Genomic DNA, 55,108 nt, shown 5'->3' with positions numbered 1-55,108 from the left:
CCGAATGCACTTGGATCACGAGGGGCAGCCAATCGACCAGACCACCGCGATCGCTTTGAATATTTCAGAGCGGGGCCTGTGCGCAAAACAGCCGCATTACCCGTCCCGCTCCGCACAAATCCTCGGATCGGCAGCGATCCGAGAGGCAAAGTCACACAAGCAATCAAATGATACAGCAGCCTTGCGCCCTTCGGCCCGCGAACGCTGTCAGGTCAAATTCGCTGGGCAGCGAGCAATTGCCCGTGGCGCAGCGACAACAGCACATGCCCGCAATCCAGGACTGCGCACACCATTCATTCTGCAAAAACCCACGAATACATCACGCCCCGGCCCGGCGTGATTTCGCGATAACCTGCCATCATTTGATGGGGTTGTCACCTTGAAAAAAATCAATTCCAATAAGGCGATACGGGACAACCAAAGGTGCCCGCGCGCAGCTTCGCGCTGCGTTCAGAATGCCGCCTGACTTGGCCTTAAGACCAGAAATCCGGGATCGTTTCCGCCAGTCTCGGCCCAAGTCGCAGCGGCGCGATCTTCTCGGCGAGCCCGGTGCGATCGGAGATCTCGACCCCGAGACCGCAGATGGTGGCCGGACCCGAGGCCGCCTCGAAGCGCCCCTTCGGCATCTTCGAGATGAAGCGGTTGAGCGGCTCTTCCTTGTCCATGCCGAGCGAGGAATCGTAGTCGCCACACATGCCGGCATCGCTCATATAAGCGGTGCCGCCGTTGAGGATCTGGTGATCGGCAGTCGGCACGTGCGTATGCGTTCCGACGACGAGGCTGGCGCGACCGTCGACGAAATGGCCGAAGCACTGCTTCTCGCTGGTCGCCTCCGCATGGAAGTCGAACACGATCGCATCCGCCTGCTCGCCGAGCGGGCAGGCATCGAGGATGGCCTCGGCCGATTTGAAGGGGTCGTCGAGTTCGGGATGCATGAAGACGCGGCCCATGACGTTGGCGACCAGCACGCGCGCGCCATTGCGGGCAAAGAACAGGTTGGATCCGCGGCCGGGCGTGCCGGCCGGATAGTTGGCCGGGCGCAGGAACTGGTCGTGCCGCTCGCAGAAGACCACCGCTTCCTTCTGATCCCAGACGTGGTTGCCGGTGGTCACCACGTCGGCGCCGGCGTTGATCGTCTCGAGGAAGATGTCTTCGGTGATCCCGAAGCCGCCCGCGGCGTTCTCGCCGTTGACGATGACGAAATCGAGCTTGAGGTCGCCGATCAGTCCCGGAAGCCGCTCCCAGACCGCCGTGCGGCCCGTCTTGCCCACCATATCTCCCAGAAACAGAAGCCTCATGCTCGCTCAAATCCCACCAGGGCAGTTCCGGCGGAAGCGCGTCAGCGGTTGTGGCGGCCGGACCTGCGTAAAACAAAGAGGTAGAGCGTCTACACGATCCTGGGCCGACAGGAAACGCCCAAGATCGATTCCGCGTGGGATCGCGAACCAATCTTCCGCCTCGGCCCGCGCGATTTCAAAGCGCCGGGCCGTCGCTCGGCTTCGTCAATGACCTAGAAATGCCGGAATCCGCTCTCGGTGAGAACGGCATCCAGCGCCACATCGTGCGGTTCGGCCGGCACGGCAGCCACCTCCTGGCAGTCGAACGCGATGCCGATCAGTTTCGGCAGATGCCCCTTGTTGCGCAACCGGTCGATGGCCCGGTCGTAATAACCGGCACCGTAGCCGATCCGGTGACCGGTCGCGTCAAAGGCAGAAAGCGGCACGAGCATGATATCCGGGTCGAGCACCGGAGCATCCGGGCCAGGGCCCGTCGTGCCGAAGCCGGTTGAGATGATGTCGACGCCATCGAGCAGTTCGCGAAAGACGATCGTCTTCTTGTCCATGATCACAGGCAGGCAGAGCCGGGCGCCACGGCTCTTCAGCCGCGCCATCAGCGGCCGGATATCGACCTCGGAGCGGATGGGCCAGAAGCCGGAAACGATGTGGCCCGGATCGAGCGCAATGACGTCGCCGGCATGGTCGGCCATGGTCAGGCTCGCCTCGATCCGTATCTCCGCGGGCATCGCATCGCGCAATGCCAGCCGCTCGTTGCGCAGCGCCGCCTTCAGGTCTTTCGGTGACATCGTGCCCTCTCCTGCCTCATGCCATCGTCGCGGACGAATTCTCCTCCCGAAATGGCACAACCCGTCACTTTCTCGCCGATTCCCGGCTCAATCACCAGCCTATATACCCGATGTCGCCCGTGCACATTCACCCGCATCGCCGCTTTTGCCGCGGTTTGCGACAGCACTGCCAGCGCCTTCCCGGTTCGGCACAGCATTAGCGTTCCGTTCATCATGGACGACGGTTCCGCTTTCGCGCATTGGCGAGCGCATGCAAATAAAGACGCGATTTCAAATAATTAGCAGGAACTAATGCCCGTGTTCGATGTATGGACGCGCTCCTGCAGGCAGCAGTGGAAAAGCCGACGTCCATGAAGGACCAGATGAAAGAACTCGAACCGTTGGAACTGCGTTGCCTGACGCTTGCAGCCCGCGGCCGCACGCGCCAGGACATGATGCGCGAAACCGACATTCCGCTCGACCGGATCGACCGCGCGCTGGAAGACGCCATGCGCAAGCTGCAGGCCGGCAATCTGGCCGAAGCCGTCTTTCGTGCCGCAAGGCTCGATCTCATCTCGTAAGGATTGGCGCGGGGACGGGCTAGAGCATCCAGTGCGACCGATAGACCGCCTGCCCCAAGATCCGCTCCCGCTGCCGAAGGTCGGGGTCGCCTGCCGAGATCCCGACGTCACGCAGCAGCAACGGCTTGTCTGCCGGCACCTCGACGGGCGCCTCGACAAACAGCAAATCGACAGTCCATTGCCTTGCCCTGCGTCGGGCGGTAACGAACGTTTCAGAAAAGGCGAGAACGGCAAGCACGCTCATGGCAAGGACTCGGGCGCAAGATGATCTGACGGGACGATCTTCGTCCTCGCATTGACATCTGACAAACGAATTGCAAGCATGACTGTCATCAGAAAATCTGATGGTTGAAGCCATGCCCCTTCCCCTCGATAGCGATCTGCTCAGAACCTTTCTTGCGGTTGTCGATACCAGCAGCGTCACGCGCGCCGCAGACATCGTCGGGCGCACCCAGTCGGCGGTCAGCATGCAGATCAGGAAGCTCGAGGATGTGCTCGGCGACGCCCTGTTCGAGCGCCATTCGCGCGGTGTGGTGCTGACGCCGCAGGGACTGCGGCTCGTCGATAATGCCAGGCGCATCGTTACCCTGCTCGACGACACGGCCGCCGCGCTCCGCCAACCCGCGCTCGACGGCGCGGTCCGGATCGGATTGCCGGAGGAATACATCAACTCGACCTTGCCGAAGGCGCTTGGCAGTTTCGCCGCCATCCACCCGGGCGTCGAAGTGACCGTGCAGCAGGGCGCGTCGATGACCAATGTCGCAGCGCTGGAAGCGGGCGAGATCGACCTTGCCGTCGTCTTCGAGCCCGGCGGAAAGACGAGAAACGAAGTGCTGATGATGGATCCGACCGTCTGGGTGACGTCGGAGCAGCACCGGACCGACGAGCGCCGCCCGGTACCGATCGCGACCTATACCTATCTCGAAGGCGGTTGGTGCGACGACCTCGCTCAGCGCAACTTGAGGAAATGCCGCATCGACAACCGCGTCGCCTATGTCAGCCGCACCAGCGGCGGCCTGATGGCGGCGGTGGTATCCGGCCTCGCCATCGCGCCGCTTGCCCGCAGCAGCATTCCGGCCGGCTGCCGCGAACTGACCGCCGATGACGGCTACACCGTGATCGATCACTCGAATGTCGTGCTGCGGATTTCAAAGGCCGGAAACGGCAAGGACCGGATCGTCGAGGCCATGGCCGACGCCATCCGCCGGGCCTTTGCCGGGGAGTGAATGAGCAACGGAAAGAGGGAGAAGTGCGATCCACACAACCGATGGATATTTTACGATCCCGGGTGCCTACAAAGTAGGTGGGCGCCATGTGTCCGAACCCACGGGTCCGGACAGGGACAGCTCCCTTAGGATCGAGTATGGCCCCGGGGATTGTGGTTCCTGTCGGGGAGCGCAGACCGCATTCGATATATAAAGTGTCTCGGTGCTTCGCGCCAGTGGCTCGCCGACGAAACCTTGTCAGCTCGACGGCGTCGTGGGGCGGCCGTTCAGCTTGGCGGCGATACCGTGGATCTGCTGGGTCACTTCGCTGAGTGCCGAGGCCAGCGCCTCCTCGTTCTTCAGCTGATCCGAAAGCGCGGCGTCGCGCCCGTTGGTCAGGTTGCCGACCTCGGCTTCGAGGTTCTTCAGCCGGCGATTGACCTCGCTGAGCTCGTCCATGACCATGATGCCGGCCATGACGGTCAGGCGCAGATCGCCGATCTCGCCAAACTGGGTCTTGAGGTGTCCGACATACTGATCGAAATTGGTGGCAAGCTCGATCAGATGATCTTCCTGCCCTTCCTCGCAGGCCATGCGATAGGCCTTGCCATCGATCGAAACTGTCACCTGCGCCATGTCGCTTGTTCCTAGCGGTCGAGCACCGCCCGAATGGTTTCCATCGCCGTCACGAGGCGACGGGAAACCTCACGGTTGACCTCCTCGAGCCGGTTTGCCCGGAACTGCGACTGATCGAGTTCCTGCGCCAGCCGCGACCGGTCGGTGTTGACGCGTCGCACCTCGCCCTCGAACTCGCTGAAGTCCCGCTCCCTGTCAAACCGACCGTCGATCGCATTCTCCAGGGATTGCACTGCGTTTCGCAGTTCGTCGATCGCCGCTTTGACAGTCTTTGCCGGCATGTGTTCCGAATACCTCGCCCATGAGGCCGAATCGCCCGAATCCCGTCCGCCGCTTCGGCTCGATCTTTTTTAAACCTATTACGTAAGTCTCAACAATGCCAAGTACAGCAAACAACAGCGGAAGCTGTGGATGGATTGCGTAGCCGGCTTTCTTCAACGGCAGTGCAGCAGGCTTATTGCATTGCGGAACAAGCACTCGGGCAGGGACCGAAGCAAGCTGCCGTCAAATGGCCGCGGAAGCCCCGTATTTATTGACTCGCACGGCGCACCTGCTATGTGTCAGCCGCTTCTTGCGCGGTCTTTGGAGGATAGAGACCGTTCCCTGACCACCGAACGCAAACGGAACAGTCATGATCTCTCGCGAAAAACACGACCGGATGGCAAATGCGATCCGTTTCCTCTCCATGGATGCCGTCGAGAAGGCAAATTCCGGCCACCCTGGCCTGCCCATGGGTGCAGCCGACATAGCGACAGTCCTCTTCACGCGCTATCTGAGCTTTGACCCCAAGAACCCCTCCTGGCCGAACCGCGACCGCTTCGTGCTGTCGGCCGGCCACGGCTCGATGCTGCTCTACTCGCTGCTCTATTTGACGGGCTACGAAGACATCTCCATCGACGAGATCAAGAACTTCCGCCAGCTCGGCGCCCGCACCGCCGGCCACCCGGAATACGGCCACGCCGCCGGCATCGAGACGACCACCGGTCCGCTCGGCCAGGGCATTGCCAATGCCGTCGGCATGGCGATCGCCGAGCGCAAGCTGCGCGACGAATTCGGCTCCGACCTGATGGAGCACTATACCTACGTGCTCGCCGGTGACGGCTGCCTCATGGAAGGCATCAGCCAGGAAGCGATTTCGCTCGCCGGCCACCTGAAGCTCAACAAGCTGGTCGTCTTCTGGGACGACAACAACATCTCGATCGACGGCCCGATCTCGATCGCCGACTCGACCGACCAGCACGCCCGCTTCCGCGCCTCCAACTGGAACACCATTGCCGTCGACGGCCATGATCCGGACGCGATCGCCGCTGCGATCGACCAGGCGCAGAAGTCCGACAAGCCGACGATGATCGCCTGCAAGACGACGATCGGCTTCGGCGCCCCGAACAAGGCCGGCACCCACAAGGTCCACGGCTCGCCGCTCGGCGCCGAGGAAATCGCCGCCACCCGCAAGGCACTCGGCTGGGAAGCCGAAGCTTTCGTCGTTCCCTCGGACGTGCTCGACGCCTGGCGTCTGGCCGGCCTGCGCTCGACCAAGGCGCGCAAGGAGTGGGAAGACCGTCTTGAAAAGAGCGAGGCCGAGAAGAAGGCCCAGTTCGTTCGCCGCTTCTCCGGCGAGCTCGAGGGCCGTCTGTCCTCCGCCATCGACGACTACAAGAAGAAGCTCGCCGAAACCAAGCCGTCGCCGGCAACCCGCAAGGCTTCCGAAGACGCGCTCGAAGTCATCAACGGCGTTCTGGCCGAAACCATCGGCGGCTCGGCCGACCTGACCGGCTCGAACAACACCAAGACGAGCCAGACCAAGTCGATCACCCCTGACGACTTCTCCGGCCGCTACATCCATTGGGGCGTTCGCGAGCACGGCATGGCCGCTGCCATGAACGGCATGGCGCTGCATGGCGGCGTCATCCCCTATTCCGGCGGCTTCCTGATCTTCTCGGACTATTGCCGTCCGTCGATCCGCCTTGCCGCTCTGATGGGCATCCGCGTCATCCACGTGCTGACACACGATTCCATCGGCCTTGGCGAAGACGGCCCGACGCACCAGCCGGTCGAGCACATGGCAGCGCTGCGCGCCATTCCGAACCTCCTGATGTTCCGCCCGGCCGACGCCACGGAAACGGCCGAGTGCTGGCAGCTGGCGCTCGAAAGCCACAACCGTCCGTCCGGCATCGCGCTGACCCGCCAGAACCTGATGGCCGTTCGCACCGAGTATGAGGAAGAAAACCTCTGCGCCCGCGGCGCCTATGACCTGATCTCGGCCGCCGACGCCAAGGTCACGATCTTCGCCACTGGCTCGGAAGTCGAAATCGCCGTCAAGGCCTGCCAGACGCTGACCGCCAAGGGCATCTCGACCCGCGTCGTCTCCGTTCCCTGCTTCGAGCTTTTCGCCGAGCAGAGCGAAGACTACCAGCAGGCGATCATCGGCAACTCGCCGGTCAAGATCGCCGTCGAAGCCGGCATCCGTCAGGGCTGGGATCACTTCATCGGCAGCGATGGCACCTTCATCGGCATGTCGAGCTTCGGCGCTTCCGGCCCCTACAAGGAGCTTTACAAGCACTTCGGCATCACGCCCGAGGCGGTGGTCGCCGCCGCGGAAACGAAGCTCGCCTGATCAATCTGCGGGGCGCGCCGAAAGGTGCGCCCCGCTTTTTTTCGTACCACGTCAGTCAGACAGGGAGAGACCCATGACAGTGAAAGTCGCCATCAACGGTTTTGGCCGCATCGGCCGCAACGTGCTCCGCGCGATCGTCGAATCCGGCCGCACCGACATCGAAGTCGTTGCGATCAACGACCTTGGCCCCGTTGAGACCAACGCTCACCTGCTGCGCTATGACTCGATCCACGGTCGTTTCCCGGCCGAGGTCAAGGTCGAAGGCGACACGATCACCATCAACGGCGGCAAGCCGATCAAGGTGACCGCGATCAAGGATCCGGCAACGCTGCCGCACAAGGAACTCGGTATCGACATCGCGATGGAGTGCACCGGCATCTTCACCGCCCGCGACAAGGCTGCAGCCCACCTGACTGCCGGCGCCAAGCGCGTCATCGTCTCGGCTCCGGCCGACGGCGCCGACCTGACGGTCGTCTACGGCGTCAACCACGACCAGCTGACCAAGGACCACCTGGTCATCTCCAACGCATCCTGCACGACGAACTGCCTGGTTCCGGTCGTCAAGGTCCTGAACGATACCATCGGCATCAGCCACGGCTTCATGACCACGATCCACTCCTACACCAACGACCAGCCGTCGCTCGACCAGATGCACAAGGATCTGTACCGCGCCCGCGCTGCCGCTCTGTCGATGATCCCGACCTCGACCGGTGCCGCCAAGGCCGTTGGCCTGGTTCTGCCGGAACTGAAGGGCAAGCTCGACGGCACGTCGATCCGCGTCCCGACCCCGAACGTCTCCGTCGTCGACTTCAAGTTCGTCGCCAAGCGCAACACCTCGGTCGAGGAAATCACCAACGCCATCAAGGCCGCCTCCAATGGCGCGCTCAAGGGGGTTCTGGGCTACACGGAAGAGCCGCTCGTTTCGCGCGACTTCAACCATGACAGCCACTCCTCGATCTTCGCGATCGACCAGACCAAGGTCGTCGAAGGCAACTTCGTGCGTATCCTCACCTGGTACGACAACGAGTGGGGCTTCTCGAACCGCATGGCCGACACGGCGGTCGCGTTCGCCAAGCTCATCTAAGACAGATGTTTCGCGCCCTCTCCTCAACGACGGTCCGCTGGCGTCCGCTGGAAGGGGAAGGGCTCGAACACCTGACGCTGACAAAAATCGACACCACCGACGGCGCGGTCATCCGCGCCGTCGGCGTTCTGATCGGAAGCCGCGGCGGCACGCCCTATGGCGCGCGCTACCGGATCGACTGCGACGACAGCTGGCACGTTCGCAAATTGATGGTCGACACCACCGATGGCCGCAGCCTGCATATGCGCTCGGACGTTCCGGGCGAATGGGCGACGGCACGCGGCACGCCCCTCCCCGAATTCGACGGCTGTATCGATATCGACCTCGCGGGAACGCCCTTCACCAACACGCTGCCGATCCGCCGCCTCGGCCTTGTGAGCCAGTCCGGCACCGCCAGACTGAAGATGCTCTACGTGCCGTTCGACACGTTTCAGCCTGTTGTGGACGGCCAGCACTACACCTGCCTCGATGATTTCAGGCTCTATCGCTACGAGGCCGAGGACCGCAGTTTTGCCGCGGAACTGCCCGTAGACGAGGACGGCCTCGTCATCGACTACCCCACCCTTTTCCAAAGACTATCACCGGAGACTATCTGATGACTTTCAAGACCCTCGACGATCTGACCGACATCGCCGGCAAGCGCGTTCTGGTGCGCGTCGATCTCAACGTGCCGGTCAAGGACGGCGTGGTCACCGACGCGACCCGCATCGAGCGCGTCGCGCCGACCATCCGCGAATTGTCCGAGAAGGGCGCCAAGGTCATCCTGCTCGCCCATTTCGGCCGTCCGAAGGGTGAGCCGGTCGCCGACATGTCGCTGAAGACGATCGCTCCGGCCGTCGAAGACGTGCTCGACCAGCGCGTTCATTTCGGCGCCGACTGCATCGGCGACAAGGCCAAGAACGCGATCGCCGAAATGAGCGACGGCGACGTGCTGCTCTTGGAAAACACCCGCTTCCACAAGGGCGAGGAAAAGAACGAGGCCGAATTCGTCAAGGCGCTCGCCGCCAATGGCGACATCTACGTCAACGACGCCTTCTCGGCAGCGCACCGCGCCCATGCTTCGACGGAAGGCCTTGCCCATCACCTGCCGGCCTATGCCGGCCGCACCATGCAGGCCGAACTCGAAGCGCTCGAAAAGGGTCTCGGCCAGCCGAAGCGCCCGGTCGTCGCCATCGTCGGCGGCGCCAAGGTCTCGACCAAGATCGACCTGTTGCAGAACCTCGTGACCAAGGTCGATGCGCTCGTTATCGGCGGCGGCATGGCCAACACCTTCATCGCTGCCAAGGGCATCAATGTCGGCAAGTCGCTGTGCGAGCATGACCTCGCCGACACCGCCAAGGCGATCATCGCCGCTGCCGACAAGGCCGGCTGCGCCATCGTGCTGCCGGAAGACGGCGTGATCGCCCGTGAGTTCAAGGCCGGCGCCGACAACGAAGTCGTCGACATCAACGCCATTCCCGCCGATGCCATGGTTCTCGACGTCGGCCCGAAGTCGATCGCGGCCGTCAATGACTGGATCTCCAAGGCCGAAACGCTGGTCTGGAACGGTCCGCTCGGCGCCTTCGAAATCGCGCCTTTCGACAAGGCCACCGTTGCCGTTGCCAAGCATGCGGCTGCCCGCACCCGTCAGGGCTCGCTGGTCTCGGTTGCCGGCGGTGGTGATACCGTCGCGGCGCTGAACCATGCCGAAGTCGCCGACGATTTCAGCTACGTCTCGACCGCCGGCGGCGCATTCCTGGAGTGGATGGAAGGCAAGCCGCTTCCGGGCGTCGACATCCTGAAGCAGAAGTAAGTCATACAACCGGCGCGTGGGAAGCACTCTCACGCGCCGGCCATCAAGAAAAAACATCATTTATTCAAACGATTAAAAAATTTTAAATCGTTTCAGTCGATTTTCCCGCCATTTTCCTGGACAATTTCACCTGTTACTCGCGCTCCTGTTGGGAGCGTGGCGGTTGCCCCGTGCACCGTCGGCCCTGCAACTGTTTCAGTGTTCGCCTGATCCTGATGATCGGCGCTGTCTAGGGAGAGAAAAAGCATGACGGAAAAACTGGAAGACATCGCCGTCGCCATGGTCGCCAATGGCCGCGGACTGCTTGCCGCTGACGAGTCCACGGCAACGATCAAGAAGCGCTTCGATACGATCGGTCTCGAATCCACCGAAACCTCCAGGCGCGATTACCGCGAGATGCTGCTGCGCGCCGAAAAGGCGATGCGCAAATACATCTCCGGCGTCATCCTCTACGAAGAAACCCTGTTCCAGCATGCGGTCGACGGCACCCAGCTCGTCGACATCATCCGGGCGGCCGGCTCGATCCCCGGCATCAAGGTCGATGCGGGCGCCAAGCCGATGACGAACTTCCCGGCCGAGACAATCACCGAAGGCCTCGACGGCCTTGCCCAGCGGCTGGCGAGATATCACGAGGCCGGCGCACGCTTTGCCAAGTGGCGCGGCGTGATCTCCATCTCCGATACGCTGCCCACCGCCGGTGCGGTTCGCGCCAATGCCCATGCGCTCGCCCGCTACGCCGCCCTATGCCAGGACGCCGGCATCGTCCCGATCGTCGAGCCGGAAGTGCTGATGGACGGCGCGCCGGGCGATCACTCGATCGATCGCTCCGAACAGGTGACCGAGTGGACGCTGCGGACAACCTTCGAAGAATTGGCGGCCATGCGCGTCAAGCTCGAAGGCATGATCCTGAAACCGAGCATGGTGATCGACGGCAAGAAGGCCCGCAATGCCTCCGTCGCCGAAGTGGCCGAGCGCACCATCCGGGTGCTGAAGCGCACGGTGCCTTCGGCGGTACCGGGCATCGCCTTCCTCTCGGGCGGCCAGTCGACCGAGGAAGCGACCGCCCACCTCTCGGCAATGAATGCCAGCCACGACCTGCCCTGGAAGCTCACCTTCTCCTATGGCCGCGCGCTGCAGCAGGAGGCGCTCAATGCTTGGCACGGCAAGGCCGACAACATCGGCGCCGGCCAGCGCGCCTTCTCGCATCGCGCCGAGATGTGCAGCCTTGCCGCCAAGGGTACGTGGAAGAAGGAACTCGAGAAGGCTGCCTAAGCCAGGTCTACCGGATGAGAAGGGGCCGTCCGCCGGCCCCTTTTTTTTTGCCAAAGGGTTGGCGCGCCTGCGAGGTGACGGCTTCGTCGTCGTCGGGGAACTTGTCACCCGGACAAGTTCGCGTCTTTGTGCGGTGTGTCGGCTGCCTTAAGCCTTGGCTTCAGAGCCGACACGATGAGCGCCAACGGCGCCCAACCAGCGAAAGCCAGGACCATGACCTCTGACACCGCGCCGAAATCCGTTGCCTATGTCACCGTCGACGTCTTCACCGACGAGCGCTTCGCCGGCAACCAGTTGGCTGTCATGTCCGACGCTCGCGGCTTGAGCGATCGTCAGATGCAGGCGATCGCGACCGAGTTCGGCTATTCGGAAGCGACCTTCGTGCTGCCGCCCCGCGACCCGGCCAACACCGCCGAGGTCCGGATCTTCACGCCGACGACCGAAATTCCCTTTGCCGGTCATCCCAATGTCGGCACGGCCTTCGTGCTCGGCGGGCAAAAGGAAATCTTCGGCCGCGCGCCCGGTGAAATCCTGCGGTTCGAGGAAAAGGCCGGCCTTGTCGAGGCCACATTGCTGCGGGAAGGCGGTGTAGTGGTGGGCGCCACCATCGTCGTACCGCGCAGCCTGACCGTCGGCCCCGAAATCGACGCCGACACCATCGCCGCCTGCGCGTCGCTCGCGCCTGAAGCCGTCAGCAGACGCGTGCATGCGCCGACCCGGCTTTCCGTCGGGCTGCCCTTCGCCGTCGCCGAAATCAAGGATGTCGCGACGCTGTCGTCCGCCCAACCCAATGTCACCGCCTTCCAGGCGGCCAACGCGCGCTACAAACCCGAGGAAGACAGTTTCAGCCTGTTCCTCTACGCTCGCTCGGCAGAGGCGCCATGGCAGATCCGGGCGCGCATGTTCGCGCCGCTCGACAATGTCAACGAGGACCCGGCAACCGGCAGCGCCTCGGCAGCACTTTCCGCCCATCTCGTCTCGCTCGTCCCGGAGCAGGATATCGATGTCGAGATCATCATCGAGCAGGGTGTGGAGATGGGGCGCCGCAGCCTCATCGGCGCGCATGTCCGAAAGCAGGGTGGTGTCGTTCGCAAGGTCAGCCTTTCCGGCCAGTGCGTCAGCGCCATGCGCGGGCTGATCGACCTCTAGAGCGTCCTTCCTCGCCCTCAGGCGCGGTCGCGCTCCGGCAGAAGCTTCAAGATATCGGCAAACATATCCTGCCATTCGGCGTCGTCCATCTCGAGGAAGCCGAAGCCGCGCAGCAGGAAGACGCCTTCGGTCGCGAGAAACACCATTCGCGCCCTACGCCCCTCCTCCGTCGAGAGGTCGAGACCATCGAGGCGGGTGCGGTACCAGGCGCGATTCTTCGCCATGTGCTCTTCCCGCTGCAGCAGCGCCGCCATCATGCCGGATGTGCGGGCATTGTCGGCCGTGTTCATCCGGGCGGTCACCGATGCATGGGCACGCATCGCCTTGATCGGATCAGGATCGTCGCCACCCTCCGCCGCTACCGCGGTATCGAACTCGTCGAACCAACGCTGCATCATCGCGTCGATCAGTCCGTCCTTGTTGCCGAAGCAATATTGCACGCCGCCCTTGGTGATGCCGGAAGCCTTGGCGACGGCATCGATCGTCAGGCCGGCCGCGCCGACGGAATTCACCACCGCCTCCGCCGCGTCCAGAACCTTGTCCCGATCGATTGTTCGTCGCCGTCCCATCTTGACTTCCTATTTCAAATCCATACGTACGTATTCAAATAACCAACGACCCTGATTTAAACAAGGCCCAGCCCCCATTTCCCAGTGGCGGCCACCGAGGTGTACCATGCTTCCGCAAAATCGCTGGCTCATTCTGGCCACAGTATCGAGCGCGCTCTTTCTGATCGTCGTCGACATGACGGTGCTCTATACCGCCCTGCCCCGCCTGACCCATGATCTCGGCGCCACCGCGTCGGAGAAGCTCTGGATCGTCAACGCCTATGCTCTCGTCGTCGCTGGTCTTCTACCCGGCCTCGGCACGCTCGGCGACCGGCTCGGCCACAAAAAGCCCTTCATCGTCGGCCTTGCCGTCTTCGGCATCGCCTCGCTGATCGCCGCCTATGCACCGACACCGGCGATCCTGATCGGTGGTCGCGTCCTGCTCGCCGTCGGCGCTGCCCTCATGATGCCGGCGACGCTGTCGATCATCCGGCTCACTTTCACCGACGAACGCGAACGCGCGCTGGCGATCGGCGTTTGGGCAGCGATCGCTTCGGGCGGTGCCGCGATCGGCCCGGTGCTCGGCGGTTTCCTGCTCGAATACTTCTGGTGGGGCTCGGTCTTCCTCATCAACGTGCCGGTCGTCGCGATGGCCCTCGTGCTCGGCTTCGTCGTGCTGCCGAACAACGCCGGCAATCCGAAACACCCTTGGGACGCGATCGGTTCACTGCAGATCATGGTCGGCCTCATCGGCCTTGCCTATGCCGTCAAGGAAACGAGCAAGCGCGAGCCGTCGCTGGAAGCGGGTCTCGCTGCGGCCGTGATCGGCGCATTCGCGCTCTTTCTCTTCGTGCGCCGCCAGCGCCGCAGCCCGCATCCGCTGATCGACTTCAGCCTCTTCCGCAATGCTGTGTTTTCCTCCGGCGTTGCCGCAGCGCTCGTGGCATCCGCCTCGATCGTCGGCATCGAACTGGTGCTGAGCCAGCAGCTGCAGCTGGTCGAGGACTTTTCGCCGCTCGAGGCGGGTGTCTTCATTCTGCCGATCCCGCTTGCAGCTTTCGTCGCCGGCCCGCTGACCGGCACCCTGCTGCCGCGCCTGGGCGCCGAAGTGGTGCTGCGCTCGGGCCTCATCCTGGCGGCTCTCGGTCTTGGCGGCTATCTGCTCGTCCATGAAACCGGCGCGCTCGCCCAGATCGTCACCCTCGTCGTCCTCGGCCTCGGCATCGGTGCCTCCATGACGGCCGCCTCCAGCGCCATCATGTTCAACGCCCCGCCGGAACGGGCCGGCATGGCAGCATCGATCGAGGAGGTCTCGTTCGAGCTTGGCGGCGCGATCGGCATTGCCGTGCTCGGCACCGTCATGTCGGTCGTCTACACCGCCTTCCTCGTCCTGCCGGAGGGGGCTGCAATCCCGCCGATGGCGCGCGACAGCCTCGATGAAGCCTTGCTCCTCGCCGAGAAGCTGCCGGCGGATGTGGCGAGCGAACTGGTGAGCCGTGCCCGCCTCGCCTTCGAAGGAGCGTTTACCGCGGTCGTGATGGTGGCAACAGCAATGCTGTTCGTGACCGGGGCGGCCATTTGGTGGCTGACGGCCGGGCGCGTCAGCGCCCCTCAGGGATCCCGCCAGGCGGGCCACCACTAGCGGCAAGCTTCGAGCCGCCGGATGGAAACGACGGTCCGGCGGTCAGCGCAATCCGGCTTCGCATTTCGCGATCGCCTCGACCATCGCCTGGAAGCGAACATGGTGGCGCACCGCGTCGAGGTCGGAATCCTGCTTGAACCAGAGCAACTGGTAGCAGGAGCTCTGCGGCAGCAATGTTTCGAGAAGATCGAGGGCCGCGTCGATATCGCCAAGGATGCAAAAGACGCAGGCCGTGTTGTAGCGGGCGACCACGTCATCGGGATCGATTGCCAGCGCCCGCGCTGCCCATTCGCGCGCACGGTCGGCCTCGCCCATATGGGCAAGCGCCAGCGCGCCGCGGTGGGCCGGGCCCGAGTTTTCCGGGTTGAGCTCCAGCGCCCGCTCTGCCCGGGCGATGCCGATGCGCGCCCACTGCTTGCGTTCAGTATCCCGGCCGAGCGTGCGATAGGCGCTCATCAGGTGGATCGGTGACAGGTAGTCGTCCGGCCGGATATCGGCGGCACGCTTGAAGAACTGAATCGCCATTTCGAACGCGCCCTGCATGAACAGGAAGCGGCCATAGTGGAAATTCGCCTCGTAGAGCCCGGCATCCAGCGCAAGCGCCTGCTCGAAGGCGGCGACGGCTTCGTCGCATTGGCCGTCCTGGTGCAGCACGAGACCGCGAGACGCATGGGCCTCCGCGAGGTCTGGGTCGAGCGCCAGCGCCTTGTCGGTCATGGACAGGATGCCTTGCAGCGGAAATTCATCCTCGTGCCAATCGCGAAGCGCCGACTCGCAGTCGGCAATGCCGGCATAGGCGCGGGCAAAATCCGGATCGAGCTCCACCGCCTTCATGAACATGCGCCGCGCGAGCAGGAGATAGGAGCGCGTCCAGGCGTGGGAAAACTGCCGGCCACGCAGATAGTAGGTATAGGCCTCGACGCTTGTCGTCGGGTCGCTTTCGATCGCCCGCCTCTCCGCTGGCAGCAGCTTGATCTTCAACTGGTCGACGATCGCATGGGTGATTTCGTCCTGGATCGCGAAGATATCAGTCAGGTCCCGGTCGTAGCGGTCGGCCCAGAGATGCGTGCCGGTCAGCGCATCGATCAACTGGCCGGTGATGCGCACCCGCGCGCCCGCCTTGCGCACGCTGCCCTCGAGGATGTAGCGGACGCCCAATTCCTGGGCCACCTGCTTCACCTTCACCGACCGCCCCTTGTAGGTGAACACGGTGTTGCGGGCGACGACGTGCAGCTTCGAGATCTTCGAGAGATCGGTGATGATGTCTTCGGTGATGCCGTCGGAGAAGTATTCCTGCTCCGGATCGTGGCTCATATTGGTGAAAGGAAGCACGCCGACCGAGAGCCCGTAGCCATCGTCGAGCACCACCGGGCACGATCCGTTCGGTGCCGACGCGACCTTCGTCGGGGCGCCGAGCGCCACCGAATAGACGTGAACGCCGGCGGCGATGTTCTTCAGCGTGTGTTCGCCCTTGTCGACGAAGCCGACATCCAGGCGCGACCCTACATGATCGCGCACGGAAGCCGAGACGGCGATGCCCGACGGCTCTGCGAGGCCTTCGAGACGCGCCGCGACATTGACGCCGTCCCCGAAGATGTCGCCATCCTCGACGATGATGTCGCCGAGGTGCACGCCGATCCTGAGCTCGATGCGCTTCAGCGGCGACACGCTTTCGTTGCGCAGCAGCATGCCGCGCTGGATATCGACGGCGCAGGCGACCGCGTGCACGACGCTTGCGAACTCGACCAGGATGCCGTCGCCGGTGAGCTTGACGATGCGTCCCTTGTGACGGGTGATCTTCGGATCGACGAGTTCGCTCTTGTGCCGTTTCATGGCGGCCAGCGTGCCGGTTTCGTCAGCGCCGATCAGGCGACTGTACCCCACGACATCGGCAGCGAGAATGGCAGCAAGCCGGCGTTCCAAGAAACCCTCGAAGTCATCTCCCGAATGAGGTTCGCACTTTAGCGCTTTCTTTCCCATCTGTCCTGCGCCCTTTTCTGGTTGAAACGACAGGTTTCGCAACCAAGGTAGCGGCGAGCCGGAGGGGATGGAGTTCCAAAGGTAACGGGGAGTTGCGGCGGGGCGGCCGGGTCAGGGACGGATCAACACCGTCACCATCATCATCACGATGGCGAAGACCGCGATCTTCCAGAAATCGCGACGGCGGCGCAGCCCCGGAATGCCGATCGGCCAGAGGAGCTGAATGGCCATGATCAGAAGCAGAAAAAGGGCGATCGCCTTCTGCATGTTGCCCTCGTCTACCGGGAGGCTGCCTCAACCGGTGAAGCCTTCGCAACACCGGCACTCTTCGTCGCACGCAGCACCGCCTCCCCCGAGGACTAGCGATACGTTGCGCTTGGCAAAAAGGGCTAGTGTTTCCGCGGGCGATTTGCAATGACCGGCCGCCGCATGTTGCGTCATTCGTCTCCCATCGAAGGACAAAACCTGCGGCACTGCCAGACGCTGCAATCAGAAACCGGCTGGCAATTCACCAGGCACCGCCCTAACTTGCTGACGGCAGAACGAATTTCGGATGAATGATGAGAAAGAACCTGCTCCCGGTCGCCGCCCTCCTGCTCGGCACGCTGTTTCTCTTTCTGGGCAATGGTCTGCAGGGGCTTCTTCTTCCCGTGCGCGGCACCGCTGAAGGTTATCCCACCACCATCCTCGGGCTGATCGGCACATCCTGGGCTGCTGGCTTCGTTCTCGGCTGCTTTTTTGCGCCCACGGTCGTCAAGCGCATCGGCCACGTGCGCGCCTTCAGCGTCTTTGCCTCGCTCATCGCCATCGTCGCGCTAATGACCGGCATCCTGATCGATCCGACCTGGTGGCTGATCCTCAGGGCGCTGACAGGCTTCTCCACTGCCGGCACCTCGATGATCATCGAAAGCTGGCTGAACGAGCGCGCCACCAACGAGAGCCGCGGCGTCATCTTCTCGCTCTATATTGCCATCACGCTCTTCGGCGTCGTCGGCGGCCAGATGATGATCCCCTTCGGCGATACTTCCACCACCATCTTATTCATGATCTGCGGCATCCTCTACTGCGTCGCCATGCTGCCGACGCTTCTGTCCAAGGCTGCCTCGCCGCAACCGCTGAAGAAGGTGAGCCTCGACCTGCGCGGCCTTTACCGCAACTCGCCGGTTTCCTTCCTCGGCATCCTGCTCGTCGGTATTGCCAACGGCGCGTTCGGCACGCTCGGCGCCGTCTTTGGCCGCCAGGCGGGACTTTCCGACAGCACCGTCGCCGCCATGATGAGCGTGGCGATCTTTGCCGGCGCCGTCATGCAGTTGCCGGCCGGGCGGCTGTCCGACCGGATCGACCGGCGCTACGTCCTGGCAGCACTTGCCGGGGTCGGCGCTCTCGCAGGCTTGCTGATCTTCCTGGTCGAGCCGACCCAGGTCTGGATCGTGCTGACGCTGATTGCGATCTACGGTGCGGCGGCCAACGCGCTCTATCCGATCGCCGTGTCGCACGCCAACGACTTCGCGACGGCCGAGGACTTCGTCAAGGTCTCCGGCGGCCTGCTGCTGCTCTACGGCATCGGCACCATCATCGGCCCGACGATCGGCGGCCCGGTCATGACGGCGGCGGGCCCCTACGGCCTGTTCATGATTACGGCCTGCGCCCACATCCTGATCACCGCCTATGCCATCATCCGCAGCCGGATGCGCGCGCCCGTGCCGGTATCCGACCGCGACGCCTTCTCGCCGGTCAACGCCGGCACGCCGACGACGCCGGAAAGCCTGCAGCTTTCGCCGCGCGCGGCCCCGTTTGACGAAACACGCAACGAGCCAGACAAAGGTCCGGAATGGGAGGATCAGTCCGATGAGCCTGTTTGACGACGATCGGCCGCAAAAGAAGGTGGCCCATGAAATTGGCAGCGATCTCGCGCTGCTGTCGGTTGACGAGTTGACGCAACGCATCACCCTTCTGACCGAGGAGATTGCACGGCTGGAGGCGGAGCGGACACGCAAGTCCGCCAGCCGCTCGGCCGCCGAGAACCTGTTTCGCTGATCCGGCGGCGTAAGGTCGCACCGCAGCAAAACGAAGCGCGTTTAACGCGGCATTAAGCATTATCTGCGATTGTCAGGGCATCCGGAGCTTTCCGGTTTCAGACAATTTCACCGACTGGCGAATGGGTCTGATTTTTCTCCCTGTTTTACCTTGAGAGCCGCTTTCCGCGGCTCTTTTTTTGTTTTGGCATAGGTTTATCCAAAGAACTGTGGAGATTAACCCTTTCTTAAGAATGCCCTTGCGCGAAATGCGCTATCGGATCATTCTTCAAGCATAGAGACGGGCAAGGATTTATTTCCCATAACCGTCCACTACCTGACTGTCGTGATGCGTTTGAACCAGGGAAAACAGGTCATGTCCGAGAGAGGATTGAATACGGTCAGTTTCGCAGGACACGCGGCGTCCTCGGCACAATTCAAGACCCTCTATTCGGAAGGCATGGGACTGGTCGAGGAAACGGCCACCTATCTCGACGGACCGGGCCGCGCCGCTTCCAAGGTCCTGCCGCGCATGGCATCGGTTCTCTATGCAGCCGAATCCATGCGGCTCACCACCCGCCTGATGCAGATGGCTTCCTGGCTGCTCCTGCAGCGCGCCGTCAACAACGGCGAGATGAGCCGCGATCAGGTGATGTCGGAAAAGAGCAAGGTTCGCCTCGACAGCTTCAACGTCGACAAGGCGGCTCCCGGCTGGGCCGAACTGCCGGAATCCTTTCGCGACCTGATCGAGCGCTCGTTGCGCCTGCAGAACCGCGTCGCCCTGCTCGACCGCGAGATCTATCGCCCGAACGAAGCGGCCGCGATCGTCCCGGACAACCAGAACGGCGTCAAGGCGCAGATCAAGCTGCTGCAGACGGCCTTCGGAACCAACTGACGCCGCGCAGAAAATAGACCTGAGAAATCAAACCCGCCGCAACAGCATTTGCCGGCGGGTTTTTCGTTGCGACCGGCAGCACATGGCGGCGCTGGCGCGCCTTGGCCTCGACTGCGAAAATTCCTGGAGAAACCTCACCGAGGGCGCCTATCCGATTGACGCCACACAAGGGCATCTCGATCTCCTGACGGAAGAGGCGTTACCGCTTGCGAAAAGCGCCGGCTGGTCGGGTCAGGAACCGCGACATAACGCCGTCATCCTGCTCCTTGCCTGGAACAGCGACGGAGCGCCAGTGGCCACAACGCGTCCATGGCACGGCGCCATGTCACCGCCTCGCCCGGCCTATCCCCCAGAACCAAGACAGAAAAAAGCCCGGGCCAAATGACCCGGGCTTTTTGAATCTGCCGAAGAGGCGCTCGATTAGAGGCCGAGGCCTTCGAAGCGCTTCTTGAACTTGGAGACGCGGCCGCCGCGGTCCATGAGCTGCTGGTTGCCGCCGGTCCAGGCCGGGTGCGACTTGGGGTCGATTTCCAGGTTCATGGTGGCGCCTTCAGAACCCCAGGTCGAGCGGGTTTCGTATTCGGTGCCGTCGGTCATGACTACCTTGATGACGTGGTAATCGGGATGGATGTCTGCCTTCATAACGATCTTCCTAGAGTTCCAGGGTCCAATTGTCGCAAGGCATTGCGACTTCGAGACCGAACACGTAAATGAAGCCGCGCACCGGCTGAACGGCCACGGCTTCCCAATTCGATGCCGTGCCTATACATCAAGGTCTGCGCGATAACAAGTGCCGCACGGAAGACTCATGGGCAATCCCTTCCTCCGTGTCTGGCGAAAGGGGTCAAGTGTCGTCAAGAGAAAACCAGGCGCCTGCGCGCAAGTCCATCCGTCCGCTCGCCACGCTCCTCCCCTATCTCGCCCGCTACCGCCATCTGGTCGTCGGCGCCGGCATTTCGCTGATCCTCGCTGCCGTGACCACGCTGGCGCTGCCGCTCGCTGTTAGGCGGATGGTCGACAACGGTTTCTCCAGTCCCGACAGCGGCTTCATCAACACCTACTTCTCGATGCTGATGATGCTCGCCATCGTGCTCGCGCTGGCGAGTGCGGCGCGCTACTACTTCGTCATCACGCTCGGCGAGCGCATCGTTGCCGACTTGAGGCGCAATGTCTTCGATCGCGTCACCCGCCTTTCCGCCTCCTTCTTCGACGTCAACCAGTCCGGCGAGATCGTCTCGCGGCTGACCGCCGACACGACGCAGGTAAAATCCGCGGTCGGCGCCACCGCCTCGGTCGCGCTGCGCAACCTGATCCTGTGTCTCGGCGCCATCGGCATGATGGTCTATACCAGCCCCAAGCTGTCGAGCCTGGTGCTGATCGCCATTCCGATCATCGTCTTCCCGCTCGTCGGCTTCGGCCGTTCCGTCCGCCGCCGCTCGCGCCAGGCGCAGGACACGCTCGCTGCCGCCTCGGCCTATGCCGGCGAGGCGATTGCCGCATCACGCACAGTCCAGGCCTTCAATGGCGAAGGACTTGCCAACAGCCACTTCGGAGCCGCCGTCGAGGATGCCTATGGCGCGGCGCGCGCCGCGATCAAGGCGCGCTCGGTGCTGACCGCTTTCGCCATTACCATGGTGTTCGGCAGCGTCGTCGCCGTGCTCTGGTTTGGCGCGCACGACGTACTGTCAGGTAATCTCTCCGCCGGCACGCTCAGCCAGTTCCTGCTCTATTCGGTCTTTGCCGCGGGCAGCCTCGGTTCGCTCTCGGAAGTCTGGGGCGAACTCTCGCAGGCAGCGGGTGCTGCCGAGCGACTGAACGAGCTTCTGACCGAAATTCCCGAGATCCAGGCTCCGGAAAATCCCGTCGCCATGCCGGTCCCGGCGACCGGCGCCATCGCCTTCGACGACGTTCATTTCGCCTACCCGTCGCGACCCGACTACAAGAGCCTCAACGGCCTCAGCTTCAACATCGCGCCCGGCGAGACCGTTGCGATCGTCGGACCGTCCGGCGCCGGCAAGAGCACTGTGTTCTCCATGCTGCTTCGCTTCTACGACCCTGCCAAGGGCGCCGTGCGCGTTGATGGCGTCGACATTCGCACCGTCGATCCGAAGGATCTGCGCGACCGCATTGCGATCGTGCCGCAGGATGTGACGATGTTCGCCTCGTCCGTGCATGACAACATCGCCTTCGGCATGCCGAATGCCAGCCGCGAGGCGGTGCGTGCCGCCGCCGTCGCCGCGCAGGCGGACGAGTTCATCAACAGGCTCGACAAGGGTTACGACACCTATGTCGGCGAACGTGGCGTTACACTTTCCGGCGGCCAGCGCCAGCGCATCGCCATCGCCCGCGCCATCCTCAAGAACGCGCCGGTGCTGCTTCTCGACGAAGCAACCTCGGCCCTCGACGCCGAGAGCGAGACGCTGGTCCAGAAGGCGCTCGACGGCCTGCTGCACGAGCGCTCGACCATCATCATCGCCCATCGGCTGGCGACCGTGCTGAAGGCCGATCGTATCCTGGTGCTCGATCATGGCCGCATCGTCGAGGAAGGAACCCACGCCTCCCTGATCCGTCAGGGCGGACTCTACGCCAAGCTTGCGCGGCTGCAGTTCAACCATGGCGCAGAGGCCCTGTTCGTCAACGTGCAGAGCTAAACGCACCGCACGGCGCGAAAAGCGTCCTCCGATTTGCCGTAAAGCGGTTGCCGACGGGAGGCCGAGCCCTATTGTTAGGGGGCCGGCCGAGGAGGCCGGTATCGCTTTCTGCTGAATTGATCGGGAGGACTACCGCATGGCATTTTCGCACCTGACCCGGCGTGCCACTCTGGCGCTGGGCCTGATGGCGCTGACGGCGCTGCCCCTTGGCTCGACGGCACTGGCCCAGGACTTCCCCGACCGGCCGATAACGCTCGTCGTTCCCTTTGCCGCCGGCGGTTCCACCGACGTGGTTGCCCGCATCGTCGCGCAAAAAATGTCGGAGGACCTCGGCCAACAGGTGATCGTCCAGAACGTTGCCGGCGCCGGTGGCAATCTCGGCGCAGACAATGTCGCCCGCGCCGATCCGGACGGCTATACGATCCTGATGGGCACGGTCGCCACCCACGCGCTCAATCCGCTGATCCTGAAGACCAAGCCCTACGATCCCGAAAAGGATTTCGCGCCGATCTCCCTGCTCGTCGTCGTGCCCAACGTGCTCGTCGTCAATCCGGAACTCCCGGCCAAGGACGTTGCGGAACTGCTGGCACTCCTGAAGGCCAAGCCCGACGAGTACAGCTATGCGTCTTCCGGCAACGGCACTCCGCTGCACCTCTCCGGCGAACTCTTCAAGAAGATGGCCGGCGTCAGTATGCAGCACATCCCCTACAAGGGCGCAGGCCCGGCGCTGAACGATGTCATCGGCAACCAGGTGCCGATCATGTTCGACAACCTCCCCTCCTCCTCCAGCCACATCAAGGCGGGAACGCTGAGGGCGCTTGCGGTGACCACGGCGGAACGGGCACCGTCCTTCCCGGATGTGCCGACAGTCGCCGAGGCCGGCATTCCGGGCTACGAGACCTACACCTGGAACGCGCTCTTCGCCCCGGCCAACACGCCTCAGCCGGTCGTCGCCCGCCTCAACGAGGCGGCCAACAAGGCGCTGAAGGATCCCGCTGTCGTCGAGCGCATGAAGGAATTCAGCGCCACGATTGTCGGCTCGACGCCGGAAGAGCTGGAAGCCCATGTGAAAGCCGAATTGGCGAAGTGGACGCCGGTCGTTCGTGACGCCAATGTGCAGATGGATTGACGATCAGAACGAGCGGGGCCCCTCATCCGACTGCCGCCACCTTCTCCCCGCAGGCGGGGAGAAGGGACTTGTGGCGCGGTCCGTGCGTATGCGCCAGCACATACGATGTTACTCGGTTGCCTGAACCTCGATGTACCGCGCCGCCTCGGCGGCGATTACACGTGAGGGTATCGTTGCACAATCGACCGTCACCTCCCCGCTTGACGAGAAGAGGGCTAGGATGAGGGGCAAATACGCGGCAAGGAGCCATCACACCCCGGCAGCACCCCGCCCCGCGGCCCGGCCGGAAAAGATGCAGCCGCCGAGGAACGTGCCTTCGAGTGCGTTGTAGCCATGCATGCCGCCCCCGCCGAAGCCGGCGACTTCGCCGGCAGCGTAGAGACCGGGCACCGGCTCGCCCGATTGCTCCAACACCTGGCCTGACAGGTTGGTTTGAAGCCCGCCCAGCGTCTTGCGCGTCAGGATATGCAGCCGAACGGCAATCAGTGGGCCGGCCTTGGGATCGAGCAGCCGATGCGGTTTGGCCGTGCGCAGCAGCCGGTCGCCGCGATAGGCGCGCGCACCGCGGATCGCGGTCACCTGCGCGTCCTTGGAGAATGCGTTGGTAATTTCCCGGTCGCGCGCCACGATCTGCTGCCGCAAGTGCTCCAGCGACAGCCGGTTCTCACCGGTCAGCGCATTCATCGCCGGCACCAGGTCTTCGAGACGGTCGCGCACGATGAAATCCTCGCCCTTGTCCATGAACGCCTGGACCGGCCCCGGCGGGTTCTTGCCGAGCCGCTTTAACAGAAGGGCGATGCTCTTGCCGGTGAGATCGGGATTCTGCTCCGAACCGGAAAGCGCGAACTCCTTTTTGATGATCGCCCGCGTCAGCACGAACCAGCTGTAATCATGACCGCTGTCGCGGATCGCCTTCAACGTGCCGAGCGTATCGAAGCCGGGCATGGCCGGCGCCGGAAAACGGTTGCCGTCGGCGTCGCACCAGAAGGACGAAGGGCCCGGAAGGATGCGGATGCCATGGTCCGGCCAGATCGGATCGAAGTTCTTCAACCCCTCCGTATAGTGCCACATGCGATCCGCATTGATGACCGCGCCGCGCGCCTGGCTGGCGATCTCCAGCATGCGCCCGTCGACATGGTGGGGCACGCCCGCAACCATCGTCGCCGGCGGCTGGCCGAGCCGCTTGCGCGGCCAGTTGCGGCGCACCAGATCATGGTTTCCGCCGATACCGCCTGACGTGACGACGATCGCGCCCGCCGAAATCTCGAAATCGCCGACGATGTCGCGGGAGCTGCGCTCACCGCGCCCGACCGGATCGTCCTTGAGCAGCGCACCGCGCGCACCCGTCACGCGGCCGTCGGTGGTCACAAGTTCATCCACCCGATGGCGGAAGCGGAAGCGCACGAGACCACGACTTTCCGCCTCGCGCGTCAACCGGATGAACGGTTCGAGCACCGCCGGGCCGGTACCCCACGTGACGTGAAAGCGCGGCACCGAATTGCCGTGCCCGTGGGCGAGCCCACCGCCGCGCTCCGCCCAGCCGACCACGGGAAACCAGCGCATGCCGAGCGAGTGCAGCCAGGAGCGCTTCTCGCCCGCGGCAAAGTCGAGATAGGCTTCGGCCCAGAGCCGTGGCCAGTGATCCTCCGGACGGTCGAACTGCGAGGAGCCCACCCAGTCCTGCCCGGCAAGCTCGCGGGTGTCGCGGATGCCCATGCGGCGCTGTTCGGGGCTGTCGACAAAGAACAGGCCGCCAAGCGACCAGAAGGCCTGTCCGCCAAGATTCTGTTCCCCTTCCTGGTCGAGCACGATGACCCTGCGGCCGAGTGCCGCCGCCTCCGCTGCGGCGACAAGGCCGGCAAGCCCCGCGCCGATAACCAAAACGTCGCAATCCATGAAATGCTCTCCCCCTCGCATCCCATCCGGCCCCCCACGCTCTGACACGCAAAGGCCGCCGCAGCCATCTGAATGGCTGCAGAATTGTTACGCGTACGTCAAGGTCAATTCAAGCGCCAGGCTGCGTCGCCCGACGACGGGATACGCGGAGAGCGAAGTCTATTTCTCGGTCAGCTTGAGCTCGATGCGGCGGTTCTGCGCCCGCGCCTCAGGGGTTTCACCCGGTGCAATCGGCTGGTACTCGCCAAAGCCCGCGGCCACTAGCCGATCTGCTGGCACGCCCTTCGAGATCAGGAACTTGACCACGGAGGTCGCACGCGCCGACGAAAGCTCCCAGTTGTCGGCGAAGCGCCCGGCGCCTGAAAGCTGCACATTGTCCGTGTGGCCGTCGACGCGCAGCACCCAGTTGATTTCGGCGGGGATTTCCTTGGCGAGGTCGAGCAGCGCGGTGGCGAGCTTGGCCATTTCCGCCTGCCCTTCCGGATTGAGGTCGTTGCCACCAGAGGGAAACAGCACCTCCGACTGGAAGACGAAGCGGTCGCCGACGATGCGGATGTTTTCACGGTCGGAAAGAATTTCCCGGAGGCGTCCGAAGAAGTCCGAGCGGTAGCGGTTGAGTTCCTGCACCCGCTGGGCAAGCGCCACGTTCAGCCGGCGTCCGAGATCGGCGATCTTGGTCTGCGACTGCTGGTCCTTGGCTTCCGACGCCTGAAGCGCGACTTCGATGGCGGCGATCTGGCTGCGGAGCGCGGCGATCTGCTGGTTCAGCAGCTCGATCTGGCTCATGGCCCGGGCGCTGACTTCACGCTCGGTCTCAAGCTCAGAGCCGAGACGGCCGATCTTCTGGTTGGCGGCGTCCGTGCTCCCGGCGCCCTGGTCGAGCAGGGCCTGCAGCCGTGAGCGTTCGCCTTCGGACGTGGCGAGCGACGCCTGCAGATTGGCAAGCGAATCCTCGAGATCCTGCTTGCCGCTCTTTTCGAGCGCCAGAAGCTGGGTGAGTTCGTTGATCTGGCTGTTCAGCCGCGTCAGCACCTCGTCCTTGCCGCTGATTTCGCGACTGAGCAGAAACTGTGCAAGGACGAAGACGGTCAGCAGGAACATGATCGACAGCAGCAGCGTCGACAGTGCGTCGACGAAGCCCGGCCAATAGTCGATCGTGCGCTGAGAGCGGCCTTTTCGGGCAAGCGCCATGGATTACTCTCCTCCGGCCTCTTCCACGCGCGCCTTGGCCGACACGGCCGGCTTGTCATGCGCAGGCGACCGGTCGGAGATGCCGACCCGCGATGCCAGCTTGTCGAGCGTCTTGCGCATCGCCTTGGCTTCGTCCTGCTGAGCCTCGATCCAATCCCGCAGCATCTGCTGTTCGCCGCGCATGTTCTTGACCAGCCCTTGAATGCCTTCGGCGAGGCTTGCCATGGCCGCGGTCGTGCGCTGGTTCGCGCCGCCCTCATGGTTGAGGCGGACGAGCTGGTCGGTGAGCCTCTTCAGCTCCTCGACCGGCGCGCCGGCGGGCAGATCGAGCGCCGGCGAAAGTTCCGAGCCGACGTCCGTCACGGAGGAGAGCCAGTTTTCAAGCTCGGTGTAGAAGCGGTTCTGCGCGCGCCCGGCCTGCAGATCGAGAAAGCCGAGGATCAGCGAACCGGAAAGGCCGAAAAGCGACGTCGAAAACGCCGTGCCCATGCCGGTGAGCGGTGCCGACAGGCCATTCTTCAGCGCCGAGAGGATGTCTTCCGTCGTTCCCGATCCGGCATCCAGAGACTGGATGACCGTGTTGATCGAGCCGATCGTTCCAAGAAGGCCCCAGAATGTGCCGAGCAGGCCGAGAAACACCAGAAGCCCGGTCAGGTAACGCGAAATGTCGCGCGATTCGTCGAGGCGGGTGGCGATGGAATCGAGGATCGACCGGAGGGCCGTCGTCGAGATCGCCGTCTGGCGGCCGCCGATCAGCGCCCGCATCGGCGCCAGCAGCACCGGGTCCCGCCCGACCTTGTCCGCACTGCCTGCGGCGCGGAACGAATTGAACCAGCGCACTTCAGGGCGCAAGCCCAGTACATGATTGAACACGAGCAGGATGCCGATCAGGAGCACCCCGAGGATCAGCCCGTTCAGGCCGGGATTGGCGAGAAAGGCGTTCTGTGCCTGGCGAAAGAGGATCGCACCGACAAATCCGACGATGATCAGAAAGACCACCATCGTCCAGAAATAGTGCATGGGGCTCGACAGCTTGTGCGGGTTGTAGCCGTCTTCCATGCCTTCCCGACCGTTCCAACCGGACAGATGCAGTTTCGTCATGGGTATGAGTATCTCCCGCTTCACTTGACGGAACGGCGCCGCGCCGGCCCGGAGCCTATCGCATAATTCCTGAAACCGAAATCGATTCAAGGGCCAATTTGTGTATGCAGCCAGGATCGCGCCACGGCCTGCAGGTCGCCAGTTAGGCACAGGCCTGTGGCGGTGTCGTGTTGCACCGCCCAGCTTCGTGCCAAAAACAAAGCCTCCGATGCGGGGTGCGCATCGGAGGCTTCGGAACGAACGGGATTGCGACTTACTTCGTCGGCACCGTGCGATGAACGACTTCCGTCAGCGCCTTGACGATGTACTCGTTGCCGCAGATGACCGAACCGTCATCGACCGGGCGGGCGCCGCCGTTGATATCGTGCGTCCAACCACCGGCTTCGCGAATGAGAAGCACACCGGCGGCAATATCCCAAGCGGCAAGGTCGCGCTCCCAGTAGCCGTCGAAACGGCCGGCAGCGACATAGGCAAGATCGAGCGCAGCCGAGCCCATGCGGCGGATACCTGCAACTTCGCCCATCACATGGCGCAGTTCGATCAGGTACTTGCCGTGGTTGCCGCGGCCAAGATGCGGCGTGCCGGTGGCGATGACGGCATCGGAAAGATGCTTGCGTGCAGCGACGCGCAAACGACGGTCGTTGAGGAAGGCGCCACCGCCGCGCTCGGCCGTGTAGAGTTCATCGGTTGCCGGGTTGAAGACGACAGCGCCGACGATCTCGCCCTGGCGCTCCAGTGCGATCGAAACGGCGAAATGCGGAATGCCGTGCAGGAAGTTGGTGGTGCCGTCGAGCGGATCGACGATCCAGCGGTGCGCACCGTCGGTGCCGATGATCTCTTCGCCTTCCTCGCCGAGGAAGCCATAGGTCGGGCGAGCCTTCAGGAGTTCTTCGCGAATGAGCTTTTCGGCCTTACGATCGGCCTGCGAAACATAGTCGCCCGGTCCCTTGAGCGACACCTGCAGGTTCTGGACTTCGCCGAAATCGCGGGACAACGACTTGCCCGCCTTGAAGGCGGCCTGAACCATGACATTGAGAAGTGCTGAACGGGCCATCTGGCGATCCCTTGAAAAACGAAGGCCGATCGAACGCGTTCGATCGGACGTTGAACCTGCTTGACGAAACATAGGCGCATTACTGGCCTCAAGGGCAAGCTGCAAACCGTGCTCCGTCGTCAAAAAACCGAGTGAAGTCTCACTCCGCTCGCGCATTGCTGCCACTGTCATGGCGCCACGAGCAAAACCGCGGCCTCAGAACCACAAAAGCCCCGCGAGTTCAAGCGAAATAGCATTTTTGCCGGCCGGCGGCGACGGGATTCCGCCTCGCTCAGCTCCGGCGATACCTGTTGGCCGCACTCAGCGCCTGCTTCTGCTGCTCTTCATTAAGACCGAGGTAGAAGTCCTCGAGCGCATCGTCCTTGAGACCGGCACGGCGTGACAGCACATACCATTTCGCCGCCTCGACCGGGTTGGGCCTCGTGCCGATGGCATTGACATAGAGATGCGAGAGACGGTTCTGCGCCACCACGTTGCCGCCCTCGGCCGCCCGGCGCATCCAGCCGAAGCCGTCCTCCAGGTTCCGATCACCGGCAATGCCTTCGATCATCCAGATCGCGATGTCCAACTGGGCGGTATCGAAGCCCGCCCGCGCCGCACGGATCAGCCATTCGCGGGCACGCGCCCGCTTGCTTTCCTCGATGCCGTCGACATTGACCAGGATCTGCGACAACGCATATTGCGCGTCGGCAATGCCCTGTTCGGCCGACTTCTCGTAATAGGGCATCGCCAGCTTCAATCCCTTCGGTCCGGGATTGTCGGCAACGAGCGTCTGGCCGTAATTGAACTGTGCCGAGCCATTGCCGAGATCGGCCGCCTTCTTCATCAGCTCTTCGGACTTTTTCCGGTCACGCTTGGCGTAGCGCCCCTCCATCAGGATCAGGGCATATTTGAACATCGCCGCCGGGTCGCCTTTTTCCGCCGCCTGGCCATACCAGAAGGCAGCCTGCTGCGGGTTGCGCACGACGCCAAGCCCCTGCTGCAAGATTTCGGCAATCAGCGTCTGTGCCGCAGGATCGCCGAGCTGCGCCCGTGGCAGCGCCAGATCCATCGCGGTCAGGTAATAGCCGCGCTGAAACGCGCCGTAGGCGTCGTCGACCTTGCCGGCGAAGGGTTTTTCGGCCGGCAGCGCCGGCAATTCGGCGCCCATGCGATCAAAGACACCCACGCCTCCAGATGGCGCCGTGCCGTCCGCCGGCTTCTTGTCCGAAGCCGCGTTCGACTTGTCGCCAGTCTCGGCTCCTTCGGGCATCGCAGCGCCGTTGAAGGGCGTGATGCGGCCACGCTTTTCGACGCCGGCATCGTCGCTTGCGGACGGCTTCTCCTGCGCATGCGCCGGCAGCGCCAGGGCAACGGCCAGGGCGACAAGGGAAAGACCTCGACTCAATCTGGAAGACGGACGGTTCAACATCGAAACGTCTTAATCTTCAAACCGTGGCGCTTTTTCGTCAAGCAACGCGTTGACCGCGGCAACGACGGAGGGCGCCTGTCCTGGCTCACCGAAGACGGCCAGACGAAGCGCCACGAACTCGGCACCGGTCTCCGCCACTGCAAGCGCCGATTGCGGATCGGTGCCGCCCATGACGATGCACGGGATCTCGATCATCGACGCCCACCATTCGGCAAGCGCGAGGTTCTTCGAATGCGCCTCCGGCTTGATGTCGCCGTCGGTCCTGCCGAAGAACACGTAGTCCGGGCGCACTTCGCCGATCTCCAGCGCATGGTGGCGGTCGGCCGCGTTGCCGCCGCCGACGATCAGCTTCGGCGTGTGCTTCTCGACCGCCTCACCGAGCACTTCGGCATTGCCGGCAACATGCAGGCCATCCGCCTTGGCGCGACCGGCAACGCGCGAGTCACCCGCGATCAGTGCTGCGGCGCCCGCCTCCTGGATGACCGGCACCAGGCGCTCGGCATGCTTCTGGAACTCGCTATCGTCGAGCCCGTATTGCGGCACGATCACCGAGGCGACGTCGCCACCCTTGAGCGCGTCGGCGAGCACCTTGGCACGTTCCGCCGCATCGGGCATGTCGGGCGCGATCAGCACCAGGCGGCAGCGTTCTGTTGTCATGCTCAGATATCCATTTCCGGCTGTGCCGCGTAAGCCGCGAAACCAGCGCTCGATTTCATTTCCGAAAACCGATAGACGGAGACTGCAAAAGGATCAACAGCCACCCATGCTTCCGGATCTCGACTTCTACCTTATCGCCATCCCGGCCGTTCTGCTTGTCGGCCTCAGCAAGGGCGGCATGGGGGAAGCACTTTCGCTCATGGGTGTACCGATATTGTCGATGGCGGTGTCGCCCGTCCAGGCCGCCGCCCTTCTCCTGCCGATCCTGATCGCGATGGATCTTGTATCGCTCTGGATGTGGCGCAAGCATGGCGACCGCAAGACCCTTTTCATGCTTTTGCCCGGCGCCATTGCCGGCATCGTCATCGGCTGGGCAACCTCCGCCTATGTCTCGCGTGACCTGCTCCGCCTGATCATCGGCCTGATCACCGTGCTCTTCGTGCTTCGCTACGTCTACAACATCTGGCGCATGCGCCTCGGCATCACCATCGCGCCGAAGACGCAGCGGGCCGGGCCGGCGGCGCTTTGGGGCTCGTTCGCCGGCTATGGCAGCTTCGTTGCGCATGCCGGCGGCCCGCCCTTCCAGATCTACGCGCTGCCACTGCAGCTCGACCCGCGCGAATATACCGGCACGATCGTGCGCTTCTTCGCGATCCTGAACGCGGTGAAGCTCATTCCCTATTTCGCGCTCGGGCAACTCGACCTCAGCAACCTGAAAATCTCGGCGACACTCTTTCCGCTGGCGATCGTCGCGACCGTGTGCGGCGCCTTTATCGTTCGCCGCATGAAGCCGCAGATCTTCTACCCCTTCATGTATAGCATGGCCTTCATCGCGGGCTCGAAGCTGCTCTGGGACGGTATCGTCGGCCTCGCTGCGGGCGGCTGAGCCGCCACCCAAGTATTACGGAAATATTGCAAAGCAAAATTAGCGTTTCGCACCGCACAAAATTCTTGCTGCCTTGCAAAAATTCGCCTAACGTCCGCCCATGACGATCGCGGACCCTTTCGATGCCATTGCGGACCCGAACCGGCGCCACCTGCTGGAGGAATTGCGGCGCGCGCCGAAAACCGTGAACGAGCTGGCCGAAGGCTTGCCGATCAGCCGTCCGGCCGTATCGCAGCACCTGAAAGCCTTGCTGGACTGCAATTTGGTCTCGGTCTCGGCGAGCGGCACGCGGCGGATCTATGCGATCAACCGGCCGGGGTTTGACCGCCTCAACCTCTGGCTCGACCAGTTCTGGTCTTGAGCTTGGAAGCGACGACCCGGAAAACAAGAGGACCGGGCGTCAAGCCCGGCCCGAAATTCCGTATATTCCACTGTGGGGGATTGGTTCTAAACCTTGTTGCGCCTACTCAGAGGGGAGATGGCGCTTCCCGATGGTTCTGGGAAATACCGTTGATAATCAGTGAGTCGAGGAGCGAAGCCTTTCGATTTCGTCCTTGATGCGCAGCTTCCTTCGCTTGATATCGGTAATCAGTTCGTCTTCCACGGACGGCTGATTCATCGCTACGTGGAGCTCCTGCTCCAGGGCGCCATGTTTTTTCTCAAGCGTTGCAAGATGAGCCTCAACAGTCATTTGGCAGTCCCTTCCTTTTGCTTGCATCCGGCACGCAAATGCCGGATGTTTCATGGTTGTAACCTTACTACTGTGCCATGCCATTTTTCATTTGTCGAAGGCGAAATGATGACGAGGGATAACTTCCCGTTACCGCCCAAGATGTGATAGAGCGGCGCATGAAATTCCGGTTCGAGGAGGACTTCGCAACCGGGCTGATGGGGATCGCTTTGCATGCCGGACCAGGACCAGGCCGAACTCAGACTGACCGCCGCGCGGCTGAGGCAGGAACATGAAGACTATGATGCTGCCATCAACGCCATGATCGAGACCGGCTGCGACGCGCTCAGAGTGCAGCGCATGAAGAAGAAGAAGCTGGCGATCAAGGACAAGATCAGCAAGATCGAAGACCAGATCATTCCCGATATCATCGCCTGAACGCGGAACAGGACAGACGTGATCGACACCACGACCCCACCCGTCGCCATCATCATGGGAAGCCAGTCGGACTGGGAGACGATGAAGAACGCCGCCGATACGCTCGACGCGCTCGACATTCCCTATGAGGCACGCATCGTTTCGGCCCATCGCACGCCCGATCGGCTGGTCAGCTTCGCCAAGGGCGCCCGCGACGAGGGCTTCAAGGTCATCATCGCCGGTGCCGGAGGTGCAGCGCATCTGCCCGGCATGTGTGCCTCGATGACGCCGCTGCCGGTCTTCGGCGTCCCCGTGCAGTCGAAGGCGCTTTCCGGCCAGGACAGCCTGCTGTCGATTGTCCAGATGCCGGCCGGCATCCCGGTCGGAACGCTGGCGATCGGCCGCGCCGGTGCCGTCAACGCAGCCCTCCTTGCCGCAGCCGTCCTTGCGCTTGGCGACGAGGACCTCGCCGACCGGCTCGACGACTGGCGCGAACAGCAGACCATTGCCGTTGCCGAGTATCCGGTGGACGAGGCATGACCACCATCGGCATTATCGGCGGCGGCCAGCTCGGCCGCATGCTGGCGATGGCAGCCGCCCGACTGAACTTCCGCACGGTCATCCTCGAGCCGCAGGTCGACTGTCCGGCTGCCCAGGTCGCAAACGACCAGATCATCGCTGCCTATGACGACGAAGCCGCGCTCGGAAAGCTTGCTGAAGTCAGCGACATCATCACCTACGAATTCGAGAACGTTCCGGTCGCGGCTGCCGAGCGACTGGCGGCAAAACGCCCCGTCTTCCCGCCACCGAAAGCGCTGGAAGTCGCGCAGGACCGCCTCACCGAGAAACGCTTCATCAACGGCTGCGGCATTGCCACGGCGCGCTTCCATGCCGTCGACAGCCAGGCCGACCTTGAAGCGGCCCTTGCGGATTTCGGCGGGACCGGCGTGCTGAAAACCCGTCGCCTCGGCTATGACGGCAAGGGACAGCGCGTCTTCCGCTCGACGGCAGACGGCCCGGCGGGCGCTTTCGCAGCACTCGGCGGCGTACCGCTGATCCTCGAAAGCTTCGTGCCCTTCGAGCGCGAAATCTCGATCATCGCAGCCCGCGCGCCCGATGGCGCCGTTGCCTGTTTCGATCCGGCGGAAAACGTGCATCGCAACGGCATCCTCCATACCTCGACGGTCCCGGCAGAGATCGGTGCTGCGGCCGGCGAAGCGGCACGGGTTGCCGCCAAGGCGATCCTCGATGCGCTCGGCTATGTCGGCGTCATCGGCGTCGAGTTCTTCGTGCTCGCCGACGGCAGCCTGATCGTCAACGAGATGGCGCCCCGCGTGCACAATTCCGGCCACTGGACGGAAGCTGCCTGCGTCGTCTCGCAGTTCGAGCAGCATATCCGTGCCGTCGCCGGACTGCCGCTCGGCAATCCGCGTCGCCATTCGGACTGCGTCATGCAGAACCTGATCGGCGACGACCTCGACACGGTCCCCGCATGGCTTGCCGAGGATGACGTGCTGGTGCACCTCTACGGCAAGACCGAGGCCCGCGCCGGCCGCAAGATGGGCCACGTCACGCGGCTCGTCCGCGGCTGAGGACCATAGAAATGCGGGGCAAGACACCAAAATGGGGCGTCTTGTGGTTGACACACCAGGGGTGACACGGTATTTGCCATCCCACCTTAAAGGAGCGCGCTCACGGGCGCGCTTTTGATTGTTAGAGATACCGGGCGAATTTTCATTCCCCGAAACCTGCGGATCAGGAAAATGAAGATCAAGAATTCGCTCAAGTCGCTCAAGACCCGCCACCGCGAAAACCGTCTGGTTCGTCGCAAGGGCCGCATCTACATCATCAACAAGTCCAACCCGCGCTTCAAGGCTCGTCAGGGCTGAGACCCGACAGGGGACTTGGGGACAGCGCTCAAGCGATGTCCCAGAATTGATTTTGAAGTTATTCCGTGGCGAGCTAACATGCTCGCCATGCGAGTTTTTATACCCTTGATTCTGGCGTGTTCCGCCCTGCTCGCCACCTCCACGGGAGCTGGCAATGTTTCCTTCGCGGCGGAAGCCTCGACCCAACCGGAAGCAACCAGCCTCACCACCCCGAAGCAGCGCCTCGACACCCTGTTCGCCGACCTGAAAAAGGAGCGCGACCCCGACAAGGCACGCGAGCTCTCCAACCAGATCCGCATCGAGTGGCAGGATTCCGGCAGCGCCACCGTCAACCTGCTGATGCAATGGGCCGACAAGGCGATCACCGACAACAAGCAGCCGGCCGCTCTCGATATCCTCGACCAGGTTATCGCCCTTGCACCCAATTATGTCGAAGGCTGGAACCGCCGCGCGACACTGCATTACGCGATGGGCAACTACCGGAAATCCATGTCGGACATCAATCGCGTGCTGTCGATCGAGCCCCGCCACTTTGGCGCACTTGCCGGCATGGCGGCAATCCTCGGCGCCTCCGGCAAGGATGAGCTTGCCATGCGTGCGTGGGAACAGTTCCTGGACATTTATCCCGCCGATCGCAAGGCGCAGGAACAACTGGGCGAACTTGCCGAGAAACTTGCCGGCAGCAAGACCTGACAACGCGCGTTCCAGTCGATTGCCAAGCCCGCCACCGCCCATCCTCTCCGACAGGACATCGCTTCTGAAGATCGCGACAGCCGCGCGCCATTTCATCGAACCGATCTGGATTGAATGGCATCGTCACGCCGGCGCGGACCGCCCCACGATCGCCTCGCAAGGCACCTGCGGCCGCACGAGCCTGTTCCTGCAGCGCGTCTTGAGCACCCAAGGCTTCAGCGCCGACTGGGTCTGCGGAACGCCGCGCAGCGGGCCGTTGGAGCCTGAAATCGGACCGTTCGGCTTCAACTGCGGGAAGAGCTGGCAAAGCCATGCCTGGGTCGAATGCGGCGATTTCATCGTCGACATCACAGCCGATCAATTCGGCGCGCCTCCAGTCCTCGTTGTCGATCGCACGGACAACCGCTACAACAAAGGCAACCGGGATGGGGCGCTGCCAGAGTTCGTACTGGCCCGCCGGCGCGCCGTGGACGACATCTGGCCGCAATGGCAAAGGATAAGTGCCGGTGGCCCCAAGGGTTCGCTTACGCCTTGAAAGCCGGGCGCCGGAAGACAAATAGAGACGATGTTCCCAGTTGCGCTCCTGTTCCTTGCACTGATACTCGCCGGCGTCGCCTACAGCCTCTGGCACGCGCGTAGCTTCGCCCGGCGCTTTCCCAATGTCGGCGAACTGATCGACATCGGCGGCTACCGCATGAACAGCGTACACCTGCCCGCCGGCGGACAAGCCGACCTCTTGCCCGTCGTCTTCATCCATGGCGCCAGCGGCAACCTGCTCGACCAGCTGCATGCCTTCGCACCGGCCCTTGACGGCCGCGCCGAGATGCTGTTCGTCGATCGCCCGGGCCACGGCTACTCGGAGCGCGGCGGGCCGGAAAACGACTTGCCGGACGGTCAGGCGGATGCGACCGCAAAGCTGATGGACAAGCGCGGCATCCGTCGCGCCGTGATCGTCGGCCACTCCTTCGGCGGCGCGATTGCAGCGAGCTTCGCCCTCAACCACCCGGACAAGACCGCCGGCCTCGTCCTGCTGGCGCCGGCGACCCATCCCTGGCCCGGCGGCATCGACTGGTATTACCGCCTGACGGCCCTGCCCTTCGTCGGCTGGCTCTTCGCCCACACGCTGGTGACGCCGCTTGGGCAGCGGCGCATCGAGGGCGGCACGCACTCGATCTTTTCGCCCAATCCACGGCCGGCCGACTACATCGACAAGACCGGCCCGCATCTCGTGCTGCGTCCCTCGACCTTCCTCAGCAATGCCCGCGACATCGCCAACCTGCACGCCTATCTGACCGCGACCGCGCCGCGCTACCGGGAGATCGCCGCACCGACGGTGATCATCACCGGCGACAGCGATGGCATCGTGCTGGCCGATATCCACTCACGCGGGCTGGCGCGCGATATCCCCGGCGCCGAGTTGCTCTGGATCGGCAATCTCGGCCATAAGCCCGACTATGTGGTCACTGATGTCATCGTCGCCGCGGTGGAGAAGCTGGCCGGCAAGCCCGGGGATCTGGATGCGGCAGTAAAGCGCGCCGAAGAAAGGCTTGCCGCCGCCAAGACACCCTGATCGTGCCAGGCCATCCGTTGGGGCCGCACCTCATCTGGCAGCCTTTCTCGGCGCGCCCGTTATCCCGCTAGCTGCCATCATCAACAAAACACGAAACCCCAGGAGCGGATCAGCGCTCCGGGGGTTTCGTTGCAGTCCGAAAAAGAGAGCGGGCGTCAGACGCCGCTCATGCCGTCCGAGCCGATATAGGCGATACGCAGCATGTTGGTCGCGCCAGGGGTACCGAGCGGCACGCCGGCCGAAATGATGATGCGTTCGCCCGGCTTGCCGAAGCCTTCCGAGGCAACGATGCGGCAAGCGCGGTTGACCATGTCGTCGAGGTCTGTCGCATCCTCGGTGACGACGCAATGTAGGCCCCAGACGACCGAAAGGCGGCGCGCCGTCTGCACGATCGGCGACAGCGCGATGATCGGCACCTGCGGCCGCTCGCGGGCGGCGCGCAGACCCGTCGTACCCGACGAGGTGTAGCAGACGATGGCAGAGAGCCGCAGCGTCTCGGCGATCTGGTGGGCCGCAAGCGAAATCGCGTCGGCACCGGTGGCTTCCGGCGGCGTGCGCTGCGCGTAGATGATGCTGGAATAATGCGGGTCGCGCTCGACGTTGCTGGCGATCGACGCCATGGTCGAAACGGCTTCCACCGGATATTCGCCCGAGGCCGATTCTGCCGAAAGCATGACGGCGTCCGCACCTTCGAAGACGGCTGTCGCGACGTCGGAGACTTCGGCGCGCGTCGGGACCGGAGCCGAAATCATCGATTCCAGCATCTGGGTGGCGACCACTACCGGCTTGCCGGCGCGGCGACATGCACGCGTCAGCTGCTTCTGCAGGCCCGGCACCGATTCCAGCGGCATCTCGACGCCGAGGTCACCGCGGGCAACCATCAGTGCGTCGGAGAGCTCGATGATCTCGTCGATGCGGTCGAGCGCCTGCGGCTTTTCGATCTTCGACATCAGGCCGACGCGGCCGCGGGCGATCTTGCGAACCTCTGCCAGATCTTCCGGACGCTGCACGAAGGAGAGCGCCACCCAGTCGAATTCGCCGGTCGCCAGAACGGCGTCGAGGTCGGCACGATCCTTGTCGGTCAGTACGCCGACGGCAAGCAGCGTATCGGGCAGGCTGACGCCCTTGCGGTCGGAGATCTTCGTGCCGGCGACGACCGTCGTGACGATGCTCTTGCCATCGGTCTTTTCAGCCTTCAGGTGCAGCTTGCCGTCGTCGATCAGCAGGCGATGGCCGGGCTTGACCGCTTCGAGGATCTCCGGATGGGGCAGATAGACGCGGGTGTTGTCGCCAGGCACGTCCTTGTTGTCGAGCGTGAAGGTCTGGCCGACCTTCAGGTCCACCTTGCCTTCCGCGAACTTGCCGACGCGCAGCTTCGGTCCCTGCAGGTCGCCGAGGATGCCGATCGGCCGGCCACAGCGCGCCTCGACTGCGCGGATGCGCTGCACCAGCGTGCGCATCACGTCGTGGCTCGCATGGCTCATGTTGATGCGGAACAGATCGGCCCCGGCCTCGTGCAGCTTCTGGATCATCTGCTCGTCCGAAGACGCCGGTCCGAGCGTTGCGAGGATTTTGACTTTTCTGTTCCGCTTCATCAATTCTGGCTTTCCTGCGTGCCGGACGGATCCGAAAGCTGAACCATCCAGCTTCCCTGCCGTCCCGTGTCGTACTCTTTGAATCCCATGCGCTGGAAGCCGCGGGCGAAGCAGTCCTGCACGCCCGTGATTTTGAATTCGTTCTCGGCAACGCACATGTTGACGTCACCGGTCCAGCGGCCGCCACGGGCCGCATCTTCCGCGTAAAGATAATAATATCGTGACTGTAGCTCGCCCTCGATCAGGGTCGCGCAGGTGTTGGCAGGCACCTGCCACCAGCCTTCCGTCATCCAGCCGTCCTTGGCCCGGTAGCCGATGGCCACACCAACCAGTGTCTGGGTGCCGTTGCACACGCGGAAGTCGGCGCGTGCGTCGCTGGCGAAAAGAAATGAGCTTGATGTTGCCAGGAGAAACAGGAGGATGCCTCCCAGTGTCGTCAGCCCCGGCTTCGCTTTGGAAAAAGGATATCTGGACACGGTTTCCGATGGAACTCCGTTTTGATTTGCGTGGCACTTTTTGCGACGGGCAGCCCCGAAAGTCAACGTAACTCTAATCGATTACAATCGGTAAATTGCTTTCGGATTTCGATAAACAGTTGCGTTTTTCTTGCGATTGACGCCCTCGCGTGCGATCAGCGAGACGGGGCGCTGAAACGGACTGGAACGGCATGCAACACTATTCTCCCTATGAGATTATCGAAGCCAAGCCCACAACCGGGCTCGTGCTCCTTGCCGATCACGCGATGAACCGGCTGCCTGCCGAGTATGGCAGTCTCGGCCTTCCCGCCGCGGCCTTCGAGCGGCACATCGCCTATGATATCGGTGTCGAAGCGCTCGTGCGGCGCGTGTCTGCGATGCTCGATGCGCCGGCCGTTCTCGGCTGCTTCTCGCGCTTGCTGATCGATCCCAATCGCGGCGAGGACGACCCGACGCTGATCATGCGGATTTCCGACGGAGCGATCATTCCGGGAAACCATCCCATCACCGAGCAGGAGTGGGAAAACCGGCTGAACCGGTTCCATCGTCCCTATCACCGCGCCGTCTCCGAGACGATCGGCCGAAGCGCCGAGGCGCATGGCGCAGCACCGCTGGTCATCTCCATCCATTCCTACACGCCGGCCTGGAAGGGCGTCGCCCGTCCCTGGCACGCCGCCGTCCTCTGGGACAGCGACGGCCGCGCCGTTCGGCCACTGATCGACAGGCTCGAGGCACCGGGCGATATCGTCGTCGGCAACAATGAACCCTATGACGGCGCGTTGCGCGGCGATACCATGTTCCGGCACTGCATGGTGCCGGGCATTTCGCATGCCCTGATCGAGGTGCGGCAGGATCTGATCGCCGACGCTGAAGGCGTTGCCGCCTGGGCCGAGCGGCTGGCGCCGATCCTCGCAAGCCTGAACGCCATGCCCGAACTGCATCGGTACGAGCGGCACATCTCGCGCACCGGCGCCTATGATGAAGAGGACGAGCGACCATGACCGAACTGACCCCGGAGCAACAGATCGCCTTCGAAGCCGCCGCCTTTCGCCGGCTGGTCAACCATCTGCGCGAGCGCAGCGATGTCCAGAACATCGACCTGATGAACCTCGCCGGCTTCTGCCGCAACTGCCTGTCCAATTGGTATCGCGAAGCCGCCGAACAGGCGGGCGTTCCGCTTGCCAAGGAGGAATCGCGCGAGATCATCTACGGCATGCCCTACGAGGAATGGCGCGAGCGCAACCAGAGGGAAGCATCCGCAGAACAAAAGGCGGCGTTCGAGCTCAACCGGCCCAAAGCTGAGTGAGGAAAGGCGTGTGCGGGTTTCCGCGGCATTCCACTCTAACTCGTAAGCCGCTTGAAAATGATGGCTGGATCGAGCCGACGCAAACCGTCGTGATCAAAGGAATAAGGGTCGTTTCGCCCGCCTCTGCCACGGAAATGACCGCGTTGTTGCGCAATCACCCTTGACCTTGGCGGCCGTTCGCGGCACGTCACGGCACCCAAGAAATTCCATTCCCCCTATCAAGGAGAAGACCATGTCGGATGCTCACGGCGTCGCACGCGATCAGCTTCGTGCTTTCATCGAACGGATCGAACGCCTGGAAGAAGAAAAGAAGACCATCGCCGACGACATCAAGGACGTCTATGGCGAAGCCAAGTCCACAGGTTTCGACGCCAAGATCCTGCGCAAGGTCATTTCGATCCGCAAGCAGGACCACGACGAGCGCATGGAACAGGAAGCGATCCTCGACACCTACCTCCAGGCGCTCGGCATGGTGCCGGCAGCCGACGAGGAATAAGCAAGCCTTTTTGAAGGCCGCCTGTCGGCGGCCTTCGCCTTCCGCGCGTGAACGCCGGCAGCAGAGGCTCTCAATGCAGCCGGGAGCCGACATAAGGCGAAGACAGAATGCAGATACGAAAAAGCCCGCCAGGTCGGCGGGCTTTTTCGTGTCTATGGTTTGGTGGAAGCTCAGTTGGTGCTGAACTTCTTCACTTCCATGAAGTTGACGGCATTGCCGCTGAACCGGGCCGTGTCGACGTTTGGTCCGGCGCTGCTGGAGAAGCCGGCGGCATAGACTGTCGTCGGAGCAGTACGCAGAGACTTGCTGACGAAGCGCGGCGCCTTCACCGGCTTGGAAAGCGTTGCGACGCGGCCGGTCGAAAGCGCCCATTCGGAAATGATCTTCTGGGTCAGCTTCGGCTCGGCGCGCACCGATGAGCGGGTCGCGGCATCGGCGTCGTTCTTCTTCGGTCGGCCGCCCTTGGCCGGAGCTTCCGCCTGCGTGTCGAAGGCGCTGTCGAAGATCGCGGCGCGCGCATTTGTACCCGACTGCGGCGCATAGGCTGCCATCTCGATCGGCTGCGGCTGGGCAACCGGCTGACGTTCAGCTGGCGTCGGCTGGGCAAGCGCGACACGGGTCTTGGCTTCAGCCGCCACGTCGCGCGGCGGTTCGGCGGATGCCACGACCGGGCGCTCCGCGAAGGAGGGGATCACGACCTGTGCATCGGCAACGGCGGCAAGCGCCGCGTCACCCGCGGGCCGCACGGCCGGAACCGGCACGAAACCGAGCGCCTGCATGTCCGGCTCGGCATCGGCGGATGCGACGAGCGTGTTCATGTCGCGGCGGTCAAGCATTTGCGGCACAGGAACCTTCATCGAGCCGAGGTCGGCAAATTCGCTCGGCATTTCCGAGGTTGGCGGCAGGGCGGCAGCAAGGGCTTCCTGCGCCGGGTTCTTCTCCGGCGCCACCAGGGCGACGGCTACGCCACCATCGGCAGGCGCTTGCTTGAAGGCAGGCCGCACCGCCGGGACCGGCGCATTGATGTTCTGTTCGGCAGCAACCGTCGGCTCGGCGGCGACAGAACCGGCGACGCCGGGCAGCGCTTCCTGAGCGGCGGGCGCGGCAGCCGTCTGCACCTTGGCAGCAGGAGCTGCGCCACCTTCATCGTCGGCACCGGGGCCGGCTGCGATTGCCGAGGGTTCTTCATCCTCGTCACCGCCGCCGCCAAAGAGCATGGCGAACAGGTTGCCGCGGCGCTTGCCGCTCGCCGTATCGCCCGGGCCCGTATCGCCGCCACCGGCGACCTGGATCGCCGACGCGCCGACGCGACGCTTGTAGTCGGCAACCGCCTGGTCATAACCCGGAAGCGGCTTGCCGTCGGACGGCAGATGCATGGTCTTGCCGTCGGGGAAGAGGCGCGCCAATTCGGCACGGCTCATGCGCGGCCAGGCGCGAACGCCACCGACATCCATATGGACGAAAGGCGAGCCGGAAGTCGGGTAGTAACCGACGCCGCCCACCTGGAATTTCACGCCGATTTCACGCAGCGTCTTCAGCTTCACATCCGGCAGATAGAAGTCCATCGCCTTACCGAGCATGTGCTGGCTCTTCTTGGCGACGCCCTTCGAACGCGAACGCAGCATGCCGTTGGTCGCCGGCGAACGATAGGCCGAAACGACGTGGATGTAATCGCGCGATCCGCTCTTCTGGTAGACTTCCCAGACGAGATCGAGCAGGCGCGGGTCCATCTTCGTCGGCTCGTTGCGACGCCAGTCGCGCAGGAAACGGTTGATTTCCTGCAGACCCTTGGCGTCGTAGCGGCCATTGCGCTTGAAGGTGATCTGCGCCTTTTCCTGAGTATGAATGAAATAGAGCTTCAGTGTCCGGGTCTGGCCTGCGGCCTCCACGGGAGGAGCAAAACCAGGCGTAACGAGGGCAGCCGCAAGAGCAACGGATGTCAGAACCTGCGGCACCCGGCGGGTAACCGCCGCGCAGACTCTCGCTAAGGAGCCGAGCGGCTTCTTAAAACCGAACAAATTTGGCATTCAATCCCCGTCCGACGGACAACCGTGCTTCGCTGTCTCAGATGACTGTCAAATAAGGTGACAGCATGGCAAATTTGCCACAGTCGTCACCGCCCCTTATAATATAGTGAATACTTCACTAACAAGGTCTAAACGGCGGTGACTGAATAGCACGGCTAATGAATCGTGAATGCGTCGATTTTATGCCGCCTCTCTCAAAGGGTTATCGGGATCGATGCCATAATCCTTCAGCTTGCGGTAGAGGGTAGACCGGCCGATACCGAGCTTTCGGGCCACCTGACTCATCTGGCCGCGGTAGAATTTCAGCGCAAAACGAATCAATTCCTCCTCGACTTCGGCAAGCTTGCGCACGTCTCCGCCCTCGTCGACGCTGGCGATCGCATTCTCCATGCGCGGGTCGCTGGAGGCTTCCGCCTCCATGGATTTCGCCGCACTCGCGAAGTCTGGATAGACGCTTGATGCCGTCTCGCCGCCAGCCGGCGCCCGCTCCGGTCCGCCCTCGCCCCAGGAGAAGCCCGAACGATCGGAAACCACGTAGCCGGGTATCTGAGTGGCGATCTGCGGGAAATCCTTCACCGTCAGTTCGTTGCCCTCGGCAAGCACGACGGCGCGGAAGATCGCGTTCTCGAGCTGGCGAATGTTGCCCGGCCAATCATAGGCGGTCAGAAGCGCGAGCGCGCCGCTCGATACCGTCAGCGGCTGGTTCAGCCGCTGCTCGGCGGCGAAGCGCTCGACGAAGGAGCGCACCAGCACCGGGATATCTTCCTTGCGTCGGCGAAGCGCCGGAATGGTGATCGGGAAAACATTGAGGCGGTAGTAGAGATCCTCGCGGAACCGCCCTTCGCGCACTTCGTTGATCAGGTCCTTATTGGTGGCCGAGATCAGCCGCACGTTCACCTTCTGCGGATGGCGCGCGCCGATCGTCTCGACCTCGCCCTGCTGAACCGCGCGCAGCAGCTTCACCTGAACCTCGAGCGGCAAGTCGCCAATCTCGTCGAGGAACAGGGTTCCTCCGTCCGCATCGACGAACTTGCCGGTGTGCTTTTCGGTCGCGCCGGTAAAGGCACCCTTTTCGTGACCGAAGAGAATGCTCTCGACCAGATTGTGCGGGATGGCGCCACAGTTGACGGTGATGAAGGGCTTGCCGACCCTGTCGCTTGCCGACTGGATGGCGCGCGCCACCATTTCCTTGCCGACGCCGGATTCGCCCTCGAGCACGATCGGGATGTTGGACTGCGCGGCGCGGCGTGCAAGGTCGATCACCCGGATCATCGCCGGGCTTGCCGAGACGATATCATCGAAGCCGACGGCGCCACCGCGCGGACGGCGCGAGGTTTTGACCTTGCCGTCACGGCTTGCCATTTTCAGCGCATTGCTGATGGCCACGGACAGCCGTTCCGGAGAGACCGGCTTGACCAGGAAGTCGAAGGCGCCGGCCTGCATCGCGTGCACCACGGTCTCGATGCCGCCCTGTCCGGTCTGGACGATGACCGGCGTGTCGACGCCGCGCTCGGCCAGCGCTTCGAGGAAGCCGTGGCCGTTCATTTCCGGCATCAGGAGATCGAGAAGGATGACATTGATCATGCCGCCCTTGCGCTCCAGCAGTTCCAGACCGCTGCGGCCGTTATCGGCGAGATGCGCCACATGACCGAGACGCTCGATCATGTTCGTCAGCAACCGGCGCTGCACCGGATCGTCATCAATGACCAGAATGTGTGATGTCACGGAAGCCTCCTGCTCTGGACACGCGGTACTCTTTGGCCAACCTCATGTGCCAAATCACGTCAGGCATCTGTGCCATAAAGGGCTGAACATCATGTTTTGAGAAATGCTTGCATTTTATCCATTGCCGGCGATAGCAATGGGGCCCATATCGCTGCCTCTTCCTGTCACGAACGAGAGAAATCCGACGATGACCTTCCGCCCCTTCGCCCCCGAGCAATTTGTTGTCCGCGCCGCCGCCGGCCAGAGCCATGGCGCCGCTGCCGACCTCGGTGACCTGCCCTCCTGGCGGCTGGAGGATCTTTATGCCTCCGCTTCCTCGGATGCGTTTCGCAACGATATGACGAAGGCCGATGCCGACGCGATCGCCTTCGAGACCAAGTGGAAGGGCAAGCTGGCCGAAGCGGCGACGAAGAGCGGCGAAGCCGGCATCGGCGCCGCCGTGCGGGAATTCGAAGCGCTCGAAGACATCATGGGCCGCATCGCGTCGTTTGCGGGCCTCACCTATTTTTCGGACACGTCCAAGCCGGAGAATGGCAAGCTTTACGGCGATGTGCAGTCGAAGCTCACCGACATGTCGGCGCATCTCCTGTTCTTCTCCCTGGAGCTGAACCGGATCGACGACGCGATCCTCGACAAGGCACTCGAAACAGACGCGCTCGCCGCCCATTACAAGCCCTGGCTGACCGACCTGCGCATGGACAAGCCCTATCAGCTCGACGACAAGCTGGAGCAGCTTTTCCTGGAAAAATCGATGACCGGTGCCGCCGCCTTCAACCGGCTGTTCGACGAGACTATGGCAAGCCTCACCTTCACTGTCGACGGTGAAGCGCTGCCGCTCGAGGTCACCCTGAACCTGCTGCAGGACCCGTCGAGCGACGTTCGCAAGAAGGCGGCGATGGCGCTGGCGGAAACCTTCAAGGCCAATATCCGCACCTTCACGCTGATCACCAACACGCTCGCCAAGGACAAGGAAATCTCCGACCGCTGGCGCGGCTTCAAGGATATTGCCGACAGCCGGCATCTGGCCAACCGCGTCGAGCGCGAGGTCGTCGATGCGCTCGCCGAAGCGGTCAAGTCCGCCTATCCGCGCCTGTCGCACCGCTACTATTCGCTGAAGGCAAAGTGGCTCGGCATGGAGCAGATGGATTTCTGGGACCGCAACGCGCCGCTGCCGGAAACGCCGAACGCGCTGATCTCCTGGGACGAGGCCAAGGACACGGTGCTCTCCGCGTATAATGCCTTCGCGCCGGAAATGGCTGATATCGCCCGCCGTTTCTTCGATGAGCGCTGGATCGACGCGCCGGTGCGGCCCGGCAAGGCGCCGGGCGCCTTCGCCCACCCGACGGTGCCGTCGGCTCACCCCTATGTGCTCGTCAACTACATGGGCAAGCCGCGCGACGTGATGACGCTCGCCCACGAGCTCGGCCACGGCGTGCACCAGGTGCTTGCCGGCGGACAGGGCGCGTTGATGGCCTCGACGCCGCTGACGCTCGCCGAAACCGCGTCTGTCTTCGGCGAGATGCTGACCTTCCGCGCGCTTCTCGACCAGACGAAGGACAAGCGCGAGCGCAAGGCCATGCTCTCCCAGAAGGTCGAGGACATGATCAACACGGTCGTGCGCCAGATCGCCTTCTACGAGTTCGAGCGCAAGGTGCACACCGCGCGGAAGGAAGGCGAGCTGACGGCCGACGATATCGGTAAGCTGTGGCTGTCGGTGCAGAACGAGAGCCTTGGCCCGGCCATCCGGATTTCCGAAGGCTACGAGACCTACTGGGCCTATATCCCGCACTTCATCCATTCGCCCTTCTACGTCTATGCCTATGCCTTCGGCGACTGCCTGGTGAACTCGCTCTACGCGGTCTACCAGAACGCCGAACAGGGCTTCCAGGACAAGTACTTCGAGCTTCTGAAGGCCGGCGGCACCAAGCACCATTCCGAACTGCTCGCCCCCTTCGGCCTCGATGCCACCGATCCGTCGTTCTGGGCACAGGGACTGTCGATGATCGAAGGGCTCATCGACGAACTCGAAGCGCTTGATAAGGCCTGATCCGGACAAGGGTCCGGATCGCGGCGCGATCGACAAGACGACTTTATGAGCGACACTGCACCCTATGTGCTGTTCCGGGACGACAGCGAAAGCCGCACCACGGTTTTCGCATCGCCTTCGCGCGTCATAACGGCCCGCACGAAGGCCGATTTTGTCCGCGGCCTTGCCGAGCTTGAACGCGCGCACAAATCAGGCAAATGGATTGCCGGCTTCATGTCCTATGAGGCCGGCCATCTCTTCGAGGAGAAGCTCGAAGGCTTTGCCGAGGAAAATCGCAAGACGCCGCTGATGTCATTCGGCATCTTCGATGCGCCGAGCGAGGATCATCCCCTCTCCGAGCCGCAGCGGCGAACCGAGAACGAACCCTTCTTGAGCGAACCGCGCGCCAGCTGGGATTTCGATACCTACCGCGAACGTTTCGACCGCCTGCACCTGCATCTGCGAAAGGGCGATTGTTACCAGGCAAACCTGACGATGCCGATCCATGCCCGCTGGTCCGGCGACCCGCGCGCAGCCTTCTGGTCGCTGATCGACCGACAGCCGGTCAAGTACGGCGCGCTCGTCGCGCTCGACGGGCCAGTGCTCCTGTCGCGCTCGCCGGAGCTTTTCTTCCGAGTCGATGCGGACGGCTGGATCGAGACCCACCCGATGAAGGGCACGGCCAAGCGCGGCGCGTCGGCGCCGGAAGACGCCGAGATCATCGCCGCCATGCGCGCCGACGAAAAGACCCAGGCCGAAAACCGGATGATCGTCGATCTCCTGCGCAATGACATCTCGCGCATCAGCGAGGTCGGCACGCTTGATGTCCCGAAACTCTTCGACATCGAGACCTATCCGACCGTGCACCAGATGGTGAGCCACGTCCGAGCGAAGCTCCTGCCCGAGATCAGCCTCAAGGATATTTTCACGGCGCTCTTCCCCTGCGGCTCGATCACCGGGGCGCCGAAGATGCGCGCCATGGAAATCCTGCACGACCTGGAAGACGGTCCCCGCGACGCCTATTGCGGCGCCATCGGTTTCATCGCCCCGAACGGCGTGATGCGCTTCAGCGTCGCGATCCGGACGATATCGCTCTTCGAAAATGGCGATGCCGTCTTTAATGTCGGCGGCGGCATCGTCTTCGACAGCACCGCCCAGTCCGAATACGAAGAGTGCCTCCTGAAGGCCCGCTTTGCCGTTGGCGACGACAGGATCGCGCTCGGCGAAGGCGATGTCGCGCCCGCCGACGACGCGGTCGTCCGATGACGGATTTCTCGTTGATCGAAACCCTGCGCTACGAGCCCGAAGCCGGTTTCATCCGCCTGCGTCTGCACCTCGCCCGGCTGGTCCGATCCGCCCGTCGTCTCGGCATTTCGGGCGCCGATGGCGCGCAGGCCGCGCTGCTTGCAGCGGTCAAGGCCGGCGATGGCGGCGCCGCGCTTCGCGTTCGCCTCGAGCTCTTCCCGGACGGCCATATCGAGGTGAAGACCGCCCCCTTCGCGCCGCTCCCCCAAGATACGGTCTGGCGGGTACGGGTTGCCGGCACCCGGCTGAAGTCGGGCGATCCGCTGCTGCGCTACAAGACCAGTCGCCGCGCCGCCTATGAGGCAGCCCGCGGCGAGTTCGGCCCGAGCGAGGCCGACGAAGTTCTGCTTCTGAACGAGAAGGATGAGGTCTGCGAAGGCACGATCACCTCCGTCTTCCTCGACGACGGCAGCGGCATCCTCAAGACGCCACCGATCGCCTGCGGCCTGCTTGCCGGCGTGCTGCGTACCGAGCTCATCTGCCAGCGCCGCGCGCGAGTTGCGCGGCTTTCACTTAACGACCTCGCCCGCGGCGACCTTTATCTCGGCAACTCGTTACGGGGCCTGATCCGGGTGAACCTCCTGGTCTGAGCCGGGAAGCGTGTGGCGCCTGACCTGGTCCCGCCCATCGCGCTTGGCGAGATAGAGCGCCTGATCGGCGCGTGCATAGAGGTCGCTGACCGTGTCCCCGTCGCGATACTCCGCAACCCCGACCGAACAGGTGTAGAAGAACTCCGGGATGTTCTCGAGCGGGCGGGAATTGCGCACCCGTTCGAGCAGACGATCGAGAATGCGGTGGCCCTCGCTGATGGTGGTATCAGGCAGGATGAGCATGAATTCCTCGCCGCCAATCCGGCCGAAGCAGTCCGAACGGCGCACGAACTCCTGCATCTGGCGCGCAAAGTCGAGTAAAACCTCGTCGCCGCGCTGGTGGCCGTGGCGGTCATTGATCGCCTTGAAGTAATCGATATCGATGATCGCGACACAGCCCCACATATGCGGGTTCTCGGCGCAGTTGGCGATGAACTCGGTGAGACGCCCCATCGTGTAGCGGCGGTTGGGCACGCTCGTCAGCTCGTCGACCTGGGCGGCCCGAAGCGCAAAGTCGCGGTCCTGGCGCAGTTCCCGTTCTTCGGCATGGATCGTCGTGACGTCGACGGCGATGCACAGCATGCAGCCATCCGCATCCACCGTCTCCGTCATCCACAGCCAGCGACCGTCGTGCAGGTCTGTTTCCATGGCGCGGAACGGCACCTTGCCGCGCCGGTGCAATGTCGAGGCGATCCAGGCATCGATGTCTTCCGACTTCAGGATGGTGCCCTGTCCGGCGGCATGGTTCCGACGCATGATCTCTTCCCAGGTCGGGCTCTCGTCCGGACCGACATGGTAGGCCGCGCGAAACGCCGGATTGGCGAAGCGCAGTCGATCGTGCTGATCATAAAGTGCGATCAGCACGGGTGTTTTACTCTGTAGGGCCGCAAGAGCCTTGAGATGACTACCGGTCACGGTCTGTCACGCCTCCGGGAACTAATCAATTATGGCGCGAAGCGGATGCTTCTACCGTAGCTATAGCACGAACCGCTTGTGACAAGCGTTTCACCGTGCGAAACGATAGGGAATATGGTTAAATCGCAACCTAGACCGGTCGCTCCGCATGAAGCATACGCCTTACGACGGTTCTTCAAAACCTTTCACCATCGGCCTTGCCCAGCTCGACCCCGATCGCTGGATTGAGCCGGACGACCAGCTGCAGCACTATCTCTCCGAAAAGAAGCTGCTGCTTGCGCAAGCGCGCGGTACCGTGTTTGCCGCAGCCGACGGTACGCAGGACGCCCAGCGCGAACTGCTCGGCATTCTGGTCGACTACCTGCCGGCCGCCTACCCAGAGATCTACCGCCGCGACGGCGACAGCATGATCGTCGGCGGCGAGCCCGTGCCACTCGACGGCGATGATCCACTGGCCGTTTCAGGATCGCTTGTCCAGGACGATCTCGCCATCATGCAAAAGACCGACGACGGCTGGCGTCTCAACGCTGCCTATGTCGCCTTTCCCTCGTCCTGGTCGCTCGCCGAAAAATACGGCCGCACCATGAACGAGATCCATGGCCCCGTCCCGGGTTTCGAGCATGGCACCCGCAATGCCGAACTGATTGCCCGCATGTTCGACAACCTGCCGCCGGGTCGCTTCGTCGAGCGCTTCAACTGGGCGGTCAATGTCGACGGCGCGCTGCACCTGCCGAAATCGAAATCCGAAGGCATCGCCGCCGGTGCGATCGAGATGACCGAGGAGCGGACCTTCATCCGCATCGAACGGCAGACGCTGCGCAAGCTGCCTGAGACCGGTGCGCTCGTCTTCACTATCCGCATCTATTCGGACCCGCTGACGATGCTGCGCAAGCGGCCGGATGCCGCAGCCCTGGCCGCGTCCTTCGTCGAGCAGCTGCGCGCCCTGACCTTGCCGCAGGCCGCCTACAAGGGGCTTGTCAGCAAGCGGGACGGGCTGATTGAAGCACTTCTCACGATCGCCGGTTAAGCACAGACGCAAATAGCGGTTGACCCGCCGGCTCTTTATTGTGACAGCAATCTATGCTCTACAGCGCCGCGTGCCCCACGGGCATCGCGGCCGTCGGCACATTCATACGAGCCAGAACAGCGGCCACAGCCGCTTCCTCATGCTTAGTCACCCACCGCCACAGGGAAAGTTTTCTCAGGAGTAAGACAAAAATGGCAGATACCACCTATCCGGTTTATGGCGAGATCACCGGTCCGATCGTGATGATCGGTTTCGGTTCGATCGGTCGCGGCACCTTGCCGCTGATCGAGCGCCACTTCAAATACGACAAGAACCGGTTGATCGTGGTCGAGCCCCGTGAGGATGCTGCCGACAACGAGATCTTCGAACGCCATGGCGTTCGTCACGTTCGCGCGCATGTGACCAAGGACAACTACAAGGAACTGCTGAAGCCGCTTCTGACCGAAGGCGAAGGCCAGGGCTTCTGCGTCAACCTGTCGGTCGACACCGGCTCGCTCGACCTGATGAAGATGTGCCGCAAGCTCGACGTGCTCTACGTCGACACGGTCGTCGAGCCGTGGCTCGGCTTCTACTTCGACGCCGAAATGGACAATTCCGAGCGCACCAACTATGCGCTGCGCGAAACCGTGCGCAAGGAAAAGGAAAAGAACCCGGGCGGCACGACCGCGGTTTCCACCTGCGGCGCCAACCCCGGCATGGTCTCCTGGTTCGTCAAGCAGGGCCTCCTCAACCTCGCCAACGACCTTGGCGTGAAGTTCGAAGAGCCGCATCAGGACGACCGCGAAGGCTGGGCCAAGCTGATGAAGAAGGTCGGCGTCAAGGGCGTGCACATCGCCGAGCGCGACACCCAGCGCACCAAGAACCCGAAGCCGTTCAACACCTTCTGGAACACCTGGTCGGTCGAAGGCTTCATCTCGGAAGGCCTGCAGCCGGCCGAACTCGGCTGGGGCACCCATGAAAACTGGATGCCGAAGAACGCCAAGAAGCACAAGAAGGGTTGCAAGGCAGCGATCTATCTGGAGCAGCCGGGCGCCAACACCCGCGTGCGCAGCTGGTGCCCGACCCCCGGCCCGCAGTATGGCTTCCTCGTGACCCACAACGAGGCGATCTCGATCGCCGACTTCTTCACGGTTCGCGACAAGGAAGGCGAAGTCACCTATCGCCCGACCTGCCACTACGCCTACCATCCGGCCAACGACGCCGTTCTGTCGCTGCACGAAATGTTCGGCAACGGCGGCAACGCCCAGCCGGTGCACCACGTCCTTGACGAAAAGGAACTGGTCGACGGCGTCGACGAACTCGGCGTGCTGCTCTACGGCCACGACAAGAACGCCTACTGGTTCGGCTCGCGCCTGTCGCTCGAAGAAACCCGCCGCATCGCGCCTTACCAGAACGCGACCGGTCTGCAGGTCACTTCGGCTGTTCTTGCCGGCATGGTCTGGGCTCTCGAGAACCCGAAGGCCGGCATCGTCGAAGCCGACGAGATGGACTACAAGCGTTGCCTCGAAGTCCAACTGCCCTACCTCGGCCCGGTCGAAGGTCACTACACCGACTGGACCCCGCTCGACGGTCGCCCGGGCCTGTTCCCGGAAGACATCGACACCAAGGATCCGTGGCAGTTCAAGAACATCCTCGTTCGCTAAGCTGCTGAGACGTAAGCGCATCCGGCCCGGGACACGAACGTGCCCCGGGCCTTTTCATCTCTGGCGGAAAAGCCCGAGGCCGCGGCCTGCCGCTCTTGCTTTCAACTCATGATCGCGGCATGGTCTGCCGGAATGAAACAATCCGCTCGACCCAAACGCGGGGGAAATCGCCTATGAAGCCATTCGCCGTTCTGACCCTAATCGCAACCGCGGCCGCGCTTGCCTCCTGCCAGTCGTCGCCACGGATCATCGATGAGGGTGGGCAGCCGGCACGCCAGGCTTCGGGCGTCGAGGGCTCCTGGGTAGACCCGAACGGTATCGTCTCGACATTTGCCGGTGGTACCTTCTCCACGCGCACGACCGACACCAACCAGTTGCTCGCCTCGGGCAACTACGTCAAGACGAGCCCGACGCTTGTCGAGATCAATATGACCTCGCTGGTGCGCAACACCCAGTCGAAGGTCGCTTGCGCTCTGGTCACGCAGAACCAGCTCAACTGCACCACCGACGCCGGGGCACAGTTCTCGCTCGCGCGTCGCGGCTAAAACAGAAAACACGAAATTGCAAAAGCCTCCGTCCGGAGGCTTTTTTCGTTTGCGGGCCACGACTTAACCTTAACGGTAAACCCGACAACCAGGGCATGGTTTTAGCGCTTGAAGTCGCCTTCAAGTGATGAAAACATCCGGCCCGGCAAAGCCACCCCGACCGTGGGGACCGGATCCGTTTCGGCGGACCGGATGCGGTCGGGCGACAACCGGCAAAACAGGAGAACATCATGATCAGACACGTGCGGACCGGCCTGATGACCGCGTCCATTCTTGCCCTCTCCTCGGGCGCAGCCTTCGCCGATTATGAATTGAACATCCTGCATATCAACGACCTCCATTCCCGCATCGAATCGATCAACAAGTTCGATTCCACCTGCTCGGCGGAAGAGGAGGGCAAGAACGAGTGCTTCGGCGGCGTCGCGCGCCTCAAGGCCTTGATCGACCAGAAGCGCCAGGACCTCTCGGGCAAGAACGTGCTGCTGCTCAACGCCGGCGACAACTTCCAGGGTTCGCTGTTCTTCACCACCTACAAGGGCCTCGCGGAAGCCGAATTCCTCAACCTGATGAAGTTCGACGCGATGACCGTCGGCAACCATGAGTTCGACGAGAGCGAGGACGGCCTTGCCGGCTTCCTCGACAAGATCGCCTTCCCGGTCGTCACCGCCAACGTGCTGCCGAGCCAGAAGTCGAAGATCGGCGACCGCATCAAACCGTCGATCGTGCTCGATGTCGGTGGCCAGAAGGTCGGCATCGTCGGCGCGGTTGCCAACGACACGCCGGAGCTCTCTTCCCCCGGCCCGGACATCCTGATCGGCGACGACGTCGCCACCACCACGGCAGCCGTCGAGGAGCTGAAGAAGCAGGGCGTCGACAAGATCATAGCGCTCACCCATGTCGGCTATCCGCGCGACCTCGCGGCCATCGCCAAGATCCCGGATGTCGACGTCGTCGTCGGTGGCCACTCGCACAGCCTGCTGTCCAACACCGATGCAAAAGCCGAGGGTCCTTACCCGACGATGGTCGATAACCCAGGCGGCTACAAGGTTCCGGTCGTCCAGGCCGGCTCCTACACCAAATATCTTGGCGACCTCGTCGTTACCTTCGACGACAAGGGCGTGGTCAAGGCTGCCAAGGGCGATCCGATCCTGGTCGACAGCTCGGTCAAGCCGGATGAGGCCGTGCTCGCCCGCGTCGCCGAACTCGGCAAGCCGATCGAAGAGCTGCGCTCGAAGATCATCGCCAAGACCGAAGCACCGATCGACGGCTCGCGCGAGAATTGCCGCACCAAAGAGTGCGAAATGGGCAGCCTGCTCACCGACGCCATGCTCGACCGCGTCAAGGGCCAGGGTGTGACCATCGCCATCACCAACGGCGGCGGCCTGCGCGCCTCCATCGATGCCGGCGACGTTTCGATGGGCGAAGCCATTACGGTCCTGCCGTTCCAGAACACGGTTGCGACCTTCCAGATGAAGGGCGACGGCATTCGTGAAGCCCTGGAAAACGGTCTCAGCAAGCTCGAAGAAGGCGGCGGCCGTTTCCCGCAGGTGGCCGGCATGAAGTTCTCCTTCGACAAGTCGAAGCCGGTCGGCAGCCGCGTCGTCTCGGTCGAGGTGAAGGAAGGCGAGGCCTACGTCCCGCTCGATCCGGCCAAGACCTATTCGCTCGTCACCAACAACTACATGCGCAATGGCGGCGACGGCTACGACGTCTTCAAGGAGAAGGGTGAAAACGCCTACGACTACGGTCCGGGCCTCGAAACCGTGCTTGCCGACTACCTTGCCGCCCACCAGCCGTTCAAGCCCTATACCGACGGCCGCATCACCGAGGTCGCTTCGGCGGCCGGTGCGGCAACGGCCGAGCCGGCGGCGGACGCAAAGCCTGCTGCCGACGCCACGGCAGCCCAGCCGGCGGCAACGGCCGGCGGCACGGCGGCAGCGAGCGGCCCGCAGAAGCACGTGATCACCAAGGGCGACACGCTCTGGGATCTCGCCAAGGCCTTCTACGGCGAAGGCGCGCTCTGGAAGAAGATCTCCGACGCCAACGGCAAGCCGGCGCCGCGCCACCTGCATGTCGGCAAGGAACTGGAGATTCCGGCAAAGTAAGACAATTTGCCTCTACTTTCAGAGCCGGCGCGGCTTCCCCGCGCCGGCTTTTCTTTTTAGAAGGACTGGAAACCGAAGGAACGAAAGCGGCGTCCCGATACGGGGACCCGACGAGGATGAAGATGACCGATCAGCTTGCCGTGACCACCCCTGCCAACCACCCGTCCGTCAAATCCGGAAAGGTCGGTATCCTGCTGGTCAATCTCGGCACGCCTGATGGCACCGACTACACCTCGATGCGCCGCTACCTGAAGGAGTTTCTGACCGACCGCCGGGTGATCGAGTGGTCGCGACTGTTCTGGTACCCGATCCTGTTCGGCATCGTGCTCAACACCCGCCCCGGCAAGGTCGGCAAGGCCTATGAGACGATCTGGAACAGGGACTTGAACGAAAGCTACCTCCGGACCTACACCCGCAACCAGTCCGAACTGATGGCGAAGTCCTTCGCCGACCAGCCTAACGTCATCGTCGACTGGGGCATGCGCTACGGCCAGCCGTCGATCGCCTCGCGCATGGACGCACTGCAGAAGGCCGGCTGTGAACGCATTCTCGTCTTCCCGCTCTATCCGCAATATGCCGCCGCCACCACCGCCACCGTTAATGACAAGGCCTTCGAGGCGCTTCTGAAGATGCGCTG

The 55,108-nt window shown here is 63.2% G+C and carries 55 protein-coding genes and 1 other RNA gene; 34 read left to right on the top strand and 22 right to left on the bottom strand.

What is annotated here, in order from left to right:
- Window positions 1-473: 473 nt before the first annotated feature.
- Window positions 474-1,298 carry a TIGR00282 family metallophosphoesterase gene (locus ASD01_RS07820; RefSeq protein WP_034806196.1) on the bottom strand — a complete coding sequence of 275 codons (825 nt, stop codon included), beginning with the start codon at window positions 1,296-1,298 and terminating at the stop codon, window positions 474-476.
- A gap of 212 nt (window positions 1,299-1,510) precedes the next feature.
- Window positions 1,511-2,083, bottom strand: coding sequence for a 5-formyltetrahydrofolate cyclo-ligase (locus tag ASD01_RS07815; RefSeq protein ID WP_034806194.1), 573 nt, complete (start codon window positions 2,081-2,083; stop codon window positions 1,511-1,513).
- Window positions 2,084-2,445: 362 nt separating this feature from the next.
- Here ASD01_RS07815 and ASD01_RS07810 point away from each other — a divergent pair, with 362 nt between their 5' ends.
- Complete coding sequence (locus ASD01_RS07810; protein ID WP_234798710.1) at window positions 2,446-2,643, top strand: helix-turn-helix domain-containing protein; 198 nt, start codon at window positions 2,446-2,448, stop codon at window positions 2,641-2,643.
- Window positions 2,644-2,662: 19 nt separating this feature from the next.
- On the opposite strand, the gene ASD01_RS07805 is transcribed toward ASD01_RS07810, so the two are convergent.
- Entirely contained in the window at window positions 2,663-2,887 is a 225-nt protein-coding gene (locus tag ASD01_RS07805) for a hypothetical protein (RefSeq protein ID WP_034806191.1), read from the bottom strand.
- Window positions 2,888-2,987: 100 nt separating this feature from the next.
- Between ASD01_RS07805 and ASD01_RS07800 the strand changes: the two genes are divergently transcribed.
- Window positions 2,988-3,869, top strand: coding sequence for a LysR family transcriptional regulator (locus ASD01_RS07800; protein ID WP_234798711.1), 882 nt, complete (start codon window positions 2,988-2,990; stop codon window positions 3,867-3,869).
- A gap of 23 nt (window positions 3,870-3,892) precedes the next feature.
- Here the strand turns inward: ASD01_RS07800 and ssrS are convergent.
- The 3 genes from ssrS to ASD01_RS07785 all read right to left on the bottom strand — a co-directional run bounded on the left by ssrS (window position 3,893) and on the right by ASD01_RS07785 (window position 4,765).
- Window positions 3,893-4,050, bottom strand: a non-coding RNA gene (gene ssrS, locus ASD01_RS07795) — 6S RNA.
- 56 nt (window positions 4,051-4,106) lie between these two features.
- Window positions 4,107-4,484, bottom strand: coding sequence for a cell division protein ZapA (locus ASD01_RS07790; RefSeq protein ID WP_034806187.1), 378 nt, complete (start codon window positions 4,482-4,484; stop codon window positions 4,107-4,109).
- 11 nt (window positions 4,485-4,495) lie between these two features.
- Window positions 4,496-4,765 carry a DUF4164 domain-containing protein gene (locus ASD01_RS07785; RefSeq protein ID WP_034806184.1) on the bottom strand — a complete coding sequence of 90 codons (270 nt, stop codon included), beginning with the start codon at window positions 4,763-4,765 and terminating at the stop codon, window positions 4,496-4,498.
- Between the two features lie 350 nt (window positions 4,766-5,115).
- Between ASD01_RS07785 and tkt the strand changes: the two genes are divergently transcribed.
- The 6 genes from tkt (at window position 5,116) to ASD01_RS07755 (ending at window position 12,395) form a co-directional block, all read left to right on the top strand.
- Entirely contained in the window at window positions 5,116-7,098 is a 1,983-nt protein-coding gene (gene tkt, locus ASD01_RS07780; RefSeq protein ID WP_034806181.1) for a transketolase, read from the top strand.
- Between the two features lie 73 nt (window positions 7,099-7,171).
- Window positions 7,172-8,182: a type I glyceraldehyde-3-phosphate dehydrogenase gene (gap, locus tag ASD01_RS07775; RefSeq protein WP_034806178.1), complete on the top strand. Its 1,011-nt coding sequence runs from the start codon at window positions 7,172-7,174 to the stop codon at window positions 8,180-8,182.
- Window positions 8,183-8,187: 5 nt separating this feature from the next.
- On the top strand, window positions 8,188-8,778 hold the full coding sequence (locus tag ASD01_RS07770) for a putative glycolipid-binding domain-containing protein (protein WP_034806171.1): 591 nt from the start codon (window positions 8,188-8,190) through the stop codon (window positions 8,776-8,778).
- The gene (locus ASD01_RS07765) at window positions 8,778-9,974 is read left to right on the top strand and encodes a phosphoglycerate kinase (RefSeq protein WP_034806155.1); all 1,197 of its coding nucleotides are present in this window, start codon (window positions 8,778-8,780) and stop codon (window positions 9,972-9,974) included. The genes ASD01_RS07770 and ASD01_RS07765 overlap by 1 nt, the downstream gene beginning before the upstream one ends.
- Window positions 9,975-10,220: 246 nt before the next feature.
- Window positions 10,221-11,246 carry a class I fructose-bisphosphate aldolase gene (locus ASD01_RS07760; protein WP_034806152.1) on the top strand — a complete coding sequence of 342 codons (1,026 nt, stop codon included), beginning with the start codon at window positions 10,221-10,223 and terminating at the stop codon, window positions 11,244-11,246.
- Window positions 11,247-11,459: 213 nt separating this feature from the next.
- Window positions 11,460-12,395: a PhzF family phenazine biosynthesis protein gene (locus ASD01_RS07755; RefSeq protein WP_034806149.1), complete on the top strand. Its 936-nt coding sequence runs from the start codon at window positions 11,460-11,462 to the stop codon at window positions 12,393-12,395.
- A 17-nt stretch (window positions 12,396-12,412) separates the two neighbouring features.
- On the opposite strand, the gene ASD01_RS07750 is transcribed toward ASD01_RS07755, so the two are convergent.
- Window positions 12,413-12,964 carry a TetR/AcrR family transcriptional regulator gene (locus ASD01_RS07750; RefSeq protein ID WP_034806147.1) on the bottom strand — a complete coding sequence of 184 codons (552 nt, stop codon included), beginning with the start codon at window positions 12,962-12,964 and terminating at the stop codon, window positions 12,413-12,415.
- Between the two features lie 106 nt (window positions 12,965-13,070).
- Here ASD01_RS07750 and ASD01_RS07745 point away from each other — a divergent pair, with 106 nt between their 5' ends.
- A complete protein-coding gene (locus ASD01_RS07745) occupies window positions 13,071-14,585 on the top strand; it encodes an MFS transporter (protein ID WP_051659727.1) in 1,515 nt (504 codons plus the stop codon).
- Window positions 14,586-14,627: 42 nt separating this feature from the next.
- Here ASD01_RS07745 and ASD01_RS07740 read toward each other — a convergent pair whose 3' ends face one another.
- Together ASD01_RS07740 and ASD01_RS36145 are read right to left on the bottom strand one after the other, a co-directional pair.
- Window positions 14,628-16,508, bottom strand: coding sequence for a TPR end-of-group domain-containing protein (locus ASD01_RS07740; RefSeq protein ID WP_034806145.1), 1,881 nt, complete (start codon window positions 16,506-16,508; stop codon window positions 14,628-14,630).
- 168 nt (window positions 16,509-16,676) lie between these two features.
- Window positions 16,677-16,832, bottom strand: coding sequence for a hypothetical protein (locus ASD01_RS36145; protein ID WP_090299729.1), 156 nt, complete (start codon window positions 16,830-16,832; stop codon window positions 16,677-16,679).
- A 293-nt stretch (window positions 16,833-17,125) separates the two neighbouring features.
- On the opposite strand from ASD01_RS36145, the gene ASD01_RS07735 reads away from it, so the two are divergent.
- From ASD01_RS07735 to rcdA, 3 genes are all read left to right on the top strand, one after another.
- Window positions 17,126-18,427, top strand: coding sequence for an MFS transporter (locus ASD01_RS07735; protein ID WP_034806144.1), 1,302 nt, complete (start codon window positions 17,126-17,128; stop codon window positions 18,425-18,427).
- A complete protein-coding gene (locus ASD01_RS07730) occupies window positions 18,414-18,602 on the top strand; it encodes a DUF1192 domain-containing protein (protein WP_034806142.1) in 189 nt (62 codons plus the stop codon). The genes ASD01_RS07735 and ASD01_RS07730 overlap by 14 nt, the downstream gene beginning before the upstream one ends.
- A 354-nt stretch (window positions 18,603-18,956) precedes the next feature.
- On the top strand, window positions 18,957-19,475 hold the full coding sequence (gene rcdA, locus ASD01_RS07725) for a protease adaptor protein RcdA (RefSeq protein ID WP_034806141.1): 519 nt from the start codon (window positions 18,957-18,959) through the stop codon (window positions 19,473-19,475).
- A 420-nt stretch (window positions 19,476-19,895) separates the two neighbouring features.
- Here rcdA and rpmE read toward each other — a convergent pair whose 3' ends face one another.
- The gene (rpmE, locus tag ASD01_RS07715; RefSeq protein WP_034806140.1) at window positions 19,896-20,117 is read right to left on the bottom strand and encodes a 50S ribosomal protein L31; all 222 of its coding nucleotides are present in this window, start codon (window positions 20,115-20,117) and stop codon (window positions 19,896-19,898) included.
- Window positions 20,118-20,323: 206 nt separating this feature from the next.
- Between rpmE and ASD01_RS07710 the strand changes: the two genes are divergently transcribed.
- Window positions 20,324-22,126: an ABC transporter transmembrane domain-containing protein gene (locus tag ASD01_RS07710; protein WP_034806139.1), complete on the top strand. Its 1,803-nt coding sequence runs from the start codon at window positions 20,324-20,326 to the stop codon at window positions 22,124-22,126.
- A gap of 136 nt (window positions 22,127-22,262) precedes the next feature.
- On the top strand, window positions 22,263-23,255 hold the full coding sequence (locus ASD01_RS07705; RefSeq protein ID WP_034806138.1) for a Bug family tripartite tricarboxylate transporter substrate binding protein: 993 nt from the start codon (window positions 22,263-22,265) through the stop codon (window positions 23,253-23,255).
- 249 nt (window positions 23,256-23,504) lie between these two features.
- Here ASD01_RS07705 and ASD01_RS07700 read toward each other — a convergent pair whose 3' ends face one another.
- From ASD01_RS07700 to ASD01_RS07675, 6 genes are all read right to left on the bottom strand, one after another.
- A complete protein-coding gene (locus ASD01_RS07700) occupies window positions 23,505-25,151 on the bottom strand; it encodes an FAD-binding dehydrogenase (RefSeq protein WP_034806137.1) in 1,647 nt (548 codons plus the stop codon).
- A 159-nt stretch (window positions 25,152-25,310) separates the two neighbouring features.
- Entirely contained in the window at window positions 25,311-26,342 is a 1,032-nt protein-coding gene (locus tag ASD01_RS07695; RefSeq protein WP_034806136.1) for a peptidoglycan -binding protein, read from the bottom strand.
- Between the two features lie 3 nt (window positions 26,343-26,345).
- Window positions 26,346-27,443 carry a MotA/TolQ/ExbB proton channel family protein gene (locus ASD01_RS07690; RefSeq protein ID WP_034806134.1) on the bottom strand — a complete coding sequence of 366 codons (1,098 nt, stop codon included), beginning with the start codon at window positions 27,441-27,443 and terminating at the stop codon, window positions 26,346-26,348.
- 253 nt (window positions 27,444-27,696) lie between these two features.
- Window positions 27,697-28,497, bottom strand: a complete 801-nt coding sequence (locus ASD01_RS07685) for an inositol monophosphatase family protein (protein WP_060643810.1) — start codon at window positions 28,495-28,497, stop codon at window positions 27,697-27,699.
- A gap of 271 nt (window positions 28,498-28,768) precedes the next feature.
- Window positions 28,769-29,908, bottom strand: coding sequence for a tetratricopeptide repeat protein (locus tag ASD01_RS07680; RefSeq protein ID WP_034806130.1), 1,140 nt, complete (start codon window positions 29,906-29,908; stop codon window positions 28,769-28,771).
- A gap of 9 nt (window positions 29,909-29,917) precedes the next feature.
- Window positions 29,918-30,565 (bottom strand): thiamine phosphate synthase, encoded by a 648-nt coding sequence (locus ASD01_RS07675; RefSeq protein ID WP_034806128.1) that lies wholly within the window; start codon window positions 30,563-30,565, stop codon window positions 29,918-29,920.
- A gap of 106 nt (window positions 30,566-30,671) precedes the next feature.
- On the opposite strand from ASD01_RS07675, the gene ASD01_RS07670 reads away from it, so the two are divergent.
- Both ASD01_RS07670 and ASD01_RS07665 read left to right on the top strand, forming a co-directional pair.
- On the top strand, window positions 30,672-31,451 hold the full coding sequence (locus ASD01_RS07670; RefSeq protein ID WP_034806126.1) for a sulfite exporter TauE/SafE family protein: 780 nt from the start codon (window positions 30,672-30,674) through the stop codon (window positions 31,449-31,451).
- A 100-nt stretch (window positions 31,452-31,551) separates the two neighbouring features.
- On the top strand, window positions 31,552-31,812 hold the full coding sequence (locus ASD01_RS07665) for an ArsR/SmtB family transcription factor (protein WP_034806124.1): 261 nt from the start codon (window positions 31,552-31,554) through the stop codon (window positions 31,810-31,812).
- A 156-nt stretch (window positions 31,813-31,968) separates the two neighbouring features.
- Here the strand turns inward: ASD01_RS07665 and ASD01_RS07660 are convergent, their stop codons facing one another.
- The gene (locus ASD01_RS07660; RefSeq protein WP_034806123.1) at window positions 31,969-32,142 is read right to left on the bottom strand and encodes a YdcH family protein; all 174 of its coding nucleotides are present in this window, start codon (window positions 32,140-32,142) and stop codon (window positions 31,969-31,971) included.
- A 213-nt stretch (window positions 32,143-32,355) separates the two neighbouring features.
- On the opposite strand from ASD01_RS07660, the gene ASD01_RS07655 reads away from it, so the two are divergent.
- The 7 genes from ASD01_RS07655 (at window position 32,356) to ASD01_RS07625 (ending at window position 36,690) form a co-directional block, all read left to right on the top strand.
- Window positions 32,356-32,559, top strand: a complete 204-nt coding sequence (locus ASD01_RS07655; protein ID WP_034806122.1) for a YdcH family protein — start codon at window positions 32,356-32,358, stop codon at window positions 32,557-32,559.
- Between the two features lie 54 nt (window positions 32,560-32,613).
- The gene (gene purE, locus ASD01_RS07650; protein WP_034806641.1) at window positions 32,614-33,078 is read left to right on the top strand and encodes a 5-(carboxyamino)imidazole ribonucleotide mutase; all 465 of its coding nucleotides are present in this window, start codon (window positions 32,614-32,616) and stop codon (window positions 33,076-33,078) included.
- Window positions 33,075-34,130, top strand: a complete 1,056-nt coding sequence (locus tag ASD01_RS07645) for a 5-(carboxyamino)imidazole ribonucleotide synthase (RefSeq protein WP_060528861.1) — start codon at window positions 33,075-33,077, stop codon at window positions 34,128-34,130. Before purE ends, ASD01_RS07645 begins: the two co-directional genes overlap by 4 nt.
- A 171-nt stretch (window positions 34,131-34,301) precedes the next feature.
- Window positions 34,302-34,427 (top strand): type B 50S ribosomal protein L36, encoded by a 126-nt coding sequence (gene ykgO, locus ASD01_RS07640; RefSeq protein WP_034806120.1) that lies wholly within the window; start codon window positions 34,302-34,304, stop codon window positions 34,425-34,427.
- 78 nt (window positions 34,428-34,505) lie between these two features.
- Window positions 34,506-35,120, top strand: coding sequence for a tetratricopeptide repeat protein (locus ASD01_RS07635; RefSeq protein ID WP_034806119.1), 615 nt, complete (start codon window positions 34,506-34,508; stop codon window positions 35,118-35,120).
- A complete protein-coding gene (locus ASD01_RS07630) occupies window positions 35,101-35,655 on the top strand; it encodes a lasso peptide biosynthesis protein (RefSeq protein ID WP_156553005.1) in 555 nt (184 codons plus the stop codon). Before ASD01_RS07635 ends, ASD01_RS07630 begins: the two co-directional genes overlap by 20 nt.
- A gap of 30 nt (window positions 35,656-35,685) precedes the next feature.
- Complete coding sequence (locus tag ASD01_RS07625; protein ID WP_051659726.1) at window positions 35,686-36,690, top strand: alpha/beta fold hydrolase; 1,005 nt, start codon at window positions 35,686-35,688, stop codon at window positions 36,688-36,690.
- A 155-nt stretch (window positions 36,691-36,845) separates the two neighbouring features.
- On the opposite strand, the gene pyk is transcribed toward ASD01_RS07625, so the two are convergent.
- Window positions 36,846-38,285: a pyruvate kinase gene (gene pyk, locus ASD01_RS07620; RefSeq protein ID WP_034806117.1), complete on the bottom strand. Its 1,440-nt coding sequence runs from the start codon at window positions 38,283-38,285 to the stop codon at window positions 36,846-36,848.
- Window positions 38,285-38,761 carry a DUF1036 domain-containing protein gene (locus ASD01_RS07615; protein ID WP_051659725.1) on the bottom strand — a complete coding sequence of 159 codons (477 nt, stop codon included), beginning with the start codon at window positions 38,759-38,761 and terminating at the stop codon, window positions 38,285-38,287. Before ASD01_RS07615 ends, pyk begins: the two co-directional genes overlap by 1 nt.
- A gap of 191 nt (window positions 38,762-38,952) precedes the next feature.
- On the opposite strand from ASD01_RS07615, the gene ASD01_RS07610 reads away from it, so the two are divergent.
- The 3 genes from ASD01_RS07610 (at window position 38,953) to ASD01_RS07600 (ending at window position 40,563) form a co-directional block, all read left to right on the top strand.
- Window positions 38,953-39,762: an N-formylglutamate amidohydrolase gene (locus tag ASD01_RS07610; RefSeq protein ID WP_034806115.1), complete on the top strand. Its 810-nt coding sequence runs from the start codon at window positions 38,953-38,955 to the stop codon at window positions 39,760-39,762.
- Window positions 39,759-40,067, top strand: coding sequence for a DUF1244 domain-containing protein (locus tag ASD01_RS07605; RefSeq protein ID WP_034806113.1), 309 nt, complete (start codon window positions 39,759-39,761; stop codon window positions 40,065-40,067). The genes ASD01_RS07610 and ASD01_RS07605 overlap by 4 nt, the downstream gene beginning before the upstream one ends.
- A 232-nt stretch (window positions 40,068-40,299) precedes the next feature.
- Window positions 40,300-40,563, top strand: a complete 264-nt coding sequence (locus ASD01_RS07600) for a DUF2312 domain-containing protein (RefSeq protein WP_034806111.1) — start codon at window positions 40,300-40,302, stop codon at window positions 40,561-40,563.
- Between the two features lie 170 nt (window positions 40,564-40,733).
- Here ASD01_RS07600 and ASD01_RS07595 read toward each other — a convergent pair whose 3' ends face one another.
- Window positions 40,734-42,590, bottom strand: a complete 1,857-nt coding sequence (locus tag ASD01_RS07595) for a DUF882 domain-containing protein (protein ID WP_034806108.1) — start codon at window positions 42,588-42,590, stop codon at window positions 40,734-40,736.
- 180 nt (window positions 42,591-42,770) lie between these two features.
- On the bottom strand, window positions 42,771-44,315 hold the full coding sequence (locus ASD01_RS07590; protein WP_034806104.1) for a sigma-54-dependent transcriptional regulator: 1,545 nt from the start codon (window positions 44,313-44,315) through the stop codon (window positions 42,771-42,773).
- Between the two features lie 187 nt (window positions 44,316-44,502).
- Between ASD01_RS07590 and ASD01_RS07585 the strand changes: the two genes are divergently transcribed.
- Genes ASD01_RS07585 through ASD01_RS07575 form a run of 3 tightly spaced genes read left to right on the top strand, consistent with a single transcriptional unit; the run spans window position 44,503 to window position 48,236 of the window.
- Window positions 44,503-46,362 carry a M3 family oligoendopeptidase gene (locus tag ASD01_RS07585; RefSeq protein WP_034806631.1) on the top strand — a complete coding sequence of 620 codons (1,860 nt, stop codon included), beginning with the start codon at window positions 44,503-44,505 and terminating at the stop codon, window positions 46,360-46,362.
- Between the two features lie 45 nt (window positions 46,363-46,407).
- The gene (locus tag ASD01_RS07580; protein WP_051659724.1) at window positions 46,408-47,607 is read left to right on the top strand and encodes an aminodeoxychorismate synthase component I; all 1,200 of its coding nucleotides are present in this window, start codon (window positions 46,408-46,410) and stop codon (window positions 47,605-47,607) included.
- Window positions 47,604-48,236, top strand: coding sequence for an aminotransferase class IV family protein (locus tag ASD01_RS07575; protein ID WP_034806101.1), 633 nt, complete (start codon window positions 47,604-47,606; stop codon window positions 48,234-48,236). The genes ASD01_RS07580 and ASD01_RS07575 overlap by 4 nt, the downstream gene beginning before the upstream one ends.
- Here ASD01_RS07575 and ASD01_RS07570 read toward each other — a convergent pair.
- Window positions 48,201-49,151 carry a sensor domain-containing diguanylate cyclase gene (locus tag ASD01_RS07570; RefSeq protein WP_034806098.1) on the bottom strand — a complete coding sequence of 317 codons (951 nt, stop codon included), beginning with the start codon at window positions 49,149-49,151 and terminating at the stop codon, window positions 48,201-48,203. The two genes, ASD01_RS07575 and ASD01_RS07570, sit on opposite strands and share 36 nt — an antisense overlap.
- A 148-nt stretch (window positions 49,152-49,299) precedes the next feature.
- Between ASD01_RS07570 and ASD01_RS07565 the strand changes: the two genes are divergently transcribed.
- The 5 genes from ASD01_RS07565 to ASD01_RS07545 all read left to right on the top strand — a co-directional run.
- A complete protein-coding gene (locus tag ASD01_RS07565; protein ID WP_034806095.1) occupies window positions 49,300-50,178 on the top strand; it encodes a heme-dependent oxidative N-demethylase family protein in 879 nt (292 codons plus the stop codon).
- A 191-nt stretch (window positions 50,179-50,369) separates the two neighbouring features.
- Window positions 50,370-51,821 carry a homospermidine synthase gene (locus ASD01_RS07560; RefSeq protein WP_034806092.1) on the top strand — a complete coding sequence of 484 codons (1,452 nt, stop codon included), beginning with the start codon at window positions 50,370-50,372 and terminating at the stop codon, window positions 51,819-51,821.
- A gap of 173 nt (window positions 51,822-51,994) precedes the next feature.
- Window positions 51,995-52,366, top strand: a complete 372-nt coding sequence (gene omp10, locus ASD01_RS07555; RefSeq protein ID WP_034806089.1) for an outer membrane lipoprotein Omp10 — start codon at window positions 51,995-51,997, stop codon at window positions 52,364-52,366.
- A 230-nt stretch (window positions 52,367-52,596) separates the two neighbouring features.
- Window positions 52,597-54,471 (top strand): bifunctional metallophosphatase/5'-nucleotidase, encoded by a 1,875-nt coding sequence (locus tag ASD01_RS07550; protein ID WP_034806086.1) that lies wholly within the window; start codon window positions 52,597-52,599, stop codon window positions 54,469-54,471.
- Between the two features lie 122 nt (window positions 54,472-54,593).
- Window positions 54,594-55,108: ferrochelatase (locus tag ASD01_RS07545; RefSeq protein ID WP_200954147.1), on the top strand; the 515-nt coding region annotated here is incomplete at its 3' end.

This window comes from Ensifer sp. Root423, from assembly GCF_001426275.1.
GTDB classification, from domain to species: domain Bacteria; phylum Pseudomonadota; class Alphaproteobacteria; order Rhizobiales; family Rhizobiaceae; genus Ensifer; species Ensifer adhaerens.
This window is presented reverse-complemented; position numbering and strand designations above follow the sequence as displayed.

What these genes read in the sequence shown, in the direction of transcription:
- ASD01_RS07670 (WP_034806126.1), top strand. Translation starts at nt 30,672, where the DNA reads ATGCTTCCGGATCTCGACTTCTACCTTATCGCCATCCCGGCCGTTCTG.
- ASD01_RS07770 (WP_034806171.1), top strand. Translation starts at nt 8,188, where the DNA reads ATGTTTCGCGCCCTCTCCTCAACGACGGTCCGCTGGCGTCCGCTGGAA.
- ASD01_RS07735 (WP_034806144.1), top strand. Translation starts at nt 17,126, where the DNA reads ATGAGAAAGAACCTGCTCCCGGTCGCCGCCCTCCTGCTCGGCACGCTG.
- ASD01_RS07675 (WP_034806128.1), bottom strand. Translation starts at nt 30,565, where the DNA reads ATGACAACAGAACGCTGCCGCCTGGTGCTGATCGCGCCCGACATGCCC.
- ASD01_RS07760 (WP_034806152.1), top strand. Translation starts at nt 10,221, where the DNA reads ATGACGGAAAAACTGGAAGACATCGCCGTCGCCATGGTCGCCAATGGC.
- ASD01_RS07580 (WP_051659724.1), top strand. Translation starts at nt 46,408, where the DNA reads ATGAGCGACACTGCACCCTATGTGCTGTTCCGGGACGACAGCGAAAGC.
- ASD01_RS07585 (WP_034806631.1), top strand. Translation starts at nt 44,503, where the DNA reads ATGACCTTCCGCCCCTTCGCCCCCGAGCAATTTGTTGTCCGCGCCGCC.
- ASD01_RS07660 (WP_034806123.1), bottom strand. Translation starts at nt 32,142, where the DNA reads ATGACTGTTGAGGCTCATCTTGCAACGCTTGAGAAAAAACATGGCGCC.
- gap (WP_034806178.1), top strand. Translation starts at nt 7,172, where the DNA reads ATGACAGTGAAAGTCGCCATCAACGGTTTTGGCCGCATCGGCCGCAAC.
- ASD01_RS07755 (WP_034806149.1), top strand. Translation starts at nt 11,460, where the DNA reads ATGACCTCTGACACCGCGCCGAAATCCGTTGCCTATGTCACCGTCGAC.
- ASD01_RS07750 (WP_034806147.1), bottom strand. Translation starts at nt 12,964, where the DNA reads ATGGGACGGCGACGAACAATCGATCGGGACAAGGTTCTGGACGCGGCG.
- ASD01_RS07680 (WP_034806130.1), bottom strand. Translation starts at nt 29,908, where the DNA reads ATGTTGAACCGTCCGTCTTCCAGATTGAGTCGAGGTCTTTCCCTTGTC.
- ASD01_RS07695 (WP_034806136.1), bottom strand. Translation starts at nt 26,342, where the DNA reads ATGGCGCTTGCCCGAAAAGGCCGCTCTCAGCGCACGATCGACTATTGG.
- purE (WP_034806641.1), top strand. Translation starts at nt 32,614, where the DNA reads ATGGGAAGCCAGTCGGACTGGGAGACGATGAAGAACGCCGCCGATACG.
- ASD01_RS07605 (WP_034806113.1), top strand. Translation starts at nt 39,759, where the DNA reads ATGACCGAACTGACCCCGGAGCAACAGATCGCCTTCGAAGCCGCCGCC.
- ASD01_RS07575 (WP_034806101.1), top strand. Translation starts at nt 47,604, where the DNA reads ATGACGGATTTCTCGTTGATCGAAACCCTGCGCTACGAGCCCGAAGCC.
- ASD01_RS07685 (WP_060643810.1), bottom strand. Translation starts at nt 28,497, where the DNA reads ATGGCCCGTTCAGCACTTCTCAATGTCATGGTTCAGGCCGCCTTCAAG.
- omp10 (WP_034806089.1), top strand. Translation starts at nt 51,995, where the DNA reads ATGAAGCCATTCGCCGTTCTGACCCTAATCGCAACCGCGGCCGCGCTT.
- ASD01_RS07625 (WP_051659726.1), top strand. Translation starts at nt 35,686, where the DNA reads ATGTTCCCAGTTGCGCTCCTGTTCCTTGCACTGATACTCGCCGGCGTC.
- ykgO (WP_034806120.1), top strand. Translation starts at nt 34,302, where the DNA reads ATGAAGATCAAGAATTCGCTCAAGTCGCTCAAGACCCGCCACCGCGAA.
- ASD01_RS07730 (WP_034806142.1), top strand. Translation starts at nt 18,414, where the DNA reads ATGAGCCTGTTTGACGACGATCGGCCGCAAAAGAAGGTGGCCCATGAA.
- ASD01_RS07815 (WP_034806194.1), bottom strand. Translation starts at nt 2,083, where the DNA reads ATGTCACCGAAAGACCTGAAGGCGGCGCTGCGCAACGAGCGGCTGGCA.
- pyk (WP_034806117.1), bottom strand. Translation starts at nt 38,285, where the DNA reads ATGAAGCGGAACAGAAAAGTCAAAATCCTCGCAACGCTCGGACCGGCG.
- ASD01_RS07690 (WP_034806134.1), bottom strand. Translation starts at nt 27,443, where the DNA reads ATGACGAAACTGCATCTGTCCGGTTGGAACGGTCGGGAAGGCATGGAA.
- ASD01_RS07705 (WP_034806138.1), top strand. Translation starts at nt 22,263, where the DNA reads ATGGCATTTTCGCACCTGACCCGGCGTGCCACTCTGGCGCTGGGCCTG.
- ASD01_RS07810 (WP_234798710.1), top strand. Translation starts at nt 2,446, where the DNA reads ATGAAAGAACTCGAACCGTTGGAACTGCGTTGCCTGACGCTTGCAGCC.
- tkt (WP_034806181.1), top strand. Translation starts at nt 5,116, where the DNA reads ATGATCTCTCGCGAAAAACACGACCGGATGGCAAATGCGATCCGTTTC.
- ASD01_RS36145 (WP_090299729.1), bottom strand. Translation starts at nt 16,832, where the DNA reads ATGCAGAAGGCGATCGCCCTTTTTCTGCTTCTGATCATGGCCATTCAG.
- ASD01_RS07800 (WP_234798711.1), top strand. Translation starts at nt 2,988, where the DNA reads ATGGTTGAAGCCATGCCCCTTCCCCTCGATAGCGATCTGCTCAGAACC.
- ASD01_RS07600 (WP_034806111.1), top strand. Translation starts at nt 40,300, where the DNA reads ATGTCGGATGCTCACGGCGTCGCACGCGATCAGCTTCGTGCTTTCATC.
- rcdA (WP_034806141.1), top strand. Translation starts at nt 18,957, where the DNA reads ATGTCCGAGAGAGGATTGAATACGGTCAGTTTCGCAGGACACGCGGCG.
- ASD01_RS07610 (WP_034806115.1), top strand. Translation starts at nt 38,953, where the DNA reads ATGCAACACTATTCTCCCTATGAGATTATCGAAGCCAAGCCCACAACC.
- ASD01_RS07820 (WP_034806196.1), bottom strand. Translation starts at nt 1,298, where the DNA reads ATGAGGCTTCTGTTTCTGGGAGATATGGTGGGCAAGACGGGCCGCACG.
- ASD01_RS07745 (WP_051659727.1), top strand. Translation starts at nt 13,071, where the DNA reads ATGCTTCCGCAAAATCGCTGGCTCATTCTGGCCACAGTATCGAGCGCG.
- ASD01_RS07645 (WP_060528861.1), top strand. Translation starts at nt 33,075, where the DNA reads ATGACCACCATCGGCATTATCGGCGGCGGCCAGCTCGGCCGCATGCTG.
- ASD01_RS07550 (WP_034806086.1), top strand. Translation starts at nt 52,597, where the DNA reads ATGATCAGACACGTGCGGACCGGCCTGATGACCGCGTCCATTCTTGCC.
- ASD01_RS07805 (WP_034806191.1), bottom strand. Translation starts at nt 2,887, where the DNA reads ATGAGCGTGCTTGCCGTTCTCGCCTTTTCTGAAACGTTCGTTACCGCC.
- ASD01_RS07560 (WP_034806092.1), top strand. Translation starts at nt 50,370, where the DNA reads ATGGCAGATACCACCTATCCGGTTTATGGCGAGATCACCGGTCCGATC.
- ASD01_RS07635 (WP_034806119.1), top strand. Translation starts at nt 34,506, where the DNA reads ATGCTCGCCATGCGAGTTTTTATACCCTTGATTCTGGCGTGTTCCGCC.
- ASD01_RS07790 (WP_034806187.1), bottom strand. Translation starts at nt 4,484, where the DNA reads ATGGCGCAGGTGACAGTTTCGATCGATGGCAAGGCCTATCGCATGGCC.
- ASD01_RS07665 (WP_034806124.1), top strand. Translation starts at nt 31,552, where the DNA reads ATGACGATCGCGGACCCTTTCGATGCCATTGCGGACCCGAACCGGCGC.
- ASD01_RS07565 (WP_034806095.1), top strand. Translation starts at nt 49,300, where the DNA reads ATGAAGCATACGCCTTACGACGGTTCTTCAAAACCTTTCACCATCGGC.
- rpmE (WP_034806140.1), bottom strand. Translation starts at nt 20,117, where the DNA reads ATGAAGGCAGACATCCATCCCGATTACCACGTCATCAAGGTAGTCATG.
- ASD01_RS07595 (WP_034806108.1), bottom strand. Translation starts at nt 42,590, where the DNA reads ATGCCAAATTTGTTCGGTTTTAAGAAGCCGCTCGGCTCCTTAGCGAGA.
- ASD01_RS07700 (WP_034806137.1), bottom strand. Translation starts at nt 25,151, where the DNA reads ATGGATTGCGACGTTTTGGTTATCGGCGCGGGGCTTGCCGGCCTTGTC.
- ASD01_RS07655 (WP_034806122.1), top strand. Translation starts at nt 32,356, where the DNA reads ATGCCGGACCAGGACCAGGCCGAACTCAGACTGACCGCCGCGCGGCTG.
- ASD01_RS07765 (WP_034806155.1), top strand. Translation starts at nt 8,778, where the DNA reads ATGACTTTCAAGACCCTCGACGATCTGACCGACATCGCCGGCAAGCGC.
- ASD01_RS07785 (WP_034806184.1), bottom strand. Translation starts at nt 4,765, where the DNA reads ATGCCGGCAAAGACTGTCAAAGCGGCGATCGACGAACTGCGAAACGCA.